General features: G+C 49.5%; 37 protein-coding genes and 1 tRNA gene. 19 read left to right on the top strand and 19 right to left on the bottom strand.

Going from position 1 to position 57671, the window contains the following annotated elements:
- Nucleotides 1–276: 276 nt before the first annotated feature.
- The 3 genes from KBW69_RS06035 to KBW69_RS06045 all read right to left on the bottom strand — a co-directional run bounded on the left by KBW69_RS06035 (nucleotide 277) and on the right by KBW69_RS06045 (nucleotide 2963).
- A complete protein-coding gene (locus KBW69_RS06035) occupies nucleotides 277–618 on the bottom strand; it encodes a hypothetical protein (protein WP_257280296.1) in 342 nt (113 codons plus the stop codon).
- A gap of 459 nt (nucleotides 619–1077) precedes the next feature.
- Complete coding sequence (locus KBW69_RS06040; protein ID WP_257254502.1) at nucleotides 1078–2358, bottom strand: HlyD family type I secretion periplasmic adaptor subunit; 1281 nt, start codon at nucleotides 2356–2358, stop codon at nucleotides 1078–1080.
- Nucleotides 2358–2963, bottom strand: a complete 606-nt coding sequence (locus tag KBW69_RS06045) for a hypothetical protein (protein ID WP_257254501.1) — start codon at nucleotides 2961–2963, stop codon at nucleotides 2358–2360. Before KBW69_RS06045 ends, KBW69_RS06040 begins: the two co-directional genes overlap by 1 nt.
- Before the next feature lie 263 nt (nucleotides 2964–3226).
- Here KBW69_RS06045 and KBW69_RS06050 point away from each other — a divergent pair, with 263 nt between their 5' ends.
- The 3 genes from KBW69_RS06050 to KBW69_RS06060 are packed head-to-tail and all read left to right on the top strand — an operon-like array spanning nucleotide 3227 to nucleotide 7045.
- Nucleotides 3227–4498 carry a TolC family protein gene (locus KBW69_RS06050; protein ID WP_257254500.1) on the top strand — a complete coding sequence of 424 codons (1272 nt, stop codon included), beginning with the start codon at nucleotides 3227–3229 and terminating at the stop codon, nucleotides 4496–4498.
- 60 nt (nucleotides 4499–4558) lie between these two features.
- On the top strand, nucleotides 4559–6031 hold the full coding sequence (locus tag KBW69_RS06055; protein ID WP_257275179.1) for a hypothetical protein: 1473 nt from the start codon (nucleotides 4559–4561) through the stop codon (nucleotides 6029–6031).
- A gap of 3 nt (nucleotides 6032–6034) precedes the next feature.
- Nucleotides 6035–7045, top strand: coding sequence for a M23 family metallopeptidase (locus tag KBW69_RS06060; RefSeq protein ID WP_257280297.1), 1011 nt, complete (start codon nucleotides 6035–6037; stop codon nucleotides 7043–7045).
- Here the strand turns inward: KBW69_RS06060 and KBW69_RS06065 are convergent.
- Nucleotides 7009–9114 (bottom strand): ATP-binding cassette domain-containing protein, encoded by a 2106-nt coding sequence (locus KBW69_RS06065; protein WP_257280298.1) that lies wholly within the window; start codon nucleotides 9112–9114, stop codon nucleotides 7009–7011. The genes KBW69_RS06060 and KBW69_RS06065 overlap by 37 nt on opposite strands.
- Nucleotides 9115–9169: 55 nt before the next feature.
- Complete coding sequence (locus KBW69_RS06070) at nucleotides 9170–28633, bottom strand: hypothetical protein (protein WP_257280299.1); 19464 nt, start codon at nucleotides 28631–28633, stop codon at nucleotides 9170–9172.
- Between the two features lie 625 nt (nucleotides 28634–29258).
- On the opposite strand from KBW69_RS06070, the gene KBW69_RS06075 reads away from it, so the two are divergent.
- Complete coding sequence (locus KBW69_RS06075; protein WP_257280300.1) at nucleotides 29259–30368, top strand: 2OG-Fe(II) oxygenase; 1110 nt, start codon at nucleotides 29259–29261, stop codon at nucleotides 30366–30368.
- Between the two features lie 6 nt (nucleotides 30369–30374).
- Here KBW69_RS06075 and KBW69_RS06080 read toward each other — a convergent pair whose 3' ends face one another.
- On the bottom strand, nucleotides 30375–30497 hold the full coding sequence (locus KBW69_RS06080) for a hypothetical protein (protein ID WP_257254135.1): 123 nt from the start codon (nucleotides 30495–30497) through the stop codon (nucleotides 30375–30377).
- Nucleotides 30498–30499: 2 nt separating this feature from the next.
- Nucleotides 30500–30787: a helix-turn-helix domain-containing protein gene (locus KBW69_RS06085; RefSeq protein ID WP_257254136.1), complete on the bottom strand. Its 288-nt coding sequence runs from the start codon at nucleotides 30785–30787 to the stop codon at nucleotides 30500–30502.
- Between the two features lie 280 nt (nucleotides 30788–31067).
- Between KBW69_RS06085 and KBW69_RS06090 the strand changes: the two genes are divergently transcribed.
- Complete coding sequence (locus tag KBW69_RS06090) at nucleotides 31068–31304, top strand: AbrB/MazE/SpoVT family DNA-binding domain-containing protein (protein WP_257254137.1); 237 nt, start codon at nucleotides 31068–31070, stop codon at nucleotides 31302–31304.
- Nucleotides 31305–31331: 27 nt separating this feature from the next.
- Here KBW69_RS06090 and KBW69_RS06095 read toward each other — a convergent pair whose 3' ends face one another.
- The gene (locus KBW69_RS06095) at nucleotides 31332–32357 is read right to left on the bottom strand and encodes a S66 peptidase family protein (protein ID WP_257280301.1); all 1026 of its coding nucleotides are present in this window, start codon (nucleotides 32355–32357) and stop codon (nucleotides 31332–31334) included.
- A gap of 106 nt (nucleotides 32358–32463) precedes the next feature.
- Here KBW69_RS06095 and KBW69_RS06100 point away from each other — a divergent pair, with 106 nt between their 5' ends.
- Nucleotides 32464–32925 (top strand): MEKHLA domain-containing protein, encoded by a 462-nt coding sequence (locus KBW69_RS06100; protein WP_257280303.1) that lies wholly within the window; start codon nucleotides 32464–32466, stop codon nucleotides 32923–32925.
- Between the two features lie 96 nt (nucleotides 32926–33021).
- The gene (ylqF, locus tag KBW69_RS06105) at nucleotides 33022–33873 is read left to right on the top strand and encodes a ribosome biogenesis GTPase YlqF (protein ID WP_257254141.1); all 852 of its coding nucleotides are present in this window, start codon (nucleotides 33022–33024) and stop codon (nucleotides 33871–33873) included.
- A gap of 75 nt (nucleotides 33874–33948) precedes the next feature.
- Here the strand turns inward: ylqF and ispG are convergent, their stop codons facing one another.
- Nucleotides 33949–35184, bottom strand: a complete 1236-nt coding sequence (ispG, locus tag KBW69_RS06110) for a flavodoxin-dependent (E)-4-hydroxy-3-methylbut-2-enyl-diphosphate synthase (RefSeq protein WP_257280305.1) — start codon at nucleotides 35182–35184, stop codon at nucleotides 33949–33951.
- Nucleotides 35185–35418: 234 nt separating this feature from the next.
- On the opposite strand from ispG, the gene KBW69_RS06115 reads away from it, so the two are divergent.
- From KBW69_RS06115 to KBW69_RS06125, 3 genes are all read left to right on the top strand, one after another.
- The gene (locus KBW69_RS06115; RefSeq protein ID WP_257254143.1) at nucleotides 35419–35598 is read left to right on the top strand and encodes a type II toxin-antitoxin system RelB/DinJ family antitoxin; all 180 of its coding nucleotides are present in this window, start codon (nucleotides 35419–35421) and stop codon (nucleotides 35596–35598) included.
- A 39-nt stretch (nucleotides 35599–35637) separates the two neighbouring features.
- Entirely contained in the window at nucleotides 35638–36114 is a 477-nt protein-coding gene (locus KBW69_RS06120) for a DUF29 domain-containing protein (protein ID WP_257254144.1), read from the top strand.
- A gap of 268 nt (nucleotides 36115–36382) precedes the next feature.
- A complete protein-coding gene (locus KBW69_RS06125) occupies nucleotides 36383–36868 on the top strand; it encodes a DUF29 domain-containing protein (RefSeq protein ID WP_257254145.1) in 486 nt (161 codons plus the stop codon).
- Nucleotides 36869–36961: 93 nt separating this feature from the next.
- Here KBW69_RS06125 and KBW69_RS06130 read toward each other — a convergent pair whose 3' ends face one another.
- Nucleotides 36962–37726 (bottom strand): hypothetical protein, encoded by a 765-nt coding sequence (locus KBW69_RS06130; RefSeq protein WP_257280306.1) that lies wholly within the window; start codon nucleotides 37724–37726, stop codon nucleotides 36962–36964.
- Nucleotides 37727–38444: 718 nt separating this feature from the next.
- Here KBW69_RS06130 and KBW69_RS06135 point away from each other — a divergent pair.
- From KBW69_RS06135 to KBW69_RS06150, 4 genes are all read left to right on the top strand, one after another.
- Nucleotides 38445–39356 carry a proline iminopeptidase-family hydrolase gene (locus KBW69_RS06135; RefSeq protein WP_257274293.1) on the top strand — a complete coding sequence of 304 codons (912 nt, stop codon included), beginning with the start codon at nucleotides 38445–38447 and terminating at the stop codon, nucleotides 39354–39356.
- A gap of 384 nt (nucleotides 39357–39740) precedes the next feature.
- Nucleotides 39741–40565 (top strand): trans-aconitate 2-methyltransferase, encoded by an 825-nt coding sequence (locus KBW69_RS06140; RefSeq protein ID WP_257280307.1) that lies wholly within the window; start codon nucleotides 39741–39743, stop codon nucleotides 40563–40565.
- A gap of 13 nt (nucleotides 40566–40578) precedes the next feature.
- Nucleotides 40579–41928: an amino acid permease gene (locus KBW69_RS06145; protein WP_257280308.1), complete on the top strand. Its 1350-nt coding sequence runs from the start codon at nucleotides 40579–40581 to the stop codon at nucleotides 41926–41928.
- A 104-nt stretch (nucleotides 41929–42032) separates the two neighbouring features.
- Nucleotides 42033–42347 (top strand): Rieske (2Fe-2S) protein, encoded by a 315-nt coding sequence (locus KBW69_RS06150; RefSeq protein ID WP_257254150.1) that lies wholly within the window; start codon nucleotides 42033–42035, stop codon nucleotides 42345–42347.
- A gap of 41 nt (nucleotides 42348–42388) precedes the next feature.
- Here the strand turns inward: KBW69_RS06150 and hslR are convergent, their stop codons facing one another.
- Both hslR and yrfG read right to left on the bottom strand, forming a co-directional pair.
- The gene (hslR, locus tag KBW69_RS06155; protein ID WP_257254151.1) at nucleotides 42389–42811 is read right to left on the bottom strand and encodes a ribosome-associated heat shock protein Hsp15; all 423 of its coding nucleotides are present in this window, start codon (nucleotides 42809–42811) and stop codon (nucleotides 42389–42391) included.
- Between the two features lie 54 nt (nucleotides 42812–42865).
- The gene (gene yrfG, locus KBW69_RS06160) at nucleotides 42866–43519 is read right to left on the bottom strand and encodes a GMP/IMP nucleotidase (RefSeq protein WP_257280309.1); all 654 of its coding nucleotides are present in this window, start codon (nucleotides 43517–43519) and stop codon (nucleotides 42866–42868) included.
- A 162-nt stretch (nucleotides 43520–43681) separates the two neighbouring features.
- Here yrfG and nudE point away from each other — a divergent pair, with 162 nt between their 5' ends.
- The 3 genes from nudE (at nucleotide 43682) to KBW69_RS06175 (ending at nucleotide 46529) form a co-directional block, all read left to right on the top strand.
- Complete coding sequence (gene nudE / locus KBW69_RS06165) at nucleotides 43682–44254, top strand: ADP compounds hydrolase NudE (protein WP_257280310.1); 573 nt, start codon at nucleotides 43682–43684, stop codon at nucleotides 44252–44254.
- A complete protein-coding gene (gene cysQ, locus KBW69_RS06170; protein ID WP_257280311.1) occupies nucleotides 44247–45095 on the top strand; it encodes a 3'(2'),5'-bisphosphate nucleotidase CysQ in 849 nt (282 codons plus the stop codon). The genes nudE and cysQ overlap by 8 nt, the downstream gene beginning before the upstream one ends.
- A gap of 324 nt (nucleotides 45096–45419) precedes the next feature.
- Complete coding sequence (locus KBW69_RS06175; RefSeq protein ID WP_257252767.1) at nucleotides 45420–46529, top strand: Fic family protein; 1110 nt, start codon at nucleotides 45420–45422, stop codon at nucleotides 46527–46529.
- 438 nt (nucleotides 46530–46967) lie between these two features.
- Here KBW69_RS06175 and KBW69_RS06180 read toward each other — a convergent pair whose 3' ends face one another.
- The 3 genes from KBW69_RS06180 to KBW69_RS06190 form a co-directional block, all read right to left on the bottom strand.
- Nucleotides 46968–48479 (bottom strand): Fic family protein, encoded by a 1512-nt coding sequence (locus KBW69_RS06180; RefSeq protein WP_257252766.1) that lies wholly within the window; start codon nucleotides 48477–48479, stop codon nucleotides 46968–46970.
- A 209-nt stretch (nucleotides 48480–48688) separates the two neighbouring features.
- Nucleotides 48689–49060 carry a NirD/YgiW/YdeI family stress tolerance protein gene (locus KBW69_RS06185; protein WP_257252765.1) on the bottom strand — a complete coding sequence of 124 codons (372 nt, stop codon included), beginning with the start codon at nucleotides 49058–49060 and terminating at the stop codon, nucleotides 48689–48691.
- Between the two features lie 90 nt (nucleotides 49061–49150).
- Nucleotides 49151–49612, bottom strand: coding sequence for an MEKHLA domain-containing protein (locus KBW69_RS06190; RefSeq protein ID WP_257252763.1), 462 nt, complete (start codon nucleotides 49610–49612; stop codon nucleotides 49151–49153).
- 712 nt (nucleotides 49613–50324) lie between these two features.
- On the opposite strand from KBW69_RS06190, the gene KBW69_RS06195 reads away from it, so the two are divergent.
- Both KBW69_RS06195 and KBW69_RS06200 read left to right on the top strand, forming a co-directional pair.
- On the top strand, nucleotides 50325–50594 hold the full coding sequence (locus KBW69_RS06195) for a hypothetical protein (protein ID WP_257274290.1): 270 nt from the start codon (nucleotides 50325–50327) through the stop codon (nucleotides 50592–50594).
- 527 nt (nucleotides 50595–51121) lie between these two features.
- A complete protein-coding gene (locus tag KBW69_RS06200; protein WP_257274291.1) occupies nucleotides 51122–52330 on the top strand; it encodes a hypothetical protein in 1209 nt (402 codons plus the stop codon).
- 685 nt (nucleotides 52331–53015) lie between these two features.
- Here the strand turns inward: KBW69_RS06200 and KBW69_RS06205 are convergent.
- The 4 genes from KBW69_RS06205 to rhtB all read right to left on the bottom strand — a co-directional run bounded on the left by KBW69_RS06205 (nucleotide 53016) and on the right by rhtB (nucleotide 57630).
- Nucleotides 53016–54731 carry a hypothetical protein gene (locus KBW69_RS06205; protein ID WP_257280312.1) on the bottom strand — a complete coding sequence of 572 codons (1716 nt, stop codon included), beginning with the start codon at nucleotides 54729–54731 and terminating at the stop codon, nucleotides 53016–53018.
- A 570-nt stretch (nucleotides 54732–55301) separates the two neighbouring features.
- Complete coding sequence (locus tag KBW69_RS06210) at nucleotides 55302–55904, bottom strand: outer membrane protein (RefSeq protein ID WP_257275698.1); 603 nt, start codon at nucleotides 55902–55904, stop codon at nucleotides 55302–55304.
- Between the two features lie 603 nt (nucleotides 55905–56507).
- A tRNA-Thr gene (locus KBW69_RS06215) sits at nucleotides 56508–56583 on the bottom strand.
- A gap of 435 nt (nucleotides 56584–57018) precedes the next feature.
- Nucleotides 57019–57630, bottom strand: a complete 612-nt coding sequence (gene rhtB / locus KBW69_RS06220) for a homoserine/homoserine lactone efflux protein (RefSeq protein ID WP_257255583.1) — start codon at nucleotides 57628–57630, stop codon at nucleotides 57019–57021.
- Nucleotides 57631–57671 lie beyond the last annotated feature (41 nt).

Raw genomic sequence — 57671 nt, forward strand, 5'->3', positions numbered from 1 at the left:
ATCCCGAACTCGGAAGTGAAACGACAGATCGCCGATGGTAGTGTGGGGTTTCCCCATGTGAGAGTAGGTCATCGCCAGGCATTGAATAAAGCAAAACCCCAGTTGAGTGATCGGCTGGGGTTTTTGTTTATCCGTTACAGGACAATGTAATGTCACCCGAAAGAACGACAAAACTTCTTAAGCAATGCGTCGTTTATTTTCGTGCTCCCATCCAAACCCGGAAGTAACAGGATCGTCCGGAACGATTTTAGGCAGTTTTAGTACTCAATCATGAATTTATTGATGATCAACTCTGCATTTTGCCATTTCTTTCGGATTAGAAGGTACACGGCAGACCCGGTCTCCATAATAGTCATTGTTGAAATTGCAATCACTTTGCTTGTTGGATTGCTGAGCAGGAACATTGAAACTATCCTGTTTTTTCTCTATCTGGCTGGATGCATTCATGGGGTAATCCTCCTGTTGTATAAAATAAAGTTTATAAACAAGGAATTGAAACTGGAAATTGGCAATGGCTATCACAATGATAGGAAAGTTGTATTCAAACTGTTGCAGTATGGTACTGGTGGAGGTGCGCCTTGAAGCGCGTACAATCTTGCGACCTGAAATGGTCGCCACGGTAAAGCTGTGGTCGGCAGCTGTGTACCAAGTCTTGCGGGGTGGAAGGTAACGACCACAGCGAAGCGCAGACAGGAAGATAATAGGCCATAACGTTTGCTAAGGGATAATTAACCTCGAAATTGAACGTATTCGAAGTAGCTGACCTTCTCTCTACCAAGGGAAAGCAGAAATTGGGAGCTCCGCTAATGACAACAACCGCAGTAGGACAGCCTTAAGTTCGACAGGCTGATAGAGCAATGCAGGAGCAGTTGCCGCGGAGGGGCAGTCTATTCTCGGTCAGCCTCCGTGTGATAGCTATTTTAAATAGCGGGGTATCAATTCCAACGCTCTCTTCTCTTTATAGAAAGGTGCAACAGGTTTTTTTAAACTTCAGGATCCCTTGTCACTAAGATTTTTGGACGGAGTTTCGCTCAGCGTGGAGCCCGATAAGGGCCACGAGCGTTGACACAAATTGAATTACAGTCTCGCAGTAAATTGAATGGATTCAGACAACGGCCCCAGCAGATAACCAAGAAGCGTGCGTTTACCTGCCAGTATATTGAGTTCAACGGTCATACCCGGGATCAACTGATTATTTTCATCAAACCCTGAACTTTCCGTCTCAATCATAGCCTTGTAGTAATGCTTAGCCGTGACACTATCTACATAAGTGTCAGCACTCACCTCCAGAACCTTGCCCCTCAGAGAGCCATAAGTCGTATAATCGTAGGCAGAAACCCGAACATTCACTGACTGACCGGGCCAGACTCTGGCTCTGTCATGTGGTGCCACCATAGCTTCTACCATCAGGGGAACTCCATCTGGCACTATCTCTGCCAATATCGAACCCGGCGATACGACCTCACCAATAGTATTGACATGCAGGGTATGCAGAGTACCTGTAACCGGTGCCGCCACTTTTTTACGGACCTGCCGTTCACTGGAAGAGTGAATCTGTGCCTGAATTTGAACAATTTCTAACCGGACTTTGTTGTAATTATGCTGTGCCTCTTCACGAAAATCTGTCATCAGTTTTTTTTTCTTTAAACGCAGCTCTGACAGGTTGGCAGCAATGACCGGAATCTGTTTCATTGACTGATTGATTCTGGTCTCAATTTTCAGCAACGCCATCTTTTTTTCCAGCTGATTATGAATCGAACCAGCACCTTCCTGAAGAAGCGTCGTCAGTATATCCAACTGCTTTTGAGCTACCGCCCGTTCGTTTTTCATGTCCTTGATGACCTGGTCAAGCTCAGATAACTGGGCTTCTTCTTTGTTAATCTGCTGGCGGACAATGGAGATTTGTTCGCTGAGCTTTCTGGCACGTTTTTTATACAGCTCTTGTTCGTTAAGATAATGCTCGTTATTCCGAGTCTTTTGTTTGCTCGCAGCGATCAGTTCTTTACCCGTCATTTCAGCATACAATCGTTGCGCTTTTGCGGTCAGCCCTCTGAGTCTTTGGTTCAAAATGCTGATATTCTCGGTCAAGGAAGGATTCATCACCGTAAACAATACCATGTCTTTGTGAATCCGCTGCCCTTCTTGCACGTGCAGTTCGGTAAGAATACCGCCTTCCAGATGCTCAACCACACGGTTATTGCTGAAAGTAGTCACCCGACCATTGCTCTTGACGACCACATCTATTTCGATAATGGCTGACCAGACCAGAAAACACAGAACGATAAAAGTGATGGTAAAAATGATGGAATAGCGGGAAAACGATCGGTGCCGCATTCGGGTAAGCAGTGGCTTCATCATTATTCGTTATCCACCAGTTTGATAACCACCTGGTTTCGTTGCTCGGTGCCGGATTCGTCCAGTCTGATTTTGATAAATTCAGCGGGCATGCCAGCATCCAGAAGAATTTTTCGAACTTGAGAAATTCGGTTGAATGCAATTTCGTAAGAAACCGTTTTCGCCAGGCTTCTGCTATTGAGCAGGCTAATAACATGGATCGTTTTACCCTGAAAATCAGCTATGTTTGCCTGAACCCATTCTTCCAGCTCCTTGTTTGCCGCTTCAGAAAGACGTGAGTTGAAATCTTCGTACTTTATGCGAATGAGTTTACTCTTAATCTCTGTGGATACCTGGCTCTCTAAATTAACGCTCATGGCTTCAGAAATGATTTCCTTCTCAATATCCGATTCCACCGAGGCTTGCTGACCCGATTCCAGTCCTTCGGTTGAGCCGGCTGCCGCATGCTCAGCTTCAATAGACGACTGCGCAATATCATAACCCACCTGAACACTCAGCGCAGAAACGACCATAACCAACACAACGACCAGGAAAACAAAGACCAGCAGTGTGGTCGAAAGAGCATCCACAAATCCGGGCCATGGGTTGCTTTCAACTTTTTTAGCCATTGTGCTCCAGTTGCAGATGTGTAGTGTAGAAATTCAAACAGGAACCGTTACATCAACTGTTGTCTGGTTATCTATCGCCTGTCTGATGCGTTTCTTAATAAATGTTTACCGCAAAACGGAATACTAAAAGAAGCGATCCTTTGCAGTTTTCGTGCTGTGGGCCGAATAAGACTCTGAGGCTTTTAAAGTCCTATATCCATTGGATTGAAGAGATGGGGTAGGGGTACGCGGCAAAAAAATCAGGACAGGCAGGATCAAATTTTATGAAACTAAAAAGTCTGCTCGGGGTGAGTTTATTAATTCTTATCTCTCCAGTGAGTGCCTTATCGTTACCTGAAGCGGTCAACAAAGCACTGGAGATCAACCCGACCTTGAAGTCTCTGGAGGCTACGGTTGAGGTTGGAGAGGCTCAACTGGACAAGAGTTACGCCAACTACCACCCCAAGGTTACCCTCCAGTTGGAAAGTGGCAAGAGCAACAATTCAGACAGTTCCTGGCAGCAAAAGCGCAAATCATCAGTAACTCTTAATCAGGTGTTGTACGATTTTGGTCGGACTTCTAACCAGATCAGCGCCAGAAAATACAAGCTAAATGCCTACCAGCAGGATCTTAATAACGGCCGTGAGCAGCTCGTCCTGCTCACCTCAAACACCTTTCTGGAGATACTCAAGCTTGAGGAAGTGATCAGATATATCAAAGAGAATATCGCCTTTTACGATCGTTTTCTGGGCATCCTTGAAACCCGAAATCAGACAGGTGCGTCCAGCAAATCTGATGTTCAGCGTCTGACCAGTCTGAGCCAGAATGCCCAGCTTGAGCTGATCCAGTATCAGACAGACCTGACGTTTGCCCGTAAAACCTTTAAAAGCCTGACGAACATTGAGCCAGAAAACCTGACAATTCCTTCGCTGGACGGACTGGTCATCAAGCAAACCCCGAAGGAACTGGTCGAATTTGCAACAACCCGGAGTTATCAGATCCAGTCTCTCAGAAAAAACATTGAGTTCGCCAAAGAAAATCGAGACAAAGCCCGTTCCGATCTATATCCCAAATTTGACCTGAAAATTGAAACCAACAGGGAAAACTCTCTGGACACCAACGGCAAATGGTCAAGCACACAGGCTGCCGGTATCACAATGAGTTATGACATCTGGGACGGATTCAAGGCCCGAAGCAATGTTGATGAAACTAATGCCAAAGTGATGCGGGCTAATCATCAGTTACGAGAGGCAACACTGGCACTGGAAAAAGAGGCAGAGGAAGCTTACAGCGCGATGTTGAAGTTAAGAGATGAAAAGGCCGTCAATAAAGAGGCACTGGAAACCAACCGCGAAATTGTCGACCTCTATTACAAAGAATTTGAATTGGGTGAAAAGACCCTGCTGGATATCACCACAGCCCAGGGGGATTACCATAACAGTCGAGTCCAGAGCGCCGTGTTCCGGTTTGAGTATTACAAGAGTACGCTGAAAATCCGCTATTACCTGAATGATGTCATCAACACAGTGCGAAGTCTGGCAGACGAGTCCCAATGATGTTTCAGAGGACAGGCGAGAGAACGACGGGCAACACGGACAAAAAGGGATAATAAGGACATGTCTGAGCTGCATATTGCCAACCCGAAAAGAATAGAGAGCTTCATAAGGCGTATGCAGTTTGTCGTCGTAGCCAGCATTATCCTGGTTTATTTTTCCAGAGATTTTTTTATCACGGCACTTATGTCAAATCTGCCGCTGAACGGTACGATTTTATCGGTATTCATAGTCGGTTCGGTGCTCTGCTTCATCTATGTGTATCATCTTAAAGATGATGTTCTGGTGGTTGCCAAACTGGATGAGATCTTGTTTGAAAATAAAGCCGACCAGGACGGTTCGGATGATCCGGGCGATCAGAACATCCAAAGAGACAGGAGCAGCCAGAACGAGCAGGGCAAACCGAAACCGTTGAAGATGCACCTGATGGGGCCAACTGTCACCCTGCTCAAAAACAATGTTGCATCTCTGGGTGTTATCAGACTCTCGGCACCAGCAACCCGAGCTCTGGTAGACTCTCTGCAGGACAGTATGAGCGAAAAGTCCGCCTTCATTCGCTACTTCACCGACCTGCTGGTTTTTATCGGACTACTTGGAACTTTCCTTGGCCTCACCATCACCATTGGCTCCATCGGGGGCATCCTGTCTGATCTGGCAGGAGGCTTGGATGGCGGTGATATTATGGAAACCCTGATCAAGCTGATCCGAGGTCTGGAAGGGCCTCTTGGCGGCATGAGCACCGCCTTCGGTTCTTCCCTTATGGGTCTGAGTACTTCGTTGGTGCTGGGTATTTTTCTGCTCAGCCTGGACAAGGCCGGCCATTACTTCACCTCTGCCATGGAAAACTGGCTGGCTGAGCACACCGTTGAGAGAAGTTCTAATGGTGGAGCGGCTACGACCACTGCCGCTCCAGCCATCGGAAACGGGCAACTGGAGCAGATTACCACCCAGCTCAGTACCATCGCCAATACTCTGAAGAGAATCAGTATTCAATCTGCAGATGACAGGCAGTGGCAAAACCTGATCACTTTACTCAACAATAATCACCGTGAGCTGGCCAATGAGACCTCCGGGCTGTCTGAATCCCTGCTACGGACTGAACAACATATTGAAACTTCTGCCAGACTCCAGTCGGATCAGTTAGCGCAAGCAGAGCTGCAATTGCGGGAATCAGAAAAACTGCGCCAGATGTTCTCTACTCAGGCCGATGCCAGTATAGAAGCACTGGGCGCAGTACAGGAAAGCAAGCATCGGCTGGTTCAGATTGTCAATGCTCTGCTGAATGAGCAGCAGGCTCTGGGGCGCAGTCATGGGAAAACCACTGAGCAGGTCACCGAGCTGAAAGCATTCATCGCACAGAAAACAGACGCCTCTGCCACCGAACTTAAAGGTGTCTCTCTGCAGTTGCAGGCACTTTCCGATAAAGTTCAGGAAGATAACCAGGACAGCCAAATCAGGCAGTCACGAATGGAAAAGATGTTCATTTCCATGTCCAGGGCGATTAAGGATATGAAGGCCAGAATAAAAGGAAATTGAGACGTGAGGGTTCACCGGCATATCATTCCTCTGATCTGGAGTCTGGCCGCTTCGGCTGACAACAGTCCGGATTTTATTTTCCCGGTGGCTTGTCATTATGGTGTTGATTGCTTTATCCAAAACTATGTTGACCATGACCCCACTTCGGGCCACAGCGACTATCAGTGCCGTCAGCAAACCTATGACGGCCATTCTGGTACCGATATCAGGTTAGTTAACCTGCCCCAAATGAATAAGGGTGTTTCTGTGCTGGCAGCAGCCGATGGCACGGTTGTCGCGACACGGGATGGCATTGCGGATACTTATCTGAACCCTGCCCGACGTAAGGAAATAAAACAGATCGGTCTGGGCAATGCCGTTGTTATCCAGCATGGGGATGGCTGGCGCAGCATTTATGGCCATCTGAAAAAGGGGAGTCTGACCGTCAAAAAAGGTGACCAGGTCGAACAGGGGCAGTTACTGGGAGAAATTGGCCTGTCGGGATTAACCGAATTTCCCCATGTCCATTTTCAGGTGACACATCACAATAAGACGATTGACCCGTTTATCGGAAAACCAGACAGAAGCGAGTGTGGGGATACGCTCAACAGTCTGTGGCTCGGGATCGAAGACAACAGGATAACCTACCTCCCGGGGTTGCTATTGGATCAGGGTTTCAATAGCACTCCCCCGGTCAACTACCAGTCGATTGAAAGTGGAAATTTTAATAACGGTGCTGGTGACAAAAACCAGCGCCTGTTTTTTTGGGTCCGGTTCATCGGGCTGTCAACGGGTGATCAGGTAACGTTGAGTTTCGTTGCACCCAATGACGAACTTGTCAAAGCACATACTTTCCCGGAACTGAAATCAGGCAAGGCACAGCAATTTTATTACATCGGCATCAATAATCCGGCTATTCGCCCGGAACTGTGGGGCCGCTGGCAGGGGAGGGTGAAACTGAAGCGCACATCACTCCCGCCTATTAAAAAGGTTTTTGATTATGCAGTAGGTGTTGAAGATGTGACTGACCGTTGAAAATTGAGCTCCTTCAGCACGCGACTGCGACTACCGTCACCGATGATACGACCTTCCGATATCACGATAATCCGATCCACCAATTGCAACAGGTTTTGCCGGTGAGTGACAAGAATCAGCGTCTGGTCGTCTTCCAGGATACCCGGAAGACGCTGACAGAAAAGCGTTTCATTGTAATTATCATAGGCACTGGTGGGTTCATCAAGGATCAGTAAACGACCCCGACGCAACAGAGCACGAGCCAGGCAAAGTGCCTGTCGTTGACCACCGGAGAGATTCTCGCCCCGTTCTAAAACTTCGTGGGCATAGCCCCGGGAGCACTTCTGGACAAATCCATCCAGACAAGCCCCATAACAGGCTTCATCCAGCTTTTTAGTGGATGCTGAACTCTGTCCGAGCATCAGGTTACTTTTCAGTGTGCCAGCGAATACGGAGGGTTTTTGAGGTGCCACGGCGAAGTGGCTGCGGTAATGGTCCAGATTAAGGTGCTGCAGATTGCGACCATCGATCATTACATTGCCTTCAGTCGGTTCCACCAGCCCCTGAATCATGCGGATGAGTGTACTTTTCCCGGAGCCAGATGCACCCAGTATGGCTACCCGCTCTCCCGGCTCAATCTTCAGGCTGATGTTCTTCAGAATTTCAGGTTCCGTGGCTTTATATCGATAGGACACTTTATCGAATTCAATCACTCCTTTCAGGGTTGGAACATTGAGCTTATCGTTGCAGTCATCCTCTCCTGCCAGACCCAGCAGATCGTTAATCTCTTTCAATGCCTTGATGGAGAAGCTTAGGCGATTAACTGCCATGGCCAGACTCATCAGCGGAACAATGGCCCTGCTACCAAGAATAATGCAGGCAAACAGAGAGCCAGACGAAAGATTACCGCTGTGTATCTGGAAGACACCCAGGACAAGCATGCCGATGACCACAATCTGGCTGGCACTTGCCACCAGGGTGTTGAGCAGAATATTAGACTGTTTACTGGCCAGCGATGCCCAGGCAGAACGGGTGACCAAACTACGCCAGCGCGCCTGAGTCTTGCGTGTCGCACCCAGGGTTTTAATGGCTTCCAGCTCTGAACTCACTTCGTAGAGAAAGGCACTTTTGGCATTGTTGGCGCGGGTCAGCTGGCTGGCACGATGACGCGTGCCTCGATAGCTGAATATCGCAATCGGTATCAGGCAGGCCGCAATGCCAATAGGAATGAGTGCCATGACGCCACTGATCATTCCTATTATGAGGGTAAACAGAATAAAAAATGGTGCATCCAGAAATGATAACACCACCGTTCCGGACAGAAATTCTTTAACCCGGGCAAAATTTTCCACAGCATGGGTAATGCGACCCGTAGAGTCAGGCAGTTCACTCTGCTTCAGCTGAACAAGGCGGCCCATGATGAACTGTTCACTGCGCTTTTCAATAACCCGGCAGGCCTCATCGACAAAATAAGTGCGGAGCCAGCGCAAGACAAAATCAAAGGTCACTACCAACAGCATGCCAATCCCCAGAACAAGCAGCGTATCAGTAGCAAAGGTTGGGATGAGTTTGTCGAACACCATGTTGGTGAATAACGGTAGCGACAGAGTCAGTAGATTGACCATCAGGGTCGCCAGCAATACCTGAACGTAGTGAGGTCGGAGTTCGTTCATCTGTGCGCGAAACCAGGCAGGCATCAATAGCTTGCTGGCAGTGGCTTTGTCCTGTTGTTCACTGAAACAGAAAAGCGTGCCGGTATAAACCGATGCTAATCGTGACAAAGACAACCATAATCCCAGAGGATGTTTTCGTGATGCTACAAAATACTCACCGTTACGAATTTCGGTGATGGTCATGAATTTTTTTTTCTTTAACTGAATGATGCAGGGTAAGTCGTTTTCCGTAATATCATTAAGTCCGCTGCATTTTTTTATCATGTCCAGGCCACAGTAGGCAGCGGCCTGTTTAAGGCGCCGATGATCAAACTCCTGACCATCTTGCGTGAGTGTCTCTAAATCTTCTCTGACAACATCGGCCCCCATATGATGGCAAATGGTGAGGAAACAATCTTTGAGGTTGAATTTAAGCATAAAAGGCGCTCTTTTAGTTATCCTGGCGCCCTCTGAACCTACTGGCCTGAATCCATCAGAGGAAGTTGACGGTTATGGTATTAGTACCGTCGCTGTATATGTGCTGATTGGCATTACTGGTATCAACACTGGTCTCATCATTCACAGTAATACCATCAGTGTTACTGCCATCAACATCAATGGTCAGACTGTTACTTCCGGTAAGAGCACTGACATCATTCATGGAGATAGTGATGGTATCGGCACTTCCATCGCTGAAATCAATCTTTTCAACATTATCAATAAGGCTGGTGAAATTACCCAGATCCCAGGTGCCACCGTTGTTCAGATTGAGGGTGTCGCTGTCAGCGCCACCGTCTATCCGTGTGGCATTGTTTTGCAGGGCTGCCAGATCGACATTGAGAATGTCGTCACCGGCTCCGCCAATCAGTTGATCTGCAGCAAAACCCGTTAAGGTGTCGTTACCGGCATTACCCTCCAGTACGTTAGCTACCGTGCTGGAAGCGGTGAGATCGTCCCCTGAGGCCGTATTGTTGGAGCCCAGAACTTTCTCAATACTGGTCAGGGTGTCAGTAGCGCCGCTACCGTCAGTGGCTGCACCAGTGTCCAGATTAACCGTGACGCCGCTGGTTTCACTGCTGTAATCAACGGTGTCTTCACCCGCCCCTCCGTCCAGCGTATCGGCCCCGGCACCGCCACGAAGCGTATCATTACCACCCATGCCACTCAGACTATTGTTGTTGCTGTCCCCCGTCAGGGTATCGGCGTTATTGGTTCCCACCAGGTTTTCAATATTTCTGAGAGTGTCCGAGTCAACGCCGTGAGCTACTGTGCCATTAGCGGAGCCATTCAGGGTGGCGGTAATGCCGTTAGCTGAGCTGTTGAAATGAGAAGAGTTGTAATCCACTGTATCAATGCCGTCGCCACCATCAAGGGTATCGTTGCCATCGGTGGCATAAATCGTGTCTGCGCCCTTACCGGCCTCAATGGTATTGTTGACTGTACTTCCGGTCAGTGAATCCCCGTGATCACTGCCTGTGATATGCTCAATATCGGTCAAACTGTCGTTACTGCCGCCTCCATCGGTGGCGTTACCGGTGCCCAGGTCAACCGTGACGAAACTGGTTTCATTGCTGTAATCAACGGTGTCTTCATCCGCCCCGCCGTTCAACGTATCGGTTCCGGCTCCACCCTCCAGAGTATCGTTGCCGTCACCGGCAATGAGCGTATCGTTTCCGTTTCCGCCGCGGAGTGTGTCATTGCCGACACCACTGGTCAGAATATTGTTGGCACTGTCACCAATCAGGGTATCGTTGCCATGATTGGTGGTGACATTCTCAAAACCTTTGACCCTGTCAGTACCGGTAAAGAGCCCATTGCCAAAACTTTTGTTGACGGTGATGTAACCCTCAGGATCGGCTGTGGCAGAGAGGTCGACGGTAATATCATCTGGTGTGTCTAAAGGCCCGCTGACATTACCCACCATATCCAGCGTATCCCCTGCCGCAGTGTTGGCACCGCCATCCAATTTATCGTTTCCGAAGCCACCGTGGATGATGTCATCTCCGTCGCCACCGGTGATGATGTCATCGTCCTGGTTACCGTTAATGTCGTCGTTGCCATCTCCACCGTTGATGGTGTCAGCACCGGAACCCCCCCAAATAGTGTCGCCTCCGGCACCCCCGTTGATGGTGTTGGCTGACGCGTTACCGTATAACTGGTCGCCTGATAAATGGTCAGAACCGATAATATTTTCGATATCTGTCAGCGTATCGTTTCCGCCGCCACCATCAATGGCGTAGTCTCCTGACAAATCAACAATAACCGTCCCTGAATCTTGACTGTAATCAACGGTGTCTTCACCCGCCCCGCCATCCAGTGTGTCGGCACCGGCACCACCACGAAGCGTATCATTACCGGCTCCACCTTTGAGGTCATTGATGGCACTGTTACCGATGAGCGTATCATCGCCGCTGCCGCCAATAATATTTTCGATCTCGCGAAGGGTGTCCGTGCCTGCAGACGTGGTGGCTGTACCATCGTTGCCGGTTTCGGCCAGAGTCACGTTGACAGTGGCAGTGTACGCAGAGTAATCCACGGTATCGATATCTGTACCGCCATCCAGAATATCGTTGCCACCGCTGCCGTGGAATGTATCGTTGCCACCCATGCCACTGAGACTATTGATGTTGCTGTCACCGGTCATGGTATCGATAAAAGCACTACCGACGACATTTTCCACATTACGGACAGTATCGGTATTACCACCCTTGGCTACCGAGCCATCAGACGCACCAGCCAGAGTGACGGTCACGCCACTGCTGTTGGTACTGTAGTTGAGAGTATCAGTGCCGCTGCCACCATCCAGGATATCGGAACCATTGCTTGAGTGGATTGTGTCGTTCTGATCACCGGCACTGATGTTATTGTCCTCATTATCACCCGTGATGGTGTCCATGCCGTCTGTGGCAATAATGTTTTCGATATTGTGAAGTGTGTCTGTAGACGTGCCGTCATTGACGGTACCGTTACCGCTGCCATTGAGCACAACGGTGATACCGGAATTAGTGTGGTTACTGTAATCCGCCGTATCAGAACCTGTGCCGCCATCCAGGGTGTCTGTCCCTGTACCACTTTCCAGAGTATCGTCGCCAGCCATACCATTGAGGGTGTTATTGCCAGTGTCTCCGATCAGGGTATCGTTGTTGCTGGAGCCAGTGACATTTTCAATATTTTTGAGTGTGTCGGTATCACTGCCATGAACCGCACTGCCGTCAGAAGAGTCCCTCAGGGTAACGGTCAAACCATTGCCAGAGCTGTTGAAATGGGACGTGTTGTAATCCACCGTGTCGCTGCTGCTGCCGCCATCAAGAGTGTCGTCGCCATCAGAGCCATAAATAGTGTCTGCGCCGGCACCGGCATTGATCGAATTGCTGACACTGCTGCCGGTTAGAGCGTCGTTATGATTACTGCCAATAATATTTTCAATATTCCTCAGGGTATCAGTGCCCTGATCGACGCTGCTGCCTGTCTCGCTTGTCAGGTTGACGGTCACGCCATTGGTAGCGCCACTGTAATCCACCGTATCACCCAGACTGCTGTGAGCCCCTCCCTCCAGCACGTCATTACCGGCACCACCGATCAGCGTGTCGTCGCCCGAGCTGCCATCGAGGGTATTATCAGCACTGTCACCTGTCAGTGTATCGTCGGAGAAACTGCCGGTAATATTTTCGATCTCGTAGAGGTTATCGGTGCCATTGCCGGTGGCTACGCCGGTGGTCAGGTTGACATTCACCGCGCCACCGTCAGCGTAACTGACCGTATCATTACCGGTGCCACCGTATATTTCATCGTCACCGGCGTTGCCTTGCAGTGTGTCCGCACCACTGTCACCGTAGAGAGTATCGTTGCCAAAACCGCCTTTCAGCAGGTCATCGTCTCCCCCTCCACGCAGGATATTGGCCAGGGAACTGCCGGTAATATCATCGGCCTGACCGCCCCCGGTAACGTCTTCAATTCCGGTGATGCTACTGTCGGATGAACCGTAACCATCCTGAGTGGCTTTTCCGTCACCAAGGTTAAGGTCAATGGCGTGGGTCGCTGTACTCAGGTCAAGCAGGTCATTATTACCACTGCCGCCATCAATAGTGTCGTCGCCCTGACCACCATTCAGGGTGTCATTGTCATCACCACCTTGAAGCGTGTCGTCACCGGCACCGCCGTCAATCCGGTCCTGACCGGCATTACCTTGCAATGTATTGTCGTCACCGTTACCGGTGAAAATGTCGTCACCACTGCCCCCGACCACACTTTCAATACCGGACAGGGTGTCAGTGACCCCGCCGACGCTTGCCGTTTGTGAAACATTGGACAGGTCAACGGTAACTGCCGAACTCTCACTGGCATAGTCAACGGTATCATTGTCACCGGCCTGTTCACCGCCATCCAGTGTGTCGGCACCGGCACCCCCCGTCAGATAATCATTGCCATCACCGCCTTCCAGATGGTCCGCACCATCACCACCGGACAAGGTGTCATCATTGTCATTACCCACCAGATGATTCGCGTTGGCATCCCCTGTCAGGTTGTCAGATTGGGCACTGCCACGGATATTTTCAATATTGCTGAGGGTGTCGTTGGAACCTTCACCATCCGCAGCATTCGTCCCCACCAGATCACTAAGGTCAGCGGTAACACTGCCAATAGCGCCGCTGTAATCCGCCCAGTCCCCGGTGCCTGCACCGCCGTCGAGATTGTCATTACCGGCACCGCCAACCAGCGTATCATTGCCGGAACCACCGTTCAGCGTGTCGCCTTCCGCGCCACCTCGCAGGGTATCGTCATCATCGCCGCCATTGAGGGTATCAATGCCATCCCCTCCCTCAAGCACGTCATCACCAGCATCACCGTTGAGCGTGTCGGCACCGGCATCGCCACGCAATGTATCGTTATGGTTACCGCCGTGGAGAGTGTCGTCATTGGCACCACCTTCCAGGGTATCGTCGTCATCTCCGCCCTCCAGGGTATCATTGCCATCACCGCCAAAGAGCTGGTCCTGACCGGCATCGCCACGCAACGTATCGTCGTCTGCCTCGCCATAGAGGGTGTCATTGTCCGATCCCCCTTCAAGGGTGTCTGTCCCGGCTCCACCATAGAGCGTGTCCTGACCGGCATCTCCATAAAGCAGGTCATTGTTGTCATGACCCTCCAGCCTGTCGTTGCCGCCACCGCCATGGAACTGATCGACGCCAGTGCTCCCGGTCAGCACATTGACATCAGCACTGCCCGTGACAACACCACCGTTAGCGCCCAGCGTGACATTCTCGATATTGGTAATACTGGAATCGCTGGTACCGTAACCATCGTTGCTTGCGCTACCTGCCTGAAGATCAATATTGACCGCTTGTGTGGCTCCGGTTAACAGCAGGGTGTCGGTTCCTGCCCCGCCGTCGATGGTGTCGTCACCGGCACCTCCATCAAGAGTGTCCTCACCGGTGCCCCCATCAAGAGTGTCGTCACCGGCGTCCCCATCAAGAGTATCATCACCGTCTTCGCCCCAGAGCGTGTCATTCTCTGTGCCACCTGAAAGGCTATCCTGACCCGTGCCACCCTTGAGGAAATCCTCACCCTGACCCCCCGTCAGGATGTCATTGTCCGCATTACCCTCGATGTCATCATCACCACCACCGCCAGAGAGCGTGTCATCACCGCCGCCCCCTTCAAACCGGTGACTGTCGGTATTACCGGTCATGGTGTCGTTGTTGGCAGTACCGATAATAGTTTCAATATTAAGCAGCGTGTCCTGACCACTTTCACCGTCATTACTCACCTGATTACTAGCCAGATTCATATCAACAGTGATCGCCCCCTTGCCGCTGTAGTCGACCGTATCGGAATCACTGCCTCCATCCAGGGTATCGTTACCGGTGCCACCATAGAGAGTGTCATTCCCGGCATCGCCATTCAGAGTGTCATTGCCAGCATCGCCGTAGAGGCTGTCTGTACCGGCACCGCCATTAATGGTGTCAACACCACCATTACCTCTCAGGGTATTGGCATTGTTATCACCGGTCAGGGTATCGTCATGAGCCGTGCCGCTGATGTTCTCTATGCCTTCCAGAGTATCGGTATCGGTGCCATCATTAGCCGTTCCGTTACCGTTGGCAGTCAGCGTGACAGTGACTGCGCTGCCATGGGCACTGTAATCAGCGGTATCACCGTTACTGCCGTGGGTTCCGCCCCTCAGGGTATCGGCACCGGCCTTGCCGTAAAGGGTGTCATCTCCGCCCTGGCCATCCAGAATATTGACTTCAGCAGTACCTGTCAGGGTGTCATTACCGGAACCACCCATCACAGACTCAAAATTGGCAATGGTGTCAGTATCGGCCCCATCCACCACCGAAGATGAACCCAGGTCCACCGTCAGGCCTGTGGTATTGTCAGAATAATCCAGGGTGTCGTTATCATTGGCGTTTTCGCCACCATCCAGGATATCACTGCCACTACCACCCTTAATGGTGTCATCCCCTTCATCACCGTTCAGGGTATCGTTGCCACCCCTGCCTTCCAGAGTGTCATTACCGATTCCGCCGTCATAACGGTTAGCCGTGTTATCACCGATGATATGGTCGTCACCCGCACCCAGCACCAGGTCTTCAATGTCGATCAGGGTATCGACATTGCCACCGCCGAGATCGACCTGAAAACTACTTCCGCCTCCTGAACGGTCAATAGTCAGCGCTCCGGCGAAGGTGCTGTAATCCACCCGGTCATTACCCAGCCCACCATCGAGTGTGTCAGCACCAAGGCCCCCTTCAAGAATGTCGTCACCGTCCTGCCCCAGCAACACGTCATCGCCATCGCCGCCGGTCAGGGTATCGGCACCATTGCCACCTTCCAGTTGGTTCGCTTGAGCATCACCCTCGATGGTGTCATCGTTGCCTGAGCCAATGACATTCTCAATGCCTGTGAGTGTGTCATTGGCACCATCACCATCGTTGCTGGCTGCGCCGCTAAGCAGGTTTACATTGATAGCACTGGCAGCATCGCCGTAATCGGCGGTATCGATGCCAGCACCGCCGATAAACGTATCTACCCCTCCCGCACCATAAAACGTATCGTTGCCATCACCGCCGGTCAGATGGTTGTTTGCACCATCCCCCCGAATAGAATCATTGTGAGCAGTGCCAACCACATTTTCGATATCGATCACCACATCACGGTTGCCGTAGCCATCATTGGTGGCTTCTTTATTGGCCAGGTCAATGGTCAGGGCTCCGGAGGCGGCGCTGTAGTCGGCGGTATCACTCAGGCTATTGTCGGTTGCGTCATCGCCACCACGCAGGGTATCCGCACCGTCACCACCGACCAGGGTATCCGCACCGTCACCACCATGAAGGATGTTGGCAAGGTCATTACCGGTTAACCTGTCATCGTTACTACTGCCGGCGAGGTTTTCGATGCCTGCCAAAGTATCCGTGTCGCTGGTGGCGGCATCAGTGGCTGTGCCACTACCAGCGCCACCATCGGTCAGTGTTGCCGTGACTGCGCTGCCATGCCCTGTGTAATCTGCCGTATCAGTGCCCTGGCCGCCATCGAGGGTGTCATTGCCAGCGCCGCCCTGCAGAGTATCATCACCCGCATCCCCCACGAGCTGATCATCGCCGCCACTGCCACTGAGGGTATCGTTGCCACCATTGCCACGAATCGTATTGTCGGCATTGTCGCCGGTTAGCGTGTCGTTGTTACTGCCGCCGGAAAGGTTTTCGATACCCGTGAGGGTATCCTGGCCTGTTTGGCCATCGTTGTTTTGTGACTGATCAAGCAGGTTGATGGTGACGGACTGAGTCTGGGCACTGTAATCTGCGGTATCAATACCGGCATCACCCTGCAGGTCGTCATTACCTGAGCCACCGATCAGAATATCGTCGCCATTACCACCTTTGAGGGTATCGTCAAGATCTCCGCCATCCAGGGTATCATTACCCTCCTGACCTTCCAGAGTGTCGGTACCGTCGAGTCCATTGAGGGTGTCATCCTGGTCGCCCCCCCAGAGGGCATTGGCGAGGTGGTTGCCGGTCAGCGTATCGGCATGGTTACCGCCCATCAGGTTTTCAATGGACTGGAGAGTGTCCTGACCACCCAGGGTGTCGTTGATCGGGGCGCTGGTAGAAAGGTCAATGGTCAGGCCGGATACAGCATCCCGGTAATCAGCGGTATCAATGCCGCCATTACCATTCAGGGTGTCGTCGCCAGAACCACCCGACAGAGTATCGTCGCCCGTACCCCCATCAAGGGTATTATCGGCAGAATCACCGGTCAGGGTGTCATTACCGGAGCCACTGACGACATTCTCAATATCAAAAAGGCTATCCCGATCACCATGGCCATCATCATTATTAGTATCGTCTGCCAGATTAATCAGGACATTGTTGGTCTGGTAGCTGTAGTCGGCGGTATCCGTGCCATTACCGCCTCTTAAGGTATCATTGCCAGCCTCACCCACCAGCCGGTCATCACCATCGCCGCCATCCAGCTCATTCACTTGACTGCTTCCGGTGATGGTATCGTTATTGTTAGTTCCGACGATATTTTCAATATCAACCAGATTATCAACATCTGAATTACCACCACTGAAAGTGGCAGTCCCCGAACCCGAACCACCATCAAGATCAACGGTCAGTTCAGCACCTGATACCGAGCTGTAATCCACCGTATCAGACCCCGCACCGCCATCAATGGCATCGCTGCCTGCACCTTCGATGAAGGTATCCGCTCCGTCACCACCGAACAGCTGGTCGTTACCGGCATTGCCCGTAATAGTGTCATCACCCAGCCCTCCTTCAATGCGGTTGACGCCACCATCGCCGATCAGAGTGTCATTGTGATCACCGGACAAGATATTTTCGATATTATTCAGCGTGTCTGTGAGGGCACCCAGCTCTTTCGCCCGGTTTGTGGTGAGATCCACTTCAACAGCCGCGGAGGCATCGGTGTAATCCACGGTGTCAGTGCCTGCACCACCGTCCAGCAAGTCGGTTCCTGCACCACCTTGCAGGATGTCATCCTGATTGCCACCATAAAGTTTGTCATCACCGTCTGCCCCACTGAGGGTGTCGGTACCGTCATTGCCATAAAATTCATTGTTATTGCTATCGCCTGTAGCCTGGTCATTGCCTGCACCAAGCCGGATAATCTCGATATTACTCAGGGTATCGCTACCACCCAGACCATCATTGTTCGTAGCCTGATTAGCCAGATCAACGACAATGGCCTGGCTACTGGTGTTTGCGGAATAATCAACGGTGTCGGTATCATCACCGCCATCAAGCGTGTCATTGCCTGCAGCACCGTTCAGTGTATCGTTACCCGAACCACCGGAAAGCGCGTTATCTGCGCTGCTCCCTGTCAGGCTGTCGGCACCATCAGAACCAATGAGGTTCTCAATATTACGGAGTGTATCGGTATCAGATCCGGACACAGCCGAGCCGTCCCCTCCCACAACCAGCGTTGCCAGAACGGTCTGACCTGCCCCCAGGTTGCTGTAATCGACGGTATCAATATCATCACCGCCATCGATAATGTCGCTACCGCCTCCTTCAATAAACACGTCATTACCGGCTCCGCCTTCGAGGGTATCGACACCATCACCACCGGTCAAAGTATCGTCGCCGGCATTCCCCCTGAGGGTGTTGGCAGCCGCTGTCCCGGTCAGAACATCGTTACCGCTGCCGGAACTGACTGCTTCAAAATTGCTGATGGTGTCGACATTGTTCGAGCCAGCGTTAACCGAGGCATTGTTGAGGTTTACGGTCAGGTCATTGGTGTGGTCGGTGTAATCCAGTGTGTCAAAACCAGTGCCTCCATCCAGGTCATCGTTTCCGGCTCCGCCGCTGATGGTGTCATTGTCATCCTCGCCGCGAAGGGTGTCGCTGCCATCACCGCCGTAAAGAGTATCGTTCTGGTTACCACCATAGAGTGTATCGTCTGCGCCTTCACCGCGGAGGGTGTCGATGCCATCCAGCCCCTCGATAACATTGGCTGCGCTGTCGCCGGTCAGGGTGTCATCGTGGTTACTGCCCCTGATGTCCTCAATGCTATTCAGAGTGTCATTACCATTGGCACCCGATGCAGTGCCTGCGGTCAGGTCGACGGTGACGCCAGCCGAGGCATCATCATAATCGGCCCGGTCAGCCGTGCCATCGCCACCGATCAGGTCATCATCACCCAGGCCACCCTTGAGAACATCGTTTCCTTCACGACCTTCCAGCCGGTTATTCAGGCTGTCACCCGTCAGCGTGTCGCCGAGGGTGCCGCCAATCAGGTTCTCAATACTGTCCAGAGAATCCTGGCCACCGTCGCCATCGCTGGAGACCAGCTTATTTGACAGACTGGCGGTGACAACGCCGGTAACACCACTGTAATCAGCGGTATCGCTGCCAGTGCCTCCTTCCAGCGTGTCGTTGCCGCTATTACCACGCAGGGTATCGTCGTTATCGCCGCCTTCGAGGGTATCTGCCCCTCCTCCACCAGACAGGATATCGTCGCCAGCCAATCCGCTTAGCGTGTTGTTCTGGTTATCACCCGTCAGCGTGTCGTTATTGAGGCTGCCGGTAACATTCTCAATGCTGTCCAGAGTATCGCTGGAGGACTCGCCGTCGTCAGAAGCCTGATTCAGGGCTGCGGAAAGATCTACCGTTACTCCGAACCGGGCATCGCTGTAATCTGCCGTATCGGTACCCGCACCACCCCTGAGGGTGTCAGTGCCGGCACCGCCACCGAGGGTGTCGTTATCCGCACCCCCTTCCAGAATATCGTTGCCAGCCATGCCCTTGAGCGTGTCATCACCGGCACCGCCTGCAAGCGTGTTGGCCTCAACGTCACCGGTCAGGGAATCTCCGCTGGCGCTACCGATCAGGTTTTCAATATCAATCAATGCATCATAACTGCCATCACCGTCATCAGTCGCTGCCGTGTTGGACAGGTCAGCGACCACCGCACCGGCAGCGCCGCTGTAATCCACCGTATCGACATCAGAACCGCCACTGCCGACCAGCCGATCCTGACCGCCACCACCGATCAGGATGTCATCGCCGCCGCCGCCGGTCAGCACATTGTTTCCGCCATCGCCTGTGAGTAAATCGCCAGCGCTGCCCCCGGTGACGTTCTCTATGTTTACCAGAGTGTCCCGGGCACCGCTGCCGTCATCGTTCTGGGACTGGTTTTGAAGGTTGATGGTTACCGCCGTGTTACGGGCGCTGTAATTCGCCGTATCACCGGTTGCATTATTACTGCCGCCATCGAGAGTATCCGCACCGTCGCCACCGACCAGGATGTCATCACCGCCTTCACCATAGAGCCGGTCAACACCGCCATTACCGCTCAGAGTATCGTTGTCCTGACCGCCATAAAGATCATTGGCGTTGTTATCGCCGGTTAAGGTATCGGCGTGATTACTGCCACGGAGGTTTTCAATGCTGACCAGTGTGTCTGTGGCGTCGCCACTCACTGCTGCCTGAGGCGTACCAGAAAGGTTGGCATTAACGGAGCCAACAGCCGTGCTGTAGTCCGCAGTGTCGGTGTCGGTGCCACCATCAAGGGTATCGCTGCCGAGGCCACCCGTCAGGGTGTCATCGCCGCTGCCCCCCTGAAGGTCGTCATTACCGCTATTGCCCTGGAGTGTATCATTACCATCGCCGCCTGCTATGAGATTGTTGTGAGTATCGCCGGTGAGGGTATCACCCAGCCCGCTGCCTGTGATGTTTTCAATGTCGATAAGGGTGTCTGAATCCCCTGTCCCATCGGTGGCGGTGCCGCTGTCCAGGTCAACCGTTACCGCACGGCTATGGTTGCTGTAATCTGCCGTGTCACCGTTGGTTTCACCGTTGGCACCGCCATTGAGAGTGTCACTGCCGCTGCCGCCGATCAGGGTGTCATCACCATCGTTACCGAACAACTGGTCAGCGCCGGCATTGCCACTCAGGGTATCGTCGCCGTCATTGCCCCGCAGGATATTGGCATCACCATCACCCGTCAGCGTGTCGTTGTGATTGCTGCCGTTAATATTCTCAATGCTGGTCAGGGTATCGGTGTCGCTGCCAATGGTGACGGTATCGACATTACCGGATATATCCGCCACCACACCGGCAGACGTCAGGCTGTAATCAACGGTGTCATTACCACTGCCGCCATCGAGGCTGTCACTGCCGAGGCCGCCATCAAGGGTATCGTCGCCATCGCCGCCTTGCAGAGTGTCATCACCGGCATCACCATAGAGCGTGTCGGCATCATTGCCTCCCTGAAGGGTATCGTCGCCATCGCCACCAAGCAGCGTATCGTCACCACCGCCACCCTCTAGCACGTTGACCTGACTGTCGCCGGTAATGCTGTCACCATTGGCACTGCCGACAATATTCTCGATGCTGTTCAGCGTATCCGTAGCTCCTGAACCGTCGGTGGCGTTGGGCGTAGCGTCGGCAAGATTCACGGTAATGCTACTGGCATCATTGCTGTATACGGCGGTATCAATGCCAGCGCCACCTTTTAACTGGTCAGCACCCAGACCACCTTCGAGGCGGTCTGCATCGTCACCGCCTTCCAGTATATCGTCACCCTCACCGCCAATCAGGGTGTCCTCACCCGCCTCGCCCCTGAGGGTGTCAGCATCCTGTCCCCCGTCCAGTGTGTCGTTGTCGGCACCACCGGCCAGTACGTCCTCTCCCCGTCCTCCATTAAGGGTGTCATCACCGCCTTGACCTAGCAGGTTATTGGCGTTGTCATCACCGGTCAGTGTGTCGGCAAACTGGCTGCCGGTGATATTTTCAATGCTGATCAGGGTATCAGTGGCATCACCATCGACAATGGCCGTATCACTTGCGCCAGAGAGGTCTGCTGTAACAAATCCCGATGCACCGGTGTAATCTGCGGTATCGCCGTCACTGCCCTCGCCACCGCCGTCCAGCGTATCGGCACCGGCACCACCGGCCAGGGTATCATCGCCAAGGCCGCCAGAGAGGGTATTAGCATTGGCATCGCCGGTCAGGGTATCTTTAAAGTCACTGCCGATGACGTTCTCTACGTTGGTGACGGTATCGGTAAAACCACTGCCATCGCTGGCCTGGGTAGCAGAGAGATCGACAACCACACCAATACCGTCACTGTTAGCATCCTGGTCAGAGGCGTAACTGAGCGTGTCCACACCCGTGCCGCCGTCGATGGTGTCAGCGCCTTCCCCTCCTACCAGCGTATCGGAGCCGTCACCGCCTTCAAGGGAATCATCACCCTGTCCGCCTGTCAGGCTGTCGTCACCATCACCGCCCCGCAGCCTGTTGGCAGCCGTATCGCCTGTCAGCAGATCATTGCCGCTGCTGCCAGTGACATTCTCTATTCCGATCAGGTCATCCTGACCACCGCCATCACCATCATCCGTCGCCTTGCTGATAGACAAATCGACGGTGACCGCACTGGCCGCCAGCGAGTAGTCGGCAGTATCACCTACCGCCGTATTGGCACCACCTTCCAGACGGTCATTGCCTGCCCGTCCTGTCAGGGTGTCATCCCCTGCATCGCCATAAAGTGTATTGGCGTTGCCATCGCCGATGATCAGGTCGTCATGGCTGCTGCCGCGAATATTATCGATATCATGGAAGGAATCCTGGCCGCCATCACCGTCATCTGTCGCGGTACCGCTCGTCAGGTTGGCAGTAACGGCTGCTGCCGCGCCGGTGTAGTCAGCGGTGTTCTCACCGCTGCCTCCCCGGAGGGTATCATTGCCTTGCCCACCCGCAAGGGTGTCGTTGCCCAGACCGCCAGACAGCTCATTATCATCGTTATTTCCGGTCAGGCTGTCGTTATGGTCACTGCCAACCACGTTTTCAATGCCACTCAATGTATCAGTGTCACCAAAACCATCGGAGGCAGTGCCACCGTCCAGATCCACGGTGACAGCCTGGTTACTGGTGCTGTAATCCACGGTGTCTATACCATCACCGCCTGCCAGCTGATCATTATCACGGCCACCCACCAGCAGGTCGTCACCGTCGCCACCGGTCAATGCATTGGCGTTATTGTCACCTGTCAGGATGTCATCGCCGGAACCGCCGGTGACATTTTCGATGTCGTTCAGAGTGTCGGTATTGATCCCGCCTTCAGTCACCTTGTTCAGTGACAGATCAACCGTGACCGTGCCGGTGTTGTCACTGTAATCCGCCGTATCACTGCCGACTCCGCCATTGAGGGTATCTGCCCCGGCTCCGCCCATCAGGATATCATCGTCATTGCCACCGTTGAGCGTGTCATCACCGCCATTACCGAGCAATGTATCTGCACCGGCGTTACCCGAAAGAACGTTGTCTACTGCATTACCGGTCAGATTGTCATCTCTGTTGGTACCGGTCAGGTTTTCAATGTTCTGCAGAACGTCCTGACCACCTTCGCTGTCAGTAGCCAGACCAGTAGCCAGACTGGCTGTGACACCGCTGGTGCCATCGCTGAAGGCCACCGTATCGCCGACCGCACTATTAGTGCCACCATCCAGAGTGTCGTTGCCCGCACCGCCGGTCAGCGTGTCATCACCGGCACCACCAGAGAGTTCGTTGCCCTGAGTGGTACTGTCAGTGCCGGTCAGGGTGTCGTCACCACTGCCGCCGATCAGGTTCTCGACATTGCTGTAGGTGTCACTGCCACCGCTGCCGTCGTTGCCGAGGCCAGTCCGCAGGTTGGCGGTGACACCAACGGAGATACCGGCATAAGTGACCGTATCGACGTCCGAACCACCCTCGAAATTGTCTGCCCCGGTACCGCCAGAGAGGGTGTCATTGCCGTCGTCACCCTGGAGCGTGTCGGCGCCTGCACCGCCACTGAGGATGTCATCGCCGCCACTGCCGGATAGAACATTGTCGCCTGCATCGCCCGTGAGCGTATCACCGACACTCCCTCCGGTGACGTTCTCTATGTCCACCAGAGTGTCCTGAGCACCGCTGCCATCATCGTTCTGAGATTGGTTATCAAGGTTGATGGTTACCGCCGTGTTACGGGCACTATAGTCAGCCGTATCACCGGCTGCACTATGACTGCCACCATCGAGAGTATCCACACCATCGCCACCGACCAGAATGTCATCGCCGCTTTCACCATAGAGTCGGTCAGCGCCGTCATTGCCGGACAGGATATCGTCGGCCTGACCGCCATGAAGATCATTGGCGTTGTTATCGCCGGTTAAGGTATCGGCGTGATCACTGCCACGCAGGTTTTCAATGCTGATCAGTGTGTCCGTGTCGCCACTGACTGTCGCCTGAGGGGTGCCGGAGGAAAGGTTGGCATTGACCGAACCAATAGCTGTGCTGTAGTCCGCCGTGTCTGTGTCGGCACCACCATCAAGGGTATCGCTGCCGCGGCCGCCAGCCAGGATGTCATTGCCTCCTTCACCTTTAAGTTCGTTGTCTTGGGCATCACCACTGATCGTATCCTGAGCAGCACTGCCAATAATATTCTCAATGCCATACAACTGGTCACTGCCACCGTCGCCATCATCACTGGCTGCATTGGCAGAGAGATCAACAGTGACTCCTGCCGCTGCCAGTGAATAGCTGACGGTATCCGTGTCCTGACTGCCCGGATTTACGCCCGCAGCTTCTGTCTCTCCATAGAAAGTGTCATTACCGGCACCACCACGCAGCAGGTCGTCACCCCCATTACCGCTGAGTACGTTGTCACCACTATCACCTACCAGCCTGTCGTTGTTGCTGCCACCCGTGACATTCTCAATATTAATCAGGGTATCGGTGCCGGCATCAATGCCGTTGGTATGGGTCAATGAGCCATCCAGGGCAACCGTCACGATACCGGTGCTGCCGGAATAGTCAGCGGTATCGCTCCCAGCGCCACCGTCCAGAGTGTTGCTGCCCCCCCTGCCTGTGAGTGCATCATCCCCGGCACCACCCATTAGCTGGTTATTGGCACTGTCCCCCAGCAGGCGGTCATCACCGCTGCCGCCAGTGATATTCTCAATACCCACCAGTGTGTCAGTGCCGCTGAGCGTACTGCTGGCAATACCGGTATCCAAATCTGCATTCAGATCGGTTGAGTCGGCACTGTAATCGGCGGTATCTCCGTTCGTTGTCTGGAGACCGCCATTGAGAGTGTCATTACCGCTCCCGCCGGTGAGCCGGTCATCACCGTCCCCTCCCAGCAGGGTGTCTTCGCCCCCACCACCATCGAGAACATCGTCACCGGCATTACCCGTCAGCGTGTTAGCATCCGTGTTGCCCGTTAGCTGGTCATTGCTGGAGCCGCCTATGACATTTTCAATGCCTGAAAGAGTGTCCTGGCTGCCAGTGCCATCATTGGCCACCACGCCGTTGGCCAGATCAACCTGAAGGCCGATGGTAGCGGCACTGTAATCAACCGTGTCACCGTGGGTTTCATTGCCATCACCGCCAGTCAGCTGATCGGCTCCAGAGCCACCAATGAGTGTGTCATCACCATCACCGCCTTCGAGAATATCGATGCCTGCGCCACCGGACAGTTGATCGTCACCGGCATTTCCCCGGAGCACATTACTTTCATTACTCACACCGGCGGTAATAACATCGTCACCAAAGCCGCCCAGCACATTCTCAATACTGGTTAGAGTATCGGTGTTATTGAAACCATCATTGCTGGCCGTATCATTTTCCAGATCAACAACAATATTGCCGGTTACTGTGGAATAGTCAGCCGTATCGCTTTCTGAACCAGTGCCACCATCGAAAACATCACTGCCATCGCCGCCCACGAAAGTATCTTCACCGTCCCCACCCTGCAGGTGGTTATTGAGCTCATTGCCGATCAGCAAGTCGTTTCCTGCGGAACCTTTGGCATTTTCAATATTTTTCAGGCTATCGGTTCCACCGTCACCATCCAGGGCAGCATTGGCATCAATGCCGTATGAAGCGTTGTGATCTGTGCCGGAAAGGTTAACCGTCACCGCTGAAGAAGCTTCACTGTAATCGACCCAGTCGCCAGTCTGGCCATTAAGGCCCCCATCCAACGTATCGTTACCCCCCCGGCCCATCAGTGTATCGTCACCGCTGCTGCCAGTGAGGGTGTTTTCAGCAGAGGTGCCTTTCAACACATCGTCTCCGGAACCACCGGAAACGTTCTCAATGGAAATCAGCGTGTCCTGTCCCGACGCTGTTATAACGGGGTTGTGGATATTATCCAGGTCGACTGTGACGCCGGTGGTCTCGTTGCCATAACTGACGGTATCGCTTCCCGCACCACCGTCCAGCCTGTTGGTACCGCCACCACCGCCCAGGGTATCATTCCCATCCAGGCCGAATATTTCATTATCCCCGGTATCCCCAAGCAGTATGTCGCCCTGCCCCGCCAGGTTGGTACCTTCAATGTTTTCAATGGATTGAATGGTATCTGTACCACCCAGGCCATCATCGGAAATACGGCCATCGCTTAGGTCAACTATGACAGCACTGGAAAGAGCGGCAAAACTGACCGTATCGACGCCATCGCCACCTCGAAGTTCATCGTTTCCGGAACCACCATCCAGCACATCGTTCCCGTCGCCGCCTTCGAGAATGTCATTACCAGCACCTCCGATCAGTGTGTCATCGTCCGCGCCCCCCTGGAGGGTATCCTGTCCACCCTTACCATCAAGCCTGTCCATGCCACGACCACTGCTCAGCACATTATCGAGATCATTCCCCGTGAGCGTGTCATTACCATGATCCGTGGTGATATTTTCAAACCCGGTGATGGTATCAGTACCCGTGAACAGGCCGTTCCCATAACTCTCATTGACCGTAACGGAACCCGTTCCATCCGGTGAGGTGCTCAGGTCAACGGTGATATCATCCGGTGTATCAAAAGGACTGGTTACCGTCCCCACCATATCCAGCGTATCAATACCTTCACCACCATCGAGGGTATCGTTACCAAAACCGCCATGGATGGTGTCATCACTGGCACCACCATCAATAACGTCGTCACCCTGATTACCGTTTATGTAGTCATTACCGGCACCGCCACTGATGGTGTCTGTCCCGTCACCACCAGAGATATTGTCATTGCCATCCATTCCGTTAAGGACATTAGCCCCAAAATCACCAATAATCTGATCATTCCAGGCACTACCGGTAGCGTTCTCAATATTGGTCAGGGTGTCTGTATCGCCACTGCTATCGGTGGCGGTTGAGCCAGCCAGATCAACCGTGACAGAACCGGTTTCATCGCTGTAATCCACCGTATCTGAATCTGCGCCACCATCCAGGCTGTCTGCGCCGGCGCCACCTTTCAGGATATCGGTACCCGCACCGCCCGATAGAATGTCATCATCAGCGCCACCGTCCAGTACGTCACCTCCGGCACCACCATAGAGAGTATCTGCGCCGGCACCACCTACCAGAGAGTCATCGCCACTCAAACCGCTAATAACGTCGTCACCGGCAAGGCCGGTCAGTGTATTATCACCAGTATTGCTGGCGTCAACGTATTCGCTACCGGTGATGATATCGTCATGGATTGTGCCGATGACATTCTCAAAATTGCTAATGGCATCAGACGTGCCATAACCGTCATCAGTTACCGATCCGGAGCCAAGGTCTACTTCGACACCACTTTCAGGCCCTATCGTATTACCGCCATATTCATAGCTGTACTGAATCGTGTCAGAACCCGCCCCGCCATCAAGCTGGTCATCACCCATACCGCCGGAAACAAAATCATCACCACCCGCCGCATCAACAATGTCATCACCAACGCCTGCGTGAATAATGTCATCATTGTCGCCTGTTGTTATTTGGTCACTGGTTGGGCTGGTATCCAGTACCAGAGGAGAAAGTTCCGATGAGGAAAGGGTGAGTTCATCCGGGTCTGTGGCATCTCGCCGGATGACAGGTATGCTGTATTCACTTTCTGAACCGTCTTTGAGAACCAGTTTAAAGGAAAGATCCACCACCTGGCTGTCAGTTTCAGTCGGGTAGGTCAGAATAAAATTGGTCAGACTCGGCAGCAGCCAGCTTCCGTCACTCTCTTTCGCCCCACCGGCAACTCCCCAGCCATCCGGGATATTTTCAACATAAATGGCTGCAATATCACTGATGTTTGCATCATTCTGCAGCACCAGATTCTTACTGTTGAATGAGTCACTGAAAAGTAGGGGATCTTCACCGTAAATTTCCAGACCACTGTTGAGATTGAGCTGGACATCAGGGTCTCCGTCAAGGCTGCTACCAAAGCGCTCGACCTCAAGATGCTGCTCAGGATCGCTTTGGGTACTCGAGGAGTTATTGCCGCCTCCACCAATAATGAACTGGCCTGCAGAACTTGAGCCGACATTGGTCACCGAAACCGAGAAGGTAATGTTACTGGTGCCCTCCCCTGTTGAAGTATCTTCTGTTGGAGTAACTTCTTCAATCGGAGGCGAAGAAGACGAGCTGGTGCTGGTTGCCTGTGCTGTGTCGGTAAAGTCATCATCACGGGGTTCTACTTCTTCTACAGGCTTTTTCTTAAACTCCTCATCCTTCTTTTTAATTTCCTTGCTGGCTTTCGATTGATTCTTTGAATCAGCCGCTTCACTGTATGACGGTTCTTGCGTTTCCTTGCCTGATGGTGTTTCTTCCTCTTCAGAATCACTCTCCTGACCCTTTAGAGTAGAAACAGGTACATCTTCCGATTCAACAAAACTGGATTTGGCAATGAATTCATCACCGCTAATCACTGAGCCATCAGCAAATTTGAATTGAAGTGTTTGCTCTGTTGCAGCCATTACCCCAGCAAGTAACAGGGTAATTTCAACACCATCCGGAAAAACAAGAACAAAATCAGGCCCCCTGACTTCCAGTTTTACGTCGTCCGAATTGAAATCCAGAAGGTATTGGGTATCAGCTGAGACTGATTTGACGACTGATTTTGATGGTTTCTCAAACCGAACCTTTTCAAGCTCTTTCGTACCATCTGAATCTACTACTGAGTTACTAGAGGTCTGCGACTGCTGCTCACCACTGGTGCTGCTATCATCAGCCATGATTACATCCCTGCGTAATTATTTTGACAACTAAAAATCTTGATAAATATTTTTCGTAACAAACAAACAAGTGATCTATCTAAAATACAACCCCATTAAGTAGGTATAGATAGTTACCTTCAATTAATTGAAAAAAATAAAAGACAGTCTATTTAGGTAATGCTTTGGACAGTTTTTTGACGACTTAACATTGATGCACCAAGGCTTATGTGACAAAAAACCAAAAGAAATTGCTAAACCCATTGTGCTGCATGGCCTAAAAAAACGACATGTAAGAAGATGCACCATTGTGCATACAATTATCCGGTTCTAAGAATCCATTATGATACACTTGTCCCTCTTCTCTAACAGGAGTGACAAAGGGAAGCCTTTAGGAAAACATGACGCCCGGTTCCAATACTGGCTAATTTACTCACTGATATCCGGGGCTTGGGCGACCGGGGCACTTTCAGGCAAATCGGCGGGATATCAGACTTGCAATTAAATCCGAACCCTCGTAGCACAGGCCTCGGTAGATCAATGTTAAGTCCTCAAAAAACTGTCCGATGTATTGTTTAACAGAACATGGTCGATAGATAAAAAGGGTTTAATTAAAAATTCTCAATGAATTAGAACACCTATATAAATGAACAATAAACCACCCTCATGGGGAGAACCTGCCCCCTGGTTCCACGCTCACACAACCAATAACCCCCAGTTTGCATTCTCCAGTCTCGGCGGGCGTTTTGTTGGACTGGCCTTTCTTGGAGACTGCTCAGCAAAACCTGTTATCAAGTTTCTGAAAGAAGTCAATCAATCAGATTTAATGACTCGTGATGACCAAAGCGTCCGTTTCGCAGTCACCTTGAATCAAAGAGACCTGCATAACCCCCAAACGCTGCAAGCATTCCCAAAGCAGCGTATTTTTTATGATGAAGCAGGCGCAGTTGCCAGACAATACGGTGCCTTGGGCAAACACTCTGAACAGCAAGAACTTTACTATCCCTACTGGTTAATTCTTGACCCAACGCTTCGTGTCTATGCCAAAGGCAACATTGATGAGCCTGATATTTTTATAAAAACCATGCAGAGCCTGCCTGAACCTGCATACCACTCATCTCCAGAGATAGAATCCTGGGCTCCGGTTTTGCTGGTACCCAGGGTGCTGGAAAGCGACTTTTGCGAAACCCTTATTCGTTATTATCACGAAGGACAGCCTGAGCCATCGGGCTTTATGCGAACCATTGGCGGCAAAACACTGGAACTTCAGGATAACCATGTCAAACGTCGAACCGACATCAGTATTGACGATAAAAACTTGCAGGCGGCACTGAAACATCGAATAAGAACTCGCCTGACTCCTGAAATAGCCAAAGCTTTTCAGTTTCAGGCTACACGCATTGAACGCTACATCGTTGCCTGCTACGACAGCAGTGATGCGGGTTTCTTCAAAGAACACCGGGATAACACCACGAAAGGCACCGCACACCGGCGATTCGCTATCAGCATCAACCTGAATAGTGAAGAATACGAGGGAGGTGAATTGTGGTTTCCAGAATACGGCAACCGTCGTTATAAGCCCCCCACGGGTGGTGCTATCGTCTTTTCCTGTTCTCTTATGCATGCGGCAACGCCTGTAACAAGCGGCACCCGCTATGTCACCCTGCCATTTCTTTACGATGATGCGGCAGCCAGAATACGTGAAGAAAACAACCGTTTTCTGGGCGACGGGGTTGAGCCTTATCAGTCCGGCTAATCTCTGCTAGTGGTGGGTCAGAGTGCTTCGGCCTCCGGAATAATGAGTCAGGACACCTATCCGTTGACCATGGAGAACAAGCGAGAAGGCTTCTACAAACTCAGAGCGAGCGTTTTGTGATACAGTCACGATCAGTCCTCCAGATCTTTAAGAAATCCTTGCCAGGCTGATTCTCTATTTTCATCATTGGGTGTAATGGGTTCACCCTCTCCAGATTGATGTTTTGGTATCAGTTGCAGCTCAAGATCCAAACCTTCAAGAATTCGAAATAACGTCGAAACCCGCAGATCACTGCCAGACTCAGCTCGTTGATATTGCTGTTGCGACATGCCGATTCTCATACGCATATCCTTTTGTCCCAGTCCTTTGGCTTTCCGGAAGTCCCGTAAAGCTTTTGCCAGCTCTTCCTGTGTTTTCATCAGAAGCAACCAAAATACAATTTATAAAGTGTAATATAGACAAAATACATTTTAATTAATGTAATTTTTATAAAACTTATATGTTGTAAATAAGCAAAAATACAACTTATAAGTGTTTTATCGAGTGAGCGTAAAACCTCCGTACTTTGAGGACGGGGGACGAGAGCTCGGCCTGCAGACATTTCGCGATAGCCCAACTCTGTAATCAGGCTTTGAAGAAGTGCCACTAGACGTAGAAGTGATCTAATATGTTTTCCTGAATTCTAATAGGTTTAACATTATGAGGATCGTACGAACTAGTCAGCATCAGGTGACCATTCCCGCAGATATTCGAGCCAAGCTGAGTATTAATCAGGAAACTGAAGTAAGCGTTAATCTCAGTGACGATGGAGAAATTTTTCTGATCCCGGCCAGAAGCCAGAAGGTGGATATTCGTAATTTACATAATAAATATTCTATGGATATGAGCGGCGAAGAATTCAATCAACTTATAGGTGATAGCCGCTCGGATACCTGATATATGAATACAAAAAGTTCCACTGATTCAGATCAGCCTCTGGTGAATCTTGCCCCTATCATCAATAAGACTGACGTCTGCCAAAGCTCCATTAATCAAAGTCAGATTAGGTGGCAGATGTCCGATATCAACATCGTAGATAATGGGTATCTCAAGGCCTTTCAGAGCATAACTTAATGCCTGCTGATAGGTCAGGGATTGACCATGTTGCTCATCAGACGGATTCCGGCCTATCAACAGCCCCTTCACAAGATTAAAAGTGCCTCTGTACTTCAGCCCCAACAACGCCCTGATCAGAGCAGTAGGCGAGAACTCTGCATTCTCCAGAAACAGTATGATGCCATCCTGAGAGTACCTTTTCTGGAAACACTTTAAATCCAGATAGTCTGACCCCAACAAATGACACAGGGTATCCAGACAACCTCCCAGCAAACGGCCGGAAAAGGCTACACCCTGCTGGCTTCCACCCAGAACTTTCCAGCGTGTGGACTCAGTCAGGTTGAATACCGCATCAGGGTTTTCATCATAAGATTCTCCGTTGATTTGATATTTCTCTGAGGGATACTGACTGAATGCTTCAGAGCTTCCAAGATAAGCCAGAGTATTTGCCGTTAAAGGCTCCTGCTGCAAACGATGGAGTTGCATTAGATTGGTACAATGTGCCGTTGCCCAGTCGCACTGACTGGTTATTACAGACGTCAACGTACTGGTATCAGAGAAGCCCGCTAACCATTTGGGCTTTGCTTTTGCTATCGAGTCAAAGTCCAGCACTGAAAGCAGATCCATAGCAATCTCTCCACCCCAGGGTGGCATAATCGCATCAATAGAGTCGTCTAGCAGAAAAGCCGTTAGCTCTCTCGCTCTGCTCTCCAGTGACGCACTGACATAACACTGATTCGACCTGAGGCACTCTCCTTCAACCACAACAAAACCCTGACGGCGCAAATCATCGAGGCATCGATCAAGACGTGGGTGGCAGGATTTCGGGACACCCGAAGAAAATGCTGTGATTGCAATTCGACTGTCGGGTCTCAAAGGAGCAGGATACTTCATTAACTGATTTTATCCATTGGTTAGTTCTTTACGACTGAGCCACGGGAGCTTAGGCTCTTTTCTCAATTTTACTTTTCGGTTACCCACTGTCGCAACAAGGCAAAATATGATCTCACCGCAGGACCCTTTTCTTCAGCAACAAGGCCTGCTGATGGCCAACAGTTACCACACACTGACGGGGCAGCTGCTTTGCGGACTGCCCCTGAATGACTCCGAACTGGGTAAAAAACTTTACGAACACCCGTCAGTGATTTTGTCGCATGGAACAGAAAGTGATCCGGTCTTCTGTTACGGCAACCTGAGTGCTCAGTCTCTCTTTGAAATGGACTGGAACACTCTGACTCAAATGCCCTCCAGACATTCTGCAGAACAGCTCAACAGGGAAGAACGGGACCGATTGCTCAAAATAGTCAGTGAAAGCGGCTACATCAAAAACTATTCAGGCATCCGGGTTTCCAGCACCGGAAGACGATTCCTCATTGAACAGGCAGTGGTCTGGAACCTCTACGATGAGGAAGACAAATACCGGGGTCAGGCTGCTAAATTCAATGACTGGACTTTTCTATGAGAGCGCCCTATAGAGGAACAACTGTTAAAAAGTCTGGGTTACTAGATTGCGCTGGAGCCTATAAAATACCGGCCTTCAGCAAACAGAGGTTTTGTTATGGCAATTAACTGGTTTCCCGGGCATATGCACAAGGCTCGAAAGGAGATCAAGAAAGTGGTTCCGGAAGTTGATCTGATCATCGAAGTTCTGGACGCTCGTCTTCCTTTCAGTAGCGGAAACCCTCTGGTGCCTTCCCTGCGAGGTAAAACGCCTTACATAAAGGTGTTGAATAAGAGTGATCTGGCTGATCCTGCTGTCACAGAACGGTGGACCAGGGAGATGGAAAAGGAAGAAGGGGTGAAGGCCATTGCCCTGACCCAGAGTCAGCCGGAAAAAGTACGTGGTGTTCTGAAGCTGGCCGAGAGCATGGTAGAGCGTAAGCTCGATATCAAAGGCATGAGAGCCATGATCCTGGGGATTCCCAATGTCGGCAAGTCCACTATGATCAATACGCTTGCCAATCGTATTATTGCCAAAACCGGAAATGTCCCCGCAGTCACGAAACAGCAGCAGCGAATAAAATTGCCCAATGGCATGATTCTTTTGGATACGCCCGGATTCCTCTGGCCCAAGCTGGAGCCGGAAGCCTGTGGTTATCGACTGGCCATTTCCGGAGCCATTAAGGATGCGGTTCTGGAATACGAAGATATTGCCCTGTTCGCCGCTGAATATTTTCTAAAAGCTTATCCAGAAGCACTCAAACAGCGTTTCCAGATCAATGAGCTGCCTTCGACCGATATCGAACTGATGGATGTGATTGCTGCCCGCAGAAATTGTATGCGAAGAGGTGGCATAGCTGATCTACACAAGGTCTCTGAGATTCTTCTGAATGAATTTCGCAGTGGTGGTTTGGGTCGGATCAGTCTGGAAACTCCGGAGATGATCGAACAGGAAAGGCCTGAGCCCTAAGAAGCAGAATAAATAATCGCTGCGGAGGAATAACAAAGCCCGTTGAACGGGCTTCTGTGGGACTTGATTGATCTATTATTCGCTGGCGATCAGTGATTCTCTTGGTGAGTATGTTTTGTGGACATACTCCTCAATCATCTCCTTGTACTCTTCAGTGATATTGTCGCCTTTGAGCGTAGTCACTTTTTGACCGTCGACAAATACAGGTGCCGAAGGCGCTTCACCGGTTCCGGGCAGACTGATACCGATGTTGGCGTGTTTACTTTCACCGGGGCCGTTAACAACACAGCCCATAACCGCTACTTTCATTTCTTCCACACCCACAAATTTGTGGCGCCAGGTCACCATTTTGGCACGCAGAAAGGCGTCAACTTCATCTGTCAGAACCCTGAAGAAAGTACTGGTAGTTCGACCGCAACCCGGGCAGGCGGTCACTTCAGGGGAAAAGCTGCGTACATCCAGCGCCTGCAGGATCTGTTGGGAAACAATCACCTCCCGATCACGGCTGCCATTGGGCTCTGGAGTCAGAGAGGTGCGAATGGTGTTGCCAATGCCCTGCTGAAGTAATACGCCCATGGCGATACTGGATGAAACAATTCCTTTGCTGCCCATTCCCGCTTCGGTCAGGCCCAGATGGAGCGCATATTCACAACGCTCTGAGAGCATCTCATAGACGCTGATCAGATCCTGTACCCTGGAGACTTTGCAGGAAATAACAATTTTGTTGGCACCCAGTCCTCTCGCCACGGCTGCATCGGCACTGGTCAGCGCCGACAGTACCAGAGCCTCGTGCAGAACTTCCTGAGAGGATTTGGGGTTTTCAGAACGAGCGTTTTCATCCATCAGTCGGGTGGAGAGTTCTTTATCCAGACTCCCCCAGTTCACCCCGATACGAATCGGCTTGTCATATTTGATGGCCACATCAATCATGGTATTGAAGCGATCATCCTTCTTGTCGCCAAAGCCAACATTGCCGGGGTTAATGCGGTACTTGTGCAGCAGGCGGGCTGTTTCGTCATACTTGGTCAGTAAGGTGTGACCGTTATAGTGAAAGTCACCGACAATCGGAACGTTATAGCCCTGCTGTGTCAGCTTCTCATAGATGGCCGGTATTGCTGCAGCCGCTTCTTCGGTGTTCACCGTCACCCGGACAATTTCAGAGCCAGCGTTTGCCAGAAGCTTGATCTGCTCAACCGTACGCTCTACATCAGCAGTATCCGTATCCGTCATAGACTGTACGACCACAGGGGCATCGCCACCGATGGTAATATGTCCCACCTGGACAGCGTGGGTTGTATGGCGTCGGCCCATTAACTTGATTCCTCCGAAATAGGTTATCGGGTTGCTTCGACAAAAAACTGGCAAGTGCCCGCAGCGAAGCAAGAGTGTCCGCAGTGAATGTGTGTGCAGCTATAGAATCTAGACAGTTTAACACTTATCAGGAAAAACGTACTGAGAAGAACGCATTCATGGGTCACGGGTTTCATGTACCATGGACGATCTGATTGCTTCCAATCAGAAATATGTCATGGGAGAGATTGCATTATGGCTAAAGAAACCACCGTCAGAGCGCGTATCGACGAACGGTTAAAGGAAGAAGCAGAAGAAGTGCTCCGCAAACTAGGGCTGACGACCTCGCAGGCCATTAATATCTATTTCAGCCAGATTGCCCTGAGAAAGGGACTGCCCTTTGATGTGGTGATACCTGACGAGAAGAAGTTATAGGCTACACTTTCCAGGCTTGAGCTGGATAGGAGGCAATTCATGAAAGATCTCTACGAGAAAGATTATTATCGCTGGGTTGAGAAGCAAAAGGAGTATCTGACCAATCGTCAATTTGACCAACTTGATGTAGATAACCTGATTGGGGAAATCGATGATATGGGCAGTGAACTGGATACTCTGGAATCTCGTCTGACGACACTTCTGCTCCACTTGCTGAAATATGACTATCAGGTTCGAGTTTTGAATCCTATACTGCCCGAGCCTTATAACTGCAGAGATTGGAAAGGAACGATTAATAGAACAAGGCTTGCGATTGATAAGCTCATAAAGAGGCGCCCCCATCTAAATAGTGAGGTGAAAAGCCTTTTCGACGAAGCTTATGTTGATGGCAAGGTGTTGGCGATTAAAGCAATGAATGACTACGTACAGCCTCATCAGCAACTTGATGAACACAGCTTTCCTGGGATTTGCCCATGGACATTTGATCAGATCATGGAAGAAGACTGGTTGCCTTAAGCCGTTGATTCATTCGAGTCTACCAGAAAACTGAGTCAGCAGCAGGGATGACTTTGGTCGGGGCCGATGCACAATCCGTTATAAATTTTTTAAGCAAGAAGCGGAAGAAGAAGTGCTCCGCAAACTGGGACTGACGACCTTGCAGGCCATTAATATCTATTTCAGCCAAATTACCCTTAGAAAGGGGCTGCTCTTTGATGTAGTGATACCTGGCGAGAAGAAGTCATAGGCTACACTGTCCAAGCTTGAGCAGCGTAGGAGGCAATTCGTGAAAGATCTATACGAGAAAGATTATTATCGCTGGGTTGAGCAGCAAAAAGAGTATCTGACCAATCGCCAATTTGACCAACTTGACGTAGATAATTTGATTGGGGAAATCGACGATATGGGCAGTGAACTGGATACTCTCGAATCTCGTCTGACGACACTCCTGATCCACTTGTTGAAATATGATTATCAGAATCGAGTTTTGAATCCTCTACTGCCCGAGCCCTATAACTGCAGAGACTGGATGGCAACTATAGACCGGACAAGGATTGCCATTAGAAAGCTCTTGAAGAAACGACCTCATCTCAAGGGTATGTTGAACATAAGTATGGATGAAGCTTATCCAGACGGAAAACTGCTTGCGATCAAAGAATTGAATCGGTATGTGATGAAGCATCAGCAACTTGATGAGGATAGTTTTCCTGAGATTTGCCCATGGACATTCGATCAGGTCATGGAAGAAGACTGGCTGCCTTCAAGTAGCTAATTCATTGAATGCTGCCAGAAAACTATGTCAGCAACAGATTTGCCTGTCGACAGTGGTTTTTGGGTCGGCAAGAGGGCTTGATGTCAAAGAGGATCACTTGAGGATTTCCCAGACACCCACCTTAAGGGTCGTGGTCAGGCCATTTCTGTTTTCACCTTTTGGGGCAATATGCCAATCCCATTCATGCTCAGGATTACAAGGCCAGAGGGGCGGCGCAACAGTAGTGATAACCTCAGTGTCACCGTCTTTGCCCACATGGCGTTCATGATCAGAAATCAGGAGAGTGTTACAGTCCATCGCCTTTAAGGTCATGATGTGGGCTTGCTGAATAGCCGCCATCAGGCAAATTTCCGTGTCATCCTCTGGTGGGCTTTTGGCGAATGATAACGGAATCTGCGAAAGCATATTCACGCTGATTGCCAGGCTAAAACCCGTGAGCGGCAGCGGTGCAAAACCGGGTGGGGTTATCTTCCTGTCGCTGTAGTTGTTATAGAATTCTTCGAGAAGGCCAGTTACATCCCGCAGTTCAAATTTAATATTTGGATACTGTTTTAGTTTGGCTGCAAGCTGTGGTGGCTTCACAGCATCGAACAAGAGGGCGCCCGCCGGATGACTGTTGAGTGCTTGCAACGGAAGATCAAGACCCAGTCCCGAGCCCAGTATCAGAATGGGTTCAGCAGGATCTGCTTTCTTTATGGCGACAGTAATGGTCGCACGGGTTTGCTCCAAATGTGGTTGCCAGGCTTTTGTGTTACGTTGGTACTTCCCTGCAATCGCAGCAACTTCCTGCACAAGCCCTGCTCGTCTCGCGCCTTTTACTGCTTTTGAGAAGGCCCATGTGAACGCCTCGATAATCATTTGAATATTTTTCCTGATCTTCTGGTTTCAAGAATGCAGTCAGTGAATGTGTTGTTGGGTACGCAGTTACAGCAATGAATGACTGTTTAGCCCTCATCATCAACTGGATGTGCATGGCCCTCCCGAGATTCTCCCATCGACAGTTGATCAGATCACAGAAAAAGACTGGCTGCCATCAAGCAGTTCATTCATGGTGCGTTGTCATAAGCCCGATTCAGTAACAGAAATAACATGGGTCGTGACCGGTGGGCAATTCTTTATACACTTTTTATACACAGGCTTTTACTCAGAAGTTTTAAGAAAGTCATAATAAGTACTCCCTGCACGTAAAGGCTTTCAGCCGATTATTGACTTTGTATATAAAGGTTCCCGGTTACCATATTTATACTTATCCACAGTTGTTTTAGAAAGTTTTCCACAGATTGCCGATGAGCATCTCTCTTCAGGTTATCTTTACCTGTCAGGCACCTGGTCGCAAGAGCGATTGAGCCGCTTATCGTGCAGATAGGTAGGGTGTCTTTGGTTTGGACAGAGCAAGCCAGCAAGGAAAGCAGGACGAGTGCATGAGTTTTCATGATGGGTGATAAACCGCTTGAGGATAAATCAGTTAACCAAAGACTGGCTTGAAAACCGTAGTGGTTAAGAGAGTGCATTCCCGCTTTTTTCCATAGAAACTGCCTAAACTGAACCCGTTGCGAAATCTAAACAGCGTACTGGCATGATGACCAAACAAGAGAAGCATAACGCACCGGGTGTTCAGTGGGTGACACTGGATAACGGCTATCGGGTCTGGACTCAGCGGGTGGGTTCCGGGCCGCTAAAGTTACTGACACTGCATGGTGGGCCAGGATATTCCCATGAGTACCTGGAATGTCTGGAAGACTTTCTGGTTCCTCAGGGAGTGGAAGTTATCTTTTATGATCAACTGGGCTCGTGGTGCTCAGATCAGCCTGAAGGTGAGTCACTCTGGCAATTAGAACGATTTATTGATGAGATCGAACAGGTTCGGACGGCATTGGTTCTGGAGGATTTTTACCTATTTGGTCACGGTTATGGTGGCCTGTGGGCCATTGAATACGCACTTAAGTACCAGCGGCATTTGAAAGGACTGATACTCGGCAGCACCACCGGCAGCATTCATTCCTGCATGACCCAAATCAATCACCTTCGGGAGCAGTTGCCACCGGAAGTGGTTGATCGAATGAAGCAGTTTGAAGCAGCGAATGATCTGGACAATGAAGAGTACTCGTCTCTTTTGATGGAGCATCTCTATCGCAAATACATTTGCAGGTTGCCTAACTGGCCTGAAGCTCTGAGCAGGGCTTTTGATCACAGGAATCGCAATGTTTACAACACTATGCAGGGTCATAATGAGTTTGTTGTTACCGGCAATCTGCTGGGCTGGGATCGTTGGAATGAACTGGCTGAGATCCGTGTTGCAACACTGGTACTGGCTGGACGCTATGACACCATGGCGCCTTGTGATCAGGAGCAGATGGCTTCCATTCTGCCCCACAGCAGGCTGGTGGTTTGTGATAATGGCAGTCACTGCTCCATGTGGGACGATCCGGAAAATTACCGGCAGGCGCTCGTGGATTTTTTGAAAGATGTAGAAAACGGCAGAATATAGCGATTGAACGAAACTCGTCGTAAATTTAATTATGGTGACCTGTTTGTCGATGGCACAACCCGGGATCAGCTTCTTTGTCCCGAGTCTGTTAATGCATTACCCTGACGTCTACCGGAAGAAAAAAAGGCACTGGTAGTCTGGAAAATGCCCGGTAATTATTCCTGGTTCCCATGCTCTGCGTGGGGGTGCGTATCGGAATTAGAAAACTGATCTGGAAATAAAAGTGGATAAACTGTATCCGTCATCTATTCTTTTGTTCTCAGGTATTGTTTGCAGGTGTCAACTATGAGAATAACCGGAAACATCCCAACAAGGTTTGCTCTGATTTTCCTGCTTTTTTTGTCAGTGTGTTCTTATGCCGAATCTGAAGCAGTAGAGAAACCGATGGTACCAGAAGGGGATTACTCACTTTCCAATAAGTGGGATATGGGCAGGCGTCGACTGGAAGCCTTGCAGCAGGTTCTTGATTCTCAGTCACAGGCCAGTTTGAAACCTTACCTAAAGGAGGGCGGTCATTTCCTGGAGGTAGGTCCTGGTCTTGGTTCAATGAGTCGATTTCTTGCGGAATCTGCAGGGGAGAACGGAAAAGTCATCGCACTGGATATTGATGATCACTTTCTTGCTGAAGTGGCAGCAATTGCCCCTCAGATTGAAGTTATTCACGAAGATATCACTGCTTACGATCCCGGCGTCGACAGGTTCGACCTGGTTTTTATCCGACTCGTGGTCATGCATCTGACCAAGAACGACAATTATGCGCTCATCGCCAAACTGGCCCGATCATTGAAGCCGGGTGGTTATTTGGTCATTGAAGACTACGTTGATGGTGGAAATGTAAACAGGTTCCGCGAGTTTGGCAAAATTGATGCGAAGCTTCCTGATTATGTGGTGGATGCATATCACAGAATGTCAAAACATATTGACTTTGATCAGGGATATCTGCTTGCAGATATGATGTCAAAGGCTGGTCTGGTTAATGTAGATGCAGAGATATCCTATAAACGTGTTCAGGGTGGTGATAATGCTCATGGGCGTTTGATGTACCTTACTTTCAGCCAGCTCGAACCGTACTTAAAGGTAATACCGGAGCATGACACATTATTTCCTTTAATTCAGGCTGCCTGGATGAGCCCGGATGCCCATTGGTATGACCATGCAAGGCTTGTTTCCGTTGGTCAGAAAGCCCCTGAGATACCAGGACAACCGTGAGTTACGGTGACATGTGACTGACGGTCATCACAAAGTGGGTTTTACCAGTGCAGTGCTGCTGATTATCGGTAATGTCATTGGAGCTGGTACGTTTGCCGTATCAGGTCTGATGTTAAGTCGGGTGGGTCACCCTGTTCTGGTATTGTTTATCTGGTTAATTGCCGGCGTGGTTATGCTTTGCGGTGCGGTCTGTTATGGAGCCTTGGCAAGGCAGATGCCGGAATCCGGAGGTGAGTACCTTTTTATCTCCAGAATATTTCATCCAATGCTGGGTTGTCTGGCAGGATGGGTGTCGCTGCTGGTAGGGTTCTCCGCTCCAATCGCCGTGTGTGCTTTTGCACTTGGGGAGTATACACGGCACTGGTTCATTTTTTCAGGGTTGGCTGACTCCAGAGCAATTGGTACTGTCTTTGTTGTTCTTTTTGCTATCATGCATTGCTTTGGTAGATATCAGGGGCTCATGATTCAAAATCTGATAATATCGTTCAAGTTGGTGCTGATTGGTGCTTTCATTTATCTAATTTCCGACCAGATAGCCATGAAGCAACTAAACGTCAGCTCCTTGTCGTCCCCTGCCGATTGGAATATCGACGGTCTCTCAACATGTTTCATCTGGGCTTTCTTTGCCTATTCAGGCTGGAACTCTGTAATTTACGTTGCCAGCGAGATAAAAGCATCTCAACAAAACTTGATGAAAGTGACGATGACGGGGTCCTGTCTGGTTTTACTCATTTATCTGGTATTAAATTATGCCATTCTCGGACAAGAGCATGTTTACGATATTCTGGGGCAAGTAGATTATCTGCTGTTGATTGCTGAACACTCTTCCAGCCCCTGGGCAGTGGTGATTGCTGCGATCATTGTTAACCTTGCTTTGCTCAGTTCACTTTCCGCGTTAATCATGATGGGTCCTCGTGTCTATGCCAAGATGGCTGATGATGGTTATCTGCCGGAATTTCTTCAAACTAAAAGTGGTAACTACCACAATGCCATAATATTTCAGGGAATAGTTGTCCTGTTGATTCTCTGGTATGGCTCTTTTGAGTTTATGCTTACCAGTATTGGCTATCTACTAGGCATTTGTTGTGTAATGACCGTAATTGGCCTGGTTAGGTTGAAACTGAAGGATGAGAATATTAACGTTCTGTTCTGGCCCTATGCCCCAGCGATTTTTATTGCCTCTGTCACTTTCTGTGTCATTTACCACGTATACATGCATCCTATACACAGTCTCACTGGATTGGTAATGGTTTTGCCTGGCTTTTTGTTCTGGTTTCTTGGAAAAAATACTAAAGCAAATGTGGTTAAAGAAAAAGTGACCAGCTCTGGCACACTGACAAACACACCACGGCGTAACCGCTGACCAGGAGCCTTGCTGTGATATTTTCGGGATACTTAACAACCGATTAAAAGTTGGATTTAACGAATGTATTTTCAAAGCAGCTATCAAACTCAGGAACTGGAAACTTGTTGGAACTCTGTGCTGTTGATGATCTTGAAAACCCCGGAAGTAAAGGTTTTGAAACCGAAAAAGGCTCCATTTTCGCAGTCCGTCGAGATGAAGAAGTCTTTGTCTACGAAAACAGTTGCCCACACTTGGGTATTAACTTGGAGTGGCAGGAAGACCGCTTTCTGGACAGCGAACAACGTCTGATCCAGTGCTCTACTCATGGGGCTCTGTTTCTTATTGAGTCTGGAGAGTGTTTAGCTGGCCCATGCCTCGGTGACAGACTGACAGTGCTCCCTTCCAAAGTAGAGAAAGGTATTGTTTATCTGTTGTGACTGTTTTCCGGTCATTTTTCCCATGGAAAAATGAACGGGCATTAATCTGCCAGACTGGATTTTTGCCTGAGAATGTCCCTTCTCTGTTTTTTATCCGGACGACGATCCGGCCTCGGAGCTACAGCACCGCGCATGGCCTTGCGTTGTTCCGCTGCCACCTCACGAGACTGTATGCTGGCTGCAGTCTCTTCGTAAAGTTGTTGTGCCAGCTCCGCTTTCTGGCGTTTGTCAGAGAGTTCCCGAACAATTACCACCCTTTCATCCCAGCCTGTACGCAGTTTCAGCTCGTCGCCTACTTTGGGCTCTTTGCCGGGTTTGCAGCGCTGGCCATTCAGATGTACCTTGCCACCTTCAATGGCTTCTTTGGCGATATTACGGGTTTTGTAAAAGCGGGCGGCCCAGAGCCACTTGTCCAGACGCACTTTGTCTTGCTGTTTATCGTGAGTACTACTTTGCTTGGCCATTTATTACTCTCAAAAGTCATTGAACTGTTTTTCAGGGCCAGTTTTCAAGGCTCATCAAATATGAATAAGCTCACGAAAATCTTCAACAGCCTGATATTGACCCGTATCCTTGGCGCCCTGTTTGCTGTCCGGATATCGAATAGCCAATAAATGGGCGATGCCGTAGGTTTTGGCAGAGTCCAGAACCGGAATACTGTCATCAATAAACAGAGCCCGCTCCTTATCCGTGCCAATGTCGGCTTCAAGATTGTGCCAGAATGCCTGGGTTTCCTTAGGGTAACCGTAATCATGGGAACTGATCAGTCTGTCAAAATAGTGTGCCATGGAGAGTCTTTCCAGTTTCAGTGACAAGCTGTCCCTATGAGCATTGGTGATCATGATCACTTTCTTGCCCCGATCGCGAATATTTTGCAGAAAATGGTCGGCATCGGGTCTGAACCTGATCAAATGAGCCATCTCGTTTTTTAGGGCGACGATATTGAGGTCCAGCTCTTTGGCCCAGTAATCGAGACAGTACCACTCCAACTTGCCGTACGTTTGAGCTACCCTTGGATGCAGCTCTTCTTTCGACTGCTCCAGAGTAATATTGTGTTTCTCGGCATACTTCTGAGGCACGTACTCCATCCAGAAGTAGTTATCGAAGTGGAGATCCAGCAGGGTACCATCCATATCGAGGAGAACGGTATCTATGGCATTCCAGTTAATCATAATGACCTCGACTTTATTCTGTTGCCATGATGACTCATCCGAACCCTGAACGGCAATCTTTCTGAATTATTGGCGCAAGGCTGAGTCAATTAAATGTACATCGACGTATGTAAGCAACGAATTCGGTGCTTATAATAACTGCAGAACAAGGGGTAGGGAATCATGTCAGAAAAACCGGTTATCAAAGCGTGTCGTGAAATTGCACGCACTCGTCTGTTCAGAATAGAAGAGCTGGATCTCATATTTTCCAACGGTGTTGAAAGAACCTATGAACGATTAGGTTCTTTTGGAACGGGGCATCAAGCAGTGATGGTAGTGCCGCTGCTGGATAATAATCGTTTTCTGATGATCCGCGAGTATGCCGGTGGTACCGAAGACTATCAGCTGACTCTGCCAAAGGGGCTGGTTGAGCCTGAAGAAAGTCTGGAAGAAGGGGGTAACCGTGAGTTAAAGGAAGAAGTGGGTTACGGTGCTCGTCATTGGAAGTACCTCAGTGCATTCACCCAGTCACCCAACTATATGAAAAGCAGAATACACTCAATGGTGGCCTGGGATCTTTATGAAGAAAGGCTGGAAGGCGATGAGCCAGAGCCTCTGGAAGTGGTCGAGTGGTCCTTTGACCGCTTACTGGAATTGAACGACAGGCCGGACTTTTCCGAAGCAAGGGCTCTGGCTACCCTGTTTTTGGTCAAAGAGAAAATTCAGGCCGGATGGCTGGAGACCCCCAATGTTTGACGAGAAGCTGATTGAGCCCCTGAAGCACATTGCCCGACAGGCTGGAGAGGCCATCCTGACCCTTTATCATCAGCAAGACCTGAGCATTCAGCACAAGTCTGACAAAACGCCCGTTACTGTGGCAGATCTTAAAGCCAACGAAGTCATTGAGCAGGGCCTGAAGGCTCTGGATGTCCAGTACCCTATTTTATCAGAAGAGTCAGAACATACCCCTTTTACTGAACGCTGCCAGTGGGAACGTTATTGGCTGGTGGACCCTCTGGATGGCACTCAGGAGTTTATCAATGGCAATGGCCAGTTCACCGTGAATATCGCGCTGATGGAAAAATCAGAAGATGGTCGAAGCTACCCGATATTGGGTGTGGTTCATGTTCCTGATGAGCATACAACCTATTGGGGGGGCAGCGGTCTGGGTGCTTTCAAACAAATTGAAGATCAGCCCGTTGACAGTATTACGCCAAGAATATTTCAGCCAGAAAGGGAAACAGTGGTACTGGGCAGTCGAAGCTATGGGACCGAAAGAGCGAGGGTATTTGTTGAAAAGCTTAAGGCGCTCTACCCTGATCTGGAGGTAAGGCCTGTTGGCAGTGCCCTCAAGAGTTGTCATGTTGCGGAAGGGCTGGCGGATATCTACCCAAGGCTGGGGCCCACATCTGAGTGGGATACCGGAGCGGCACAGGCCGTACTGGAAGGTGCCGGAGCTTTACTGCTGGATCCTCACGGCAAGCGGTTTTCCTACAACTTCAAGGAAAGTCTGCTGAATTCTGATTTTCTGGTAGTGGGTGACCGTACACAGAACTGGTCGCAGATCTGGAATCAGCGTGTATTGATTAGCCTCTAGGAGCCTGACCGAGAATAGCGCCGCAGTAGGGCAGTCTATTCTCGGTCAGGCTCCTAGGAACGTCATTCAGAGCGGTATTATCAGGAGGAATGAGCGATTGGGCAGCTTGGATAATACAATGGAAACCCCGTCTGAAAGCCTCTGTATTGTATTAAATATAAATTAATCTAATACACAAGTTGCTTTGTGTATCAAGCTCAATACGCTATCGTTATTGTGTATTAAATATTACAATTCTTAATACGAAAAATTTGTGTTGGATACGACAGACACAAAAGTATTTATGTATTAAATATTATGTCCTTTAATACACAAGGTTTTGGCATGACCCCATATATCCCTGATACGCTTCCCCTTCAAGATCTTGAGTTTAGCCGTCTGATCACATTGGTCGGTGAAGCTAATGCAGCCCTGGCTGAATACAGTGGTCTACTACAGGGAATCATTAATCCCGCGGTCATGCTGTCGCCCCTGATGAATCAGGAAGCGGTGTTATCATCCAGAATTGAAGGGACCCAGGCTACGGTTGAAGAGGTGCTTGAGCATGAAGCAGGTGCTCAATTTGACGAGAGAAAAAATACAGATATTCAGGAAATACTGAACTACCGAAAAGCGCTTATGCTGGCCCAGGAGTACCTGGCTGAAGGGCGAACGATCTCTTTGAGTCTCTTGTTGCAGTTACATCAGCTACTTCTTGACAGTGTTAGAGGTCAAGGAAAAACACCGGGTGCTTTTCGAAAGGATCAGAACTGGATTGGGCGAGCGGGCTGTACGCTTGAGACCGCAACCTTTGTTCCCCCGGACCCTATACAGCTAATGGATCATCTGGAAGCCTGGCATCATTATCTGGGCGAGAGTGATTTTGATGTACTGGCTCAGACCGCCATCGTTCATGCCCAATTTGAGCTGATTCATCCATTCAAGGATGGTAATGGCCGTATTGGTCGTTTGATTATACCGCTGTTTTTGTACAGTAAGCAGAGACTCTCCAGCCCTATGTTTTATCTCTCAGGTTATCTGGAAGCACACCGGGATGAATATTACGAGCGGCTAAAGAAGATTTCCCGGGAAGGCGACTGGACAGGCTGGATCGAATTTTTTCTGAAAGCCATACTTGTTCAGGCCAGAGATAATGTTCAGAAAGTAAAAGCGATCATGTCGTTATATGAAAAGACTAAAGTCAGGGTTCAACAAACGACAGGCTCAAAGTTCACGATGCAACTGGTGGATACACTTTTTGACAGACCCATTTTTCAAGTGAGCGACTTCGTCAAACGGTCCGGTATCAGTAAGCCTACCCTGCATGGTCTTCTGCGTCAGCTGCATGTGCCGGACGGCCCCATAGTAACGCTAAGGGAAGGATCTGGCCGTCGCCCTGCTATTTATGCATTTCCAGAACTGCTTCGTATCTGTGAAGGCTTGTCTGGGCACTAACGTCAGTTTTTGAGGCTCGTTCTCTGCCCACGGGCAGCTTATAAATATAAACGGGTATGGTTTAAACTGCCTGCTGAGTTCACTGCCGCACAGGCAGCTTAGAAATCTGATGAATGAAGATAGGGAAGGCATAGCTAGTTTAGTGCGTTGAAAATTATGGTGCATAAACCTAACTCCAGCTGTTCTGGTCGCAACAGAACCGTATAGCTGCCTTTTCATGAAAGTTGCTCCGAAAATAGAGCTTAAGTCTTCTGAAGAAAGGCGTCTCAGAAAGCTGGCTTCTGCAAATACTGGCAGTCTACGCGTCGCCCGTCGTTCGAAAATTATTGGCTAGTGAGCAAAGACATACACATGCGGAGTGGCTAAAATTTCTGAAACTGATTGATAGGCTCCTAAGGACAAAGCTCTTCATCTGATCTGCGACAACTATTTTATGAGTTACTGAGTCAACTCATCAGGCTTCTTCCTGATGCTGTCTTTAAGCACTTCTGAAGCCATTCGGTTGATCTGTTTGAAGTCGTGCTCGGTCAGAAACTCGAACTGTTTTTGCTTCCTTTTACTCAACTTGCCTTTATTGTCGAGAATAATCTTGACCATCAGGCGGAGCTCTTTAGCTGACAGATCAAGAAAGTCGTCCAGAGCCCGGTAGAGGCGGTCGGCCAATACCAGAGTGTCAATCTCTTTGGGCAGCAGATGTTCAGCTACATCGCCAATAACTTCGCAAAGCCATTGACAATAGCGAGTCAAATCCAGATACCTAAACAGGTGATCTGTTTCTCCTTCTATGGTGATGTGTCCGGCTTCATCAATGTAATAGTCTGTCTGGGCGCATATGGCTTTGGATAGCAGATCCAGTGTTTGATAATAGTCCTGTTGACGGTTCAGAATCCCGCCGGATACCGGCAGAATAATGCCCGGTTGCAAAATACCGGATTTTGCCAGTACATCCTGGATCAGGTAACGGCTGATCCGGCCGTTGCCATCCATAAACGGGTGTAGATAAACAAAACTGGCTGAGAGAATTCCTGCCCGAACACTGGCTGGAATGTCCGACTCGGCCAAGCGTCCTGACATGGCAAACCAGTCATCCATCAGGTCTTCAATATTTTCAGGGCGGGGTGGAGGCAAAGCCACGCCCTGGGGACCGGGGCCGCCTATATAGTTTTGCTCAACCCGGTAGTCAGGTTCCTGCTGGTGGCCATCCTTGATGATGTTCTGGATTTCAATCAACCGCTCTTTGGTCAGTGGTGTCTGACCTGCCATTTCCAGTGCCCGGCCAAAACGAATGTATTTGTCGGGTGTGATGTTTTCTGATTCAATTTCTGAAGAGGTTCTGGTTTCGTAGGTGGTCAGGAAGCGCGAGGCTCTGGTAAATACTTCTTCATCGTAATCTGTCAGTGCGCTGTTTATACAATGCTCCAGTCTGGCGTTGGACTCTTCACGCAGGGCATCCGTTTTTTGCACCAATGGCAGGAATCTTCTGTGTCCCGGTAAATTGTTGCGCAGACAGTATCGTCGAACATTAATGGGGTGAGCGGTAAAGTAGCGCTCTTCATCAAGAACCGATTCATATTTAACGGCTTTGCAGTCAGGTAATGGCAACAGGGTTTCCGTAAGGTACTCATACCAGAACCACAGACGACGACCCCAGCGGCTACTGGGGCGCTTCTGGATGGTGGACTGAATTTGATCTTTTGCGCCTGTTTGCAGAAAAACTTGCCGGAGATAGGCTGGGTTAGCACCTTCATACTTCAGAGCAAACAGAAGATGACCTGTCAGAGTCTCTTCTGGTCTGGCGGAGTCGGGAAAATTCTGTTCAAGAATCTCATGCCGCTTTACTTGATTGGCTTTGGTCCCCAGTAAGCCTCCGGTGTAGGAGCGAACTGAGTGAGGTATAACTCTCAGCTGATAATGTTCTTTCAACCATTCATAGCCAATGGGGGTTGGCATAAATCGAGCCTTTTGATTGAGGGTAAAAACTAAATACTGCCATAAAAAACTAAATTTACCCCAAAAAAATGCCTGAAAAATAAATATTGATCCACATGAATGTACAGATTATGTGCCAGAGGTTTGCAGCAGAACTCCGATTTCCCAGGATGGGGTAACCAAACTCGAAACGGGTCTAAGATCAGGTAGTCACGGGTACTGAACAATCTTTAGAAAACATAAAGGATCTTGTCGGCTTCCACCACAATGGGTTCGTTGGGGTCTTTCATGACCTCTCCTTTGATAATGGTGGGGGAGCCAAAGAGCAGACCCTTTTTGGGTATATCATCATTCCTGATATGAATCTGGATTTCTCCGGTTTTATCCCGAAACAGGTAAATCGAACATTTCAGTTTCTTGATGATTTGTCCGGAAAGTTTCACCAGTTCCTCATCATCTCCGTTCTCAATCACCTGATCGATGCTCTGCTTTTGATAGTGATGGGCTTGTGCAGAAGCGGGTGGTGATGGCAGAGGCAAGTCGTTTTCTGAAAAGGCGGGCAAGGACAACAAGCAGAGGCCGCTGAAGAAGAGTCCTTTCATAAAAATTATCCTTAGAGTGTCTATTTTTCAGGATAGCTCAGCTGGATAGCTGTCTGTAACCATCGTCTTTGAATATTAGTGGGGCTGCCTTCAAACAAAAGTCCAGTTGCTGAACGTAGCAGCCTGCCCCTGGTACCTGCCTCTCTCATCGTAGAGGTTCCAGACCAGCGCCTGCTCAATCATGAACCGTCTTCCGGTACTGGCAATACGGATACCTGAATAGTTTTTGATGTAGCCGCGTTTAGTGACTTCTCTTAGCAATCTGCCCCGCTCTTCCCTGTTGGGCTGCTCTGCAGAATGTCTGGAAGGCAGCTGAGTCAGAGTGTTCCAGTCCATTTCAAAAAGAGACTGGGCACTCAGGTTCCCGTAACAGAAGATCGGATCACTTTCTGTGCCGTGAGATAGTAGCACTGACGGGTGTTCATACAATTTTTTAGCCAGTTTGGGGTCATTCAGGGGCAGTCCGCAAAGCAGCTGACCCGTCAGTGTAAAGTAATTACTGGCCATCAGCAGGCTTTGTTGCTGAAGAAAAGGATCGTGCAGCGAGATCATGTTTTGCCTTGTTGCGACAGTGGGTAGCGGGAAAGTAGAATGGAAAAAAGCCTAAACGCTCATGGCTCAGTCGTAAAGTAGAGTTTTCCGGCCGTTTGTTGGGAGGCTGTCTGGATATAGGGTCAGACTATCTGGATTTAAAAGCGTTCCAGAAGAGATACCCTCATGATGGCATCGTACTGTTCCCGGAGAATGCAGAGTTCTCGCCTATTGCTTTGATCAGAGCGTTGTTGGGATTGAAGTACAGAGGCAGGATTCAACAGACGTTGATCTGAAGCAGAAGGGCTTTTTGTATTAATTCAGGGGCACACAATATCCAACGTTGGGAAGTAGGTTGAGAAGCGCCCCTTATCCCTTGTGATCAATCGTCCTTTTTCAACGCTTGCCTGTGCTCCAATAAAAAATCAGACAATACGCCGTTTTTCTTACCTCCCTTGCGACGATATTCAAGGTGCTTTTTTGATGCCAGAAGTAAAGTTCTATGGCATGGAGCCCTGAGAGTAAGTCTAAGATCCTTGACTAAAGACAAAGTACCTTCAACCGTATGTAAAGGCGCCGGAAACTATTAGACCACTTTTACAGTGTATGGCACTCTTTCAGATACTGTTAGCAATACTATCCTCCGTGTTAGTTTTTTTTTGGAACATTTAAGAGAGAGTATCCTCTAACTTTATTGTTGTATTAATAAAACTTGTCGAATATGGAGGTAACTATGGCACCTATCGAGATCAAATCGACTCCAGAACAAATGGTAAGACAAATTTACCAACTTGACATCAAAAACCCGGAATGTGCCGGGGCAGCCTTTGGCCTCACTGTTGGTTGCCTTTTGGGGCACCCTGGTGATGGTTGCATTCTGGGATTCATAGCTGGCTGTCTTTGCAAACACTCCTATACCTCCATCAAAATTTATGAGCGAGATGTTCAAGTACAAAATATTGAAGCGCAAAATATTGAAGCGAAAAAGATTTCCAGAGAATGAGACTGGAGAGAGCTTTGGAATGAAGTTCAGACGGGCTATAAGCCTGTTTGAGCGAGTTGGGCATAGCGAGGTGAGCCGCAGCCAAACCATGGTAATTCGCAGCTAAACCATTGGAACTGAATGACTGATCATGGCCGGATCACAACATATTCGCTCTGAGTATTTATAAGCCCTGTCACTGTTGTCCATGGCCAGCGTATAGGTATTCCGGTTGGCTATTGCGGAGGCAGAAACATTCTGACATTTGATTCTGAGTATCGTTAGCTTTGCCCGCTGAGCTTCCAACGTTCAAGATTTCGTCTGAAACGGACGCTTTTGTCATAACGGGTCATTAAATTAAAATCTTATTAACTATCGACCATGTATTGTTACTGAGGGGGAGAAATTAAAATACAGAACCTTCATGCTCCCAAAGTTTTGCTACTATCACTGAACTAATATTATTCCGTCATTGCTGAAGCCGCCGCTTTGTTAATCAATTTTAATGGTGAGTGCTTTCAACCCCAAAAAAATAGGGTGTGACTATTATGCTATCAGGTAAGTTAGCCAGTATTTTTGCAATTTCGTGCTCAGTAGCAATCGCAGGTTATGGTTCTGAACCGATAAAGAAAACTGCAGTGGTCGATGCGGGCAGTACCGGTTCAAGGCTCCATATCTATGAATATTCCCTGGACCCAGCCAACGGAATTCCTGTTATTAGGAAAAAAACGTCCAGCAAAAAAAAAGGAGGCGTTCAGGAGGAAAAGGTAGATAGTCTGGATGGATATCTTCAGGGGCTATTTGCTTCAGTGATCGATGAAAACATAAATAATATATATTTTTATTCAACCGCCGGAATGCGGCAAATCAGACCTGAGAAAAGAGCAGTCCTGAATGATGAAGTTGAACAATGGTTAAAAGATAACTTTCCTTCATCCACCATTGAAGTGGAGACAATAACAGGCAAAAAAGAGGGGCTTTATGCCTGGCTGGCGTTGAATTACGACAACTCGCGCATAAAATTACAGGGAGACACGGTAGGTGTTCTTGACTTGGGCGGTGCTTCTACACAGATTGCTTATGAGGTGGATAAGAATGAGGATTTCACCGTTAAGATAAGCAGCAAGACATACAAGCTTAATGCAGAAAGTTTTTTGGGCTTAGGGCTTGATCAGGCAATAAGCCAATATTTGAACCGGGCGTCATGTTTTCCTAAAGGCTTCCCTTTACCAGACGGCAGAAACGGAACCGGTGATTATAATACCTGCACCCGGAAAATTGAGCCCTTGATTACAAAAGTACAAGAAATCAATCACTATATTGAACATCGCCCTCCCAAAAATACACGCAGTTTTCTTGCTACTGCAGGATTTGACTATACGGCATTAGAGTTGGGTATTAGCAAGGATTTTTCCATTAAAAATCTCGATGAGAAGGGTAAGGCGTTTTGCGATAGTGCCTGGAATGACCTGAAGAGTGGAAAAACTTCTTATCCGGTCAATCCTTTCCTATGGCATTATTGTTTCGATGCAGCCTATGAGAAGGACTTGTTAACATTTGGGTATAGCTTAAACACCAAAGATATTCCCATTAAAACGGCTTCAAGTATTGACTATAAAGCCGATTGGTCAATAGGTGTTTTGTTTAACTCTTTTGTTACCCCTGTTAAAACTGAAAAAAGAGAGTACCACACTGGACTCTTAAAATCAGAAAATTGCATGCACAATGGTGCAGCTTCTTCCATGTCGTTTTTTTAGGTCCCGGAGTACAATGGGTTTGGCAACTTTTTTGGCCTTCTGTCACATTGAAAATTATCAGCTTTGGCCTGAAATCGCGTATTTCCGCCAGCTTCAAATCCTAAGAACTGAAGAACGGTTTACTCCCGGTGGTGACCATATGCAGTCTTCCTCAATGGCTCTCTTGCCATACCAGTTACAGAGCGGTTATCTGGAGGCAGAAGCTTCTGTAATACGGCAGACTTACGTTCCTTTGAATAGCGAGGCATAAACAAGGCAATAGTGGCACCACCCAGGCGGTATTTTTCAAGGTAGTTGTACCTGCATGTCGGGAGTTTGCCATAACCGCTGGAGCGTGGGAGTCATGAGTAAACAAGTCAAGCTCACTGAAACCGCATACCCCATTACAGAAACTGAGCGAAAAGCCCCGTACTTTGAGGACGGGGATGGATAGCTCGGCTTGCGCAAAGCAAGCCCATAAATTATCATTCCCCCGTCTCTTGCAGACCTACCTCCGGGCTGGAGGAATGTTAAGCCTGCGGAGTTCGTGTGAGACTTGGGGAACATGGGTTGATTCATCATCGTAAAAGTTCCCACTGTGGAACTTTTACGCGAAAACCAAGCTTGTTCCCTGAGCAACGAACTGTGAAACAGGAACCTGTTAGGTGACTAACGGGAATCTCGCTCCTTCAGGGGCGAGAGGATGTCAACGAGCCAATAATACGGTCAAAGTGGTTATGACACCCAAACCAGTCATCACTTCGGTTGTACCCGCCGATGAAACAGAAACCGTACCGTTGTCGGAAGCCGTGCTGGTGTAGGAAGGCGTACCGTTATTGGAAACAAAGGGCGTAGACACTGTCGGGCAGAGGGATGGGTCAAAATAGAGCTGACCATCAAGATTGTTCAGTCCACTCAAAGGGCCGACTGTGTAACCCGTGATAGTCGTCGAACCGACTGTGGAACTTGTGATATTCGTCGGACTGACTGTGGTATCCATGATAGTCGTAGGATCGACAGTGGAACCCGCGATAGCCGTCCAGGTATTTACAATCTGGCAGAGTGTCGGTGAAGTGGGCGTAGCCGTGACACCGGTTGAACCCACAGATCTTTCACACTCACCTGCCAAGGGTAGTGGATCAATGGCTTTCAGGCTGAATTGTCGTATAGCTTGTCGCCACGGGTTGACCGCCTGAAGATGGTTGCAAGCGAGGGCCAGTTGAATTCGCGAGTCAACACCTATCGCTGTAGTTTTTGTGTGGATTCGATTACCTGCCAGATTAAAAAGAGGCGGCTCTACATTGGGATCTTTAAGACCTGTGAGAGAGAAACCATCTTTTTGTACAGTCGATCCTGTAGCAGTTTCTCTACGCGTCTTGGCAACATTGTTAATGTCGACTCTGTTTCTGAAAATATCCATGCTGCTCCCAAACCCAAGAATAAAGTCACCCGCTTTAGCCATATCGCCCTCGAATGAATTCTCAATAACAGCAACCCTTTGTGTCTGGTTAATGATTGTATGAAGGTTAATGAAGACGCCTGCTTCTGGAATATAGCTGTCGCGCAACCTTGTTGCGGTTTTACCTATGATCGTGTTACTGACGAACAGCAGGCCCGGGCCCGGGCGTATATCGTTGGCCGATGCATCCAGAGACTCTTTGCACTCAAGATTAAGTGCGGCCTTGGTGAGAGGAAGGTGAAACAGGTTATTCACTACAATCAGTCTACGGTTGTAACACTTTCCTGCAACAATTTTTTCAACCGTCCTATTGGTGTTATTAGGACTAACTGGCTGGAAAGTAAGGTGTCTTATATGACTGTCTCTCACATTGCCAAACTGGAAATTGCCATTCATTCCAATCCTGATCATATGAGGATCATAATAACCTGACCCAAGACTGATAATGATTTCAAAACCGTCATCTGCCGCCCCGATAATGTCCTGACCGTCCTTCAAAGTTATTTCACCACCAATAAAATAATTAACCGGGATGTTTCCCGGCGCAGGGGCAGAGGACACCGAAGATGTCGCAAGAGCAACGGATGCAGAAGGAGTCGCAGTAGAAGACGACACTACAGTTTCGGAAGAGAGAAGTATAACAGCATTCTCAGGAATCTTTTTGATCACATCAGCCAAATCCTCTGCCGGATCGGCACTCAGAACAAAGCACTCTCGTCCGCTAAAAAGGCTACCATACTGGTTTAGCCGCCGCTCAACCCCCGCCGTTTGTCCTATCAGAGAATCACACAAACCTCTCGAATTGGATTTCGAAGAAGCAGAGGTCGTGGTTAGAGAAGAGATCGTGGTTGGAGAAGGGGTTATGTTCAAGGATTGAGTCGCCGTCTGGGCTTCTGCAATCAAAGCCATTAGCAGGAATAAAGGGACGACTAACCGGGCTGAATAATGCTGTAGTTTGACCATGCTCTGGACTCTTTGGAACAGTCGACAGGAAGTCTAGCCCTTGTATTTATACTTATCCATTAACTGCTACAGGGGGCACTCAGAAAAAAGCAATAAATTGGACGTCTCTATTGCTGTGACCATCCATTGTCGTTTACATAAATTTTATTGTCAGAATTAATATCAAATTGCTTTTTTATAAAATTATGAGAAAAGTAATGTCTTGATAAAAATTATTCTCCATATCATCATTACCCTCCCATCCTGCCACTATTATCGAATAATTTTTTCTTTCTTTTCAGATAGTAATACCCTGATTCTGTCTGTAAACAATGAACCTTCATCCTCAACCGATCATTCAAGCCATGCAAGGAAATCATCAGGAAATTAAACGGAGAGAATCATGCCCGGTTAAACATCCGCCACCCACTGTTTCACATTATTGGTTAATCAGTAACAGTGACAACTATCTTGACAAAGCGGACCATCGCCTGCTCCCAATCAAGTTCAATCTTTTTTGAATGAGAATAAGCCGAGCATAAACTTACATTCGGCTTATCTGGTTTTCGGTTGTTTGTAAATCAGAAATTGTCAGAAGCTATAGATGGCACTGAGAGACATCGAATGCGCTTTAGGTTTGTTTTCTACGTCAGTCCCATAGTCATAATCAATGTCATCGAACTGGCTATATCGGTATTCAGCCCTGAGCGACAGAGGGAGACCGGCTTCATTTTTAAATTCTACACCGAACCCACCATGCCAGCCGGTAACAGTATCATCCCCTTTATCCCCGTCAGAGGTTTTGGCTTCTGACTTTAAATTACTCATTCCGAAACGACCATAGACGTTTACAGTCTCACTGTAAGCGTGGCCTATAATCAGGCTTGCACCATATTCACCTTTAAACTGGATCTCTTCTTCAAAGGAGCTCAACTTGTATTCGGCCTTGGTTCTGTGATGGTTATATTCAGCCTCCAGTCCCACATACATGGCACGTTCAACAGGGAAGTTATAACCGACAAAAGCACCATAGATACTTCCCTGATTACCAAAAGAATCAATTTTCAGTGATCCGTACTCCATCTCACTGCTGACTGATTCATACCCGGCTTTACCGCCAATGTAGAAACCCTCTTCAGATGCAAGCGCAGAACCTGCAAAGGTAAGAGCTAAAGCTACCATGGTTATTCTCATAATTACCTTCCTCAGTGTTGTGGATTAAACACCGCCATAAGTATGTGCTATCTGAATCTCGGTGCGGTTTTTTTTACATTACAACACAGCATTGAATAAACCAATAAACCAACCTCAAGGAAGAACATGATCATTAGTTATATTCAGGGAAGTACGTAAAAGTATTGAATCTATCCGTCGAACCTGGAGTTTCGATTTCATTTGATCGTCTATTCCCTGTCAAATACATACCAAGACGGTTAAAGCTACAAGTTTCAGGAACAGGAGTTATGATCATTTCTGGTGTTTGAGGACATAAAAAGGTGGCGTGCCCTAATCAATAGCATTCCTGCAAGCTTGCAACTGACAATAAGAGATACGGAACGAACAATAATAACGTCCAGACACTCCGGTAAGCAGTCCAATCTGCTGATGATCCACTGACTTCAATTATCCGAAACGGTTATCTGTACGGGCGCAATATCCAAACAGGCATAGGCTCGGTGTCGGTAAATACAGAGGCTGAAAGGCTATGAAAACGGGCTATCTGGAAAATAACCTATGGTAAATTCCAGATAGCAAAAAGCCCGCAGTGTTCACTAACGCTACGGGCTTCGCTGTATATGGTGCCGGCACCAAGAGTCGAACTCGGGACCCACTGATTACAAGTCAGTTGCTCTACCAACTGAGCTATACCGGCAAAGAACGAGGAGCATGATATGTATGAGGGGGTTCTTTGTCAATATCATCCGATACAAAAAACAGACCTTGTGGTCTGCTTTTTGTACGATCATTGTGAATTCTTTTCCTGCTGTGTTTTCCAGAGCTTCCTGCCCTGAAATAAGCATCCTGCTGTTTTGGTCCTGCCTGACCCGTTCAGGCGTCCTGCCCGGTTTGCATCCTGCCTCAATTCACTTCCTGCAACCGGTCTTCCTGACTTCAAAGCTTTCTGCTTTGTCCGCTCCCTGCGGTGTTCGGGTCTTCCTGATATTAACTTCGTCAGCTTAAGTCTTCCTGACTTTGTGAACGTCCTGTTCCCAGCTGACGATTCCTATTATCCATGGCTAAGTATTTTCCGAAACCGGAGGTTTTCCTTTCCCTGTGTGAGACATTGACCATAGTACCATTAGGTTCGTCACCGCTGGCTGGCAGCCAGAAGCCCGCCGCAGGTTATAAACATTGAGCCTAATAATCGGTTTTGCAGCTTCCCATACTTTTTCAGAATCGGCATCAGTTTCAGGGCGAAGCTGGCGTAACCCACCATAACCAGGCTATCAACTATAACCATAGTGATTCCCATAATGAGGTACTGGGGCCAGAGAGTCAGGGTAGGATCTATGAACTGTGGCAGGAAAGCAGCCTGAAAAACAATGGCCTTGGGGTTCGTCAGATTGACCAGAATGGCGCTGGCAAAAGATTTTCTCTGACTGATAGGGTTTTGGTTCTCGACGGAAAACTCATTCGGTGCTTCACGCCATTTCATGATGCCCAGAAAGATCAGGTAAATAGCGCCTGTCCATTTGATCAGGGTGAAGAGTGTCTCCGAGGCTGCAAGGATGGCCCCGAGACCGGCAGCGACGACAATCAAAAATATAATCAGGGCGGCCTGAAGCCCCATGATGGATGGCAGGGTTCTGATCAACCCTGAGCGAATGGCGGTGGCCATGGTATTAACCGCACCGGCACCCGGCGTCACGCTGATAATGATGGTTGCGGCCAGAAAAGCCAGCCAGATATTAAGTTCCATTGAAGATTCCGGATTAGAAAACCAAGTCTTTTAAGTTTTGA

The sequence above is a fragment of the Endozoicomonas sp. ISHI1 genome (genome assembly GCF_024606225.1).
Taxonomy (GTDB): Bacteria; Pseudomonadota; Gammaproteobacteria; order Pseudomonadales; family Endozoicomonadaceae; genus Endozoicomonas_A.

Bases quoted from the DNA above. Each gene is read 5' to 3' on its own strand.
- KBW69_RS06040 (WP_257254502.1), bottom strand. From the start codon at position 2,358: ATGATGAAGCCACTGCTTACCCGAATGCGGCACCGATCGTTTTCCCGC.
- KBW69_RS06045 (WP_257254501.1), bottom strand. From the start codon at position 2,963: ATGGCTAAAAAAGTTGAAAGCAACCCATGGCCCGGATTTGTGGATGCT.
- KBW69_RS06050 (WP_257254500.1), top strand. From the start codon at position 3,227: ATGAAACTAAAAAGTCTGCTCGGGGTGAGTTTATTAATTCTTATCTCT.
- KBW69_RS06055 (WP_257275179.1), top strand. From the start codon at position 4,559: ATGTCTGAGCTGCATATTGCCAACCCGAAAAGAATAGAGAGCTTCATA.
- KBW69_RS06065 (WP_257280298.1), bottom strand. From the start codon at position 9,114: ATGCTTAAATTCAACCTCAAAGATTGTTTCCTCACCATTTGCCATCAT.
- KBW69_RS06070 (WP_257280299.1), bottom strand. From the start codon at position 28,633: ATGGCTGATGATAGCAGCACCAGTGGTGAGCAGCAGTCGCAGACCTCT.
- KBW69_RS06075 (WP_257280300.1), top strand. From the start codon at position 29,259: ATGAACAATAAACCACCCTCATGGGGAGAACCTGCCCCCTGGTTCCAC.
- KBW69_RS06085 (WP_257254136.1), bottom strand. From the start codon at position 30,787: ATGAAAACACAGGAAGAGCTGGCAAAAGCTTTACGGGACTTCCGGAAA.
- KBW69_RS06090 (WP_257254137.1), top strand. From the start codon at position 31,068: ATGAGGATCGTACGAACTAGTCAGCATCAGGTGACCATTCCCGCAGAT.
- KBW69_RS06095 (WP_257280301.1), bottom strand. From the start codon at position 32,357: ATGAAGTATCCTGCTCCTTTGAGACCCGACAGTCGAATTGCAATCACA.
- KBW69_RS06100 (WP_257280303.1), top strand. From the start codon at position 32,464: ATGATCTCACCGCAGGACCCTTTTCTTCAGCAACAAGGCCTGCTGATG.
- ylqF (WP_257254141.1), top strand. From the start codon at position 33,022: ATGGCAATTAACTGGTTTCCCGGGCATATGCACAAGGCTCGAAAGGAG.
- ispG (WP_257280305.1), bottom strand. From the start codon at position 35,184: ATGGGCCGACGCCATACAACCCACGCTGTCCAGGTGGGACATATTACC.
- KBW69_RS06115 (WP_257254143.1), top strand. From the start codon at position 35,419: ATGGCTAAAGAAACCACCGTCAGAGCGCGTATCGACGAACGGTTAAAG.
- KBW69_RS06120 (WP_257254144.1), top strand. From the start codon at position 35,638: ATGAAAGATCTCTACGAGAAAGATTATTATCGCTGGGTTGAGAAGCAA.
- KBW69_RS06130 (WP_257280306.1), bottom strand. From the start codon at position 37,726: ATGATTATCGAGGCGTTCACATGGGCCTTCTCAAAAGCAGTAAAAGGC.
- KBW69_RS06135 (WP_257274293.1), top strand. From the start codon at position 38,445: ATGATGACCAAACAAGAGAAGCATAACGCACCGGGTGTTCAGTGGGTG.
- KBW69_RS06140 (WP_257280307.1), top strand. From the start codon at position 39,741: ATGGTACCAGAAGGGGATTACTCACTTTCCAATAAGTGGGATATGGGC.
- hslR (WP_257254151.1), bottom strand. From the start codon at position 42,811: ATGGCCAAGCAAAGTAGTACTCACGATAAACAGCAAGACAAAGTGCGT.
- yrfG (WP_257280309.1), bottom strand. From the start codon at position 43,519: ATGATTAACTGGAATGCCATAGATACCGTTCTCCTCGATATGGATGGT.
- nudE (WP_257280310.1), top strand. From the start codon at position 43,682: ATGTCAGAAAAACCGGTTATCAAAGCGTGTCGTGAAATTGCACGCACT.
- cysQ (WP_257280311.1), top strand. From the start codon at position 44,247: ATGTTTGACGAGAAGCTGATTGAGCCCCTGAAGCACATTGCCCGACAG.
- KBW69_RS06175 (WP_257252767.1), top strand. From the start codon at position 45,420: ATGACCCCATATATCCCTGATACGCTTCCCCTTCAAGATCTTGAGTTT.
- KBW69_RS06180 (WP_257252766.1), bottom strand. From the start codon at position 48,479: ATGCCAACCCCCATTGGCTATGAATGGTTGAAAGAACATTATCAGCTG.
- KBW69_RS06185 (WP_257252765.1), bottom strand. From the start codon at position 49,060: ATGAAAGGACTCTTCTTCAGCGGCCTCTGCTTGTTGTCCTTGCCCGCC.
- KBW69_RS06190 (WP_257252763.1), bottom strand. From the start codon at position 49,612: ATGATCTCGCTGCACGATCCTTTTCTTCAGCAACAAAGCCTGCTGATG.
- KBW69_RS06195 (WP_257274290.1), top strand. From the start codon at position 50,325: ATGGCACCTATCGAGATCAAATCGACTCCAGAACAAATGGTAAGACAA.
- KBW69_RS06200 (WP_257274291.1), top strand. From the start codon at position 51,122: ATGCTATCAGGTAAGTTAGCCAGTATTTTTGCAATTTCGTGCTCAGTA.
- KBW69_RS06205 (WP_257280312.1), bottom strand. From the start codon at position 54,731: ATGGTCAAACTACAGCATTATTCAGCCCGGTTAGTCGTCCCTTTATTC.
- KBW69_RS06210 (WP_257275698.1), bottom strand. From the start codon at position 55,904: ATGAGAATAACCATGGTAGCTTTAGCTCTTACCTTTGCAGGTTCTGCG.
- rhtB (WP_257255583.1), bottom strand. From the start codon at position 57,630: ATGGAACTTAATATCTGGCTGGCTTTTCTGGCCGCAACCATCATTATC.